Source organism: Kribbella sp. NPDC055071 (assembly GCF_053608045.1).
Window position 1 is genome coordinate 55,475 of the sequence record NZ_JBSGUS010000010.1, and the last position, 55,396, is coordinate 110,870.

59 protein-coding genes and 1 riboswitch (2 of these 60 cut by a window edge) are annotated in these 55,396 nt (G+C 68.1%); of the genes, 20 read left to right on the plus strand and 39 right to left on the minus strand.

Annotated elements, in window-relative coordinates; translation table 11 throughout:
- On the minus strand, positions 1–238 hold the 5' end (the start) of the coding sequence (locus ACWF4Z_RS18090) for an NAD(P)-dependent oxidoreductase (protein WP_452244206.1). The gene continues 401 nt to the left of window position 1, outside the view; 238 of the gene's 639 nt are visible here — the first part of the coding sequence; the start codon lies at positions 236–238; its stop codon lies beyond the left edge, outside the window.
- 64 nt (positions 239–302) lie between these two features.
- On the opposite strand from ACWF4Z_RS18090, the gene ACWF4Z_RS18095 reads away from it, so the two are divergent.
- Positions 303–797, plus strand: coding sequence for a MarR family transcriptional regulator (locus tag ACWF4Z_RS18095; RefSeq protein WP_452244207.1), 495 nt, complete (start codon positions 303–305; stop codon positions 795–797).
- Here the strand turns inward: ACWF4Z_RS18095 and ACWF4Z_RS18100 are convergent.
- A complete protein-coding gene (locus ACWF4Z_RS18100) occupies positions 788–1,753 on the minus strand; it encodes a helix-turn-helix transcriptional regulator (RefSeq protein WP_452244208.1) in 966 nt (321 codons plus the stop codon). The two genes, ACWF4Z_RS18095 and ACWF4Z_RS18100, sit on opposite strands and share 10 nt — an antisense overlap.
- Before the next feature lie 62 nt (positions 1,754–1,815).
- Here ACWF4Z_RS18100 and ACWF4Z_RS18105 point away from each other — a divergent pair, with 62 nt between their 5' ends.
- A complete protein-coding gene (locus tag ACWF4Z_RS18105; protein WP_452244209.1) occupies positions 1,816–2,778 on the plus strand; it encodes a hypothetical protein in 963 nt (320 codons plus the stop codon).
- A gap of 556 nt (positions 2,779–3,334) precedes the next feature.
- On the opposite strand, the gene ribH is transcribed toward ACWF4Z_RS18105, so the two are convergent.
- From ribH to ACWF4Z_RS18140, 7 genes are all read right to left on the minus strand, one after another.
- On the minus strand, positions 3,335–3,805 hold the full coding sequence (gene ribH / locus ACWF4Z_RS18110; protein ID WP_452244210.1) for a 6,7-dimethyl-8-ribityllumazine synthase: 471 nt from the start codon (positions 3,803–3,805) through the stop codon (positions 3,335–3,337).
- Positions 3,805–5,043 carry a bifunctional 3,4-dihydroxy-2-butanone-4-phosphate synthase/GTP cyclohydrolase II gene (locus tag ACWF4Z_RS18115; protein ID WP_452244211.1) on the minus strand — a complete coding sequence of 413 codons (1,239 nt, stop codon included), beginning with the start codon at positions 5,041–5,043 and terminating at the stop codon, positions 3,805–3,807. The genes ribH and ACWF4Z_RS18115 overlap by 1 nt, the downstream gene beginning before the upstream one ends.
- Before the next feature lie 10 nt (positions 5,044–5,053).
- Entirely contained in the window at positions 5,054–5,728 is a 675-nt protein-coding gene (gene pnuC / locus ACWF4Z_RS18120; RefSeq protein WP_452244212.1) for a nicotinamide riboside transporter PnuC, read from the minus strand.
- Positions 5,725–6,330 carry a riboflavin synthase gene (locus ACWF4Z_RS18125; RefSeq protein WP_452244213.1) on the minus strand — a complete coding sequence of 202 codons (606 nt, stop codon included), beginning with the start codon at positions 6,328–6,330 and terminating at the stop codon, positions 5,725–5,727. Before ACWF4Z_RS18125 ends, pnuC begins: the two co-directional genes overlap by 4 nt.
- A gap of 1 nt (position 6,331) precedes the next feature.
- Entirely contained in the window at positions 6,332–7,369 is a 1,038-nt protein-coding gene (gene ribD / locus ACWF4Z_RS18130; protein ID WP_452244214.1) for a bifunctional diaminohydroxyphosphoribosylaminopyrimidine deaminase/5-amino-6-(5-phosphoribosylamino)uracil reductase RibD, read from the minus strand.
- A 145-nt stretch (positions 7,370–7,514) separates the two neighbouring features.
- Positions 7,515–7,646, minus strand: a riboswitch (FMN riboswitch).
- 94 nt (positions 7,647–7,740) lie between these two features.
- Positions 7,741–8,064, minus strand: a complete 324-nt coding sequence (locus ACWF4Z_RS18135; RefSeq protein WP_452244215.1) for a type II toxin-antitoxin system PemK/MazF family toxin — start codon at positions 8,062–8,064, stop codon at positions 7,741–7,743.
- A 30-nt stretch (positions 8,065–8,094) separates the two neighbouring features.
- On the minus strand, positions 8,095–8,400 hold the full coding sequence (locus ACWF4Z_RS18140) for a hypothetical protein (protein ID WP_452244216.1): 306 nt from the start codon (positions 8,398–8,400) through the stop codon (positions 8,095–8,097).
- Positions 8,401–8,611: 211 nt separating this feature from the next.
- Between ACWF4Z_RS18140 and ACWF4Z_RS18145 the strand changes: the two genes are divergently transcribed.
- The 4 genes from ACWF4Z_RS18145 (at position 8,612) to ACWF4Z_RS18160 (ending at position 11,804) form a co-directional block, all read left to right on the plus strand.
- Positions 8,612–9,463, plus strand: coding sequence for a substrate-binding periplasmic protein (locus ACWF4Z_RS18145; protein WP_452244217.1), 852 nt, complete (start codon positions 8,612–8,614; stop codon positions 9,461–9,463).
- A gap of 2 nt (positions 9,464–9,465) precedes the next feature.
- On the plus strand, positions 9,466–10,221 hold the full coding sequence (locus ACWF4Z_RS18150) for an amino acid ABC transporter permease (protein ID WP_452244218.1): 756 nt from the start codon (positions 9,466–9,468) through the stop codon (positions 10,219–10,221).
- Positions 10,205–10,945 carry an amino acid ABC transporter ATP-binding protein gene (locus tag ACWF4Z_RS18155; RefSeq protein ID WP_452244219.1) on the plus strand — a complete coding sequence of 247 codons (741 nt, stop codon included), beginning with the start codon at positions 10,205–10,207 and terminating at the stop codon, positions 10,943–10,945. The genes ACWF4Z_RS18150 and ACWF4Z_RS18155 overlap by 17 nt, the downstream gene beginning before the upstream one ends.
- Positions 10,946–11,069: 124 nt before the next feature.
- Positions 11,070–11,804 (plus strand): polysaccharide deacetylase family protein, encoded by a 735-nt coding sequence (locus tag ACWF4Z_RS18160; RefSeq protein WP_452244220.1) that lies wholly within the window; start codon positions 11,070–11,072, stop codon positions 11,802–11,804.
- On the opposite strand, the gene ACWF4Z_RS18165 is transcribed toward ACWF4Z_RS18160, so the two are convergent.
- The 8 genes from ACWF4Z_RS18165 to ACWF4Z_RS18200 all read right to left on the minus strand — a co-directional run bounded on the left by ACWF4Z_RS18165 (position 11,801) and on the right by ACWF4Z_RS18200 (position 19,010).
- Positions 11,801–12,553, minus strand: coding sequence for an HAD-IIA family hydrolase (locus tag ACWF4Z_RS18165; protein ID WP_452244407.1), 753 nt, complete (start codon positions 12,551–12,553; stop codon positions 11,801–11,803). The two genes, ACWF4Z_RS18160 and ACWF4Z_RS18165, sit on opposite strands and share 4 nt — an antisense overlap.
- An 84-nt stretch (positions 12,554–12,637) precedes the next feature.
- Complete coding sequence (gene rpe / locus ACWF4Z_RS18170; protein WP_452244221.1) at positions 12,638–13,303, minus strand: ribulose-phosphate 3-epimerase; 666 nt, start codon at positions 13,301–13,303, stop codon at positions 12,638–12,640.
- Positions 13,304–13,312: 9 nt separating this feature from the next.
- Positions 13,313–14,074, minus strand: coding sequence for a cobalt-precorrin-6A reductase (locus tag ACWF4Z_RS18175; protein WP_452244222.1), 762 nt, complete (start codon positions 14,072–14,074; stop codon positions 13,313–13,315).
- On the minus strand, positions 14,071–14,811 hold the full coding sequence (gene cobM / locus ACWF4Z_RS18180) for a precorrin-4 C(11)-methyltransferase (protein ID WP_452244223.1): 741 nt from the start codon (positions 14,809–14,811) through the stop codon (positions 14,071–14,073). Before cobM ends, ACWF4Z_RS18175 begins: the two co-directional genes overlap by 4 nt.
- On the minus strand, positions 14,808–16,028 hold the full coding sequence (gene cbiE, locus ACWF4Z_RS18185; RefSeq protein WP_452244224.1) for a precorrin-6y C5,15-methyltransferase (decarboxylating) subunit CbiE: 1,221 nt from the start codon (positions 16,026–16,028) through the stop codon (positions 14,808–14,810). The genes cobM and cbiE overlap by 4 nt, the downstream gene beginning before the upstream one ends.
- A complete protein-coding gene (locus tag ACWF4Z_RS18190; RefSeq protein WP_452244225.1) occupies positions 16,018–16,395 on the minus strand; it encodes a pyridoxamine 5'-phosphate oxidase family protein in 378 nt (125 codons plus the stop codon). The genes cbiE and ACWF4Z_RS18190 overlap by 11 nt, the downstream gene beginning before the upstream one ends.
- 102 nt (positions 16,396–16,497) lie before the next feature.
- Entirely contained in the window at positions 16,498–18,096 is a 1,599-nt protein-coding gene (locus ACWF4Z_RS18195) for an ABC transporter permease (RefSeq protein WP_452244226.1), read from the minus strand.
- Positions 18,093–19,010: an ABC transporter ATP-binding protein gene (locus ACWF4Z_RS18200; RefSeq protein ID WP_452244227.1), complete on the minus strand. Its 918-nt coding sequence runs from the start codon at positions 19,008–19,010 to the stop codon at positions 18,093–18,095. Before ACWF4Z_RS18200 ends, ACWF4Z_RS18195 begins: the two co-directional genes overlap by 4 nt.
- A gap of 97 nt (positions 19,011–19,107) precedes the next feature.
- On the opposite strand from ACWF4Z_RS18200, the gene ACWF4Z_RS18205 reads away from it, so the two are divergent.
- Together ACWF4Z_RS18205 and ACWF4Z_RS18210 are read left to right on the plus strand one after the other, a co-directional pair.
- On the plus strand, positions 19,108–19,614 hold the full coding sequence (locus ACWF4Z_RS18205) for a GbsR/MarR family transcriptional regulator (protein ID WP_452244228.1): 507 nt from the start codon (positions 19,108–19,110) through the stop codon (positions 19,612–19,614).
- A gap of 144 nt (positions 19,615–19,758) precedes the next feature.
- On the plus strand, positions 19,759–20,679 hold the full coding sequence (locus ACWF4Z_RS18210) for a type IV toxin-antitoxin system AbiEi family antitoxin domain-containing protein (RefSeq protein WP_452244229.1): 921 nt from the start codon (positions 19,759–19,761) through the stop codon (positions 20,677–20,679).
- Positions 20,680–20,753: 74 nt separating this feature from the next.
- On the opposite strand, the gene ACWF4Z_RS18215 is transcribed toward ACWF4Z_RS18210, so the two are convergent.
- A complete protein-coding gene (locus ACWF4Z_RS18215; protein WP_452244230.1) occupies positions 20,754–21,413 on the minus strand; it encodes an NBR1-Ig-like domain-containing protein in 660 nt (219 codons plus the stop codon).
- A 130-nt stretch (positions 21,414–21,543) separates the two neighbouring features.
- Here ACWF4Z_RS18215 and ACWF4Z_RS18220 point away from each other — a divergent pair, with 130 nt between their 5' ends.
- Complete coding sequence (locus ACWF4Z_RS18220; protein ID WP_452244231.1) at positions 21,544–22,233, plus strand: CHAP domain-containing protein; 690 nt, start codon at positions 21,544–21,546, stop codon at positions 22,231–22,233.
- A 38-nt stretch (positions 22,234–22,271) separates the two neighbouring features.
- On the opposite strand, the gene ACWF4Z_RS18225 is transcribed toward ACWF4Z_RS18220, so the two are convergent.
- Genes ACWF4Z_RS18225 through ACWF4Z_RS18235 form a run of 3 tightly spaced genes read right to left on the minus strand, consistent with a single transcriptional unit; the run spans position 22,272 to position 24,686 of the window.
- Entirely contained in the window at positions 22,272–22,826 is a 555-nt protein-coding gene (locus ACWF4Z_RS18225) for a hypothetical protein (RefSeq protein ID WP_452244232.1), read from the minus strand.
- 56 nt (positions 22,827–22,882) lie between these two features.
- Positions 22,883–23,608: an alpha/beta fold hydrolase gene (locus ACWF4Z_RS18230; protein ID WP_452244233.1), complete on the minus strand. Its 726-nt coding sequence runs from the start codon at positions 23,606–23,608 to the stop codon at positions 22,883–22,885.
- Between the two features lie 28 nt (positions 23,609–23,636).
- Positions 23,637–24,686, minus strand: coding sequence for a LacI family DNA-binding transcriptional regulator (locus ACWF4Z_RS18235; protein ID WP_452244234.1), 1,050 nt, complete (start codon positions 24,684–24,686; stop codon positions 23,637–23,639).
- Between the two features lie 141 nt (positions 24,687–24,827).
- On the opposite strand from ACWF4Z_RS18235, the gene ACWF4Z_RS18240 reads away from it, so the two are divergent.
- From ACWF4Z_RS18240 to ACWF4Z_RS18250, 3 genes are read left to right on the plus strand one after another with little or no spacing between them, the layout of a single operon-like run.
- Positions 24,828–25,730: a carbohydrate ABC transporter permease gene (locus tag ACWF4Z_RS18240; protein ID WP_452244235.1), complete on the plus strand. Its 903-nt coding sequence runs from the start codon at positions 24,828–24,830 to the stop codon at positions 25,728–25,730.
- Positions 25,711–26,616, plus strand: coding sequence for a carbohydrate ABC transporter permease (locus ACWF4Z_RS18245; protein ID WP_452244236.1), 906 nt, complete (start codon positions 25,711–25,713; stop codon positions 26,614–26,616). The genes ACWF4Z_RS18240 and ACWF4Z_RS18245 overlap by 20 nt, the downstream gene beginning before the upstream one ends.
- 12 nt (positions 26,617–26,628) lie before the next feature.
- Entirely contained in the window at positions 26,629–27,927 is a 1,299-nt protein-coding gene (locus tag ACWF4Z_RS18250; RefSeq protein ID WP_452244237.1) for an ABC transporter substrate-binding protein, read from the plus strand.
- 162 nt (positions 27,928–28,089) lie between these two features.
- Here the strand turns inward: ACWF4Z_RS18250 and egtD are convergent, their stop codons facing one another.
- Genes egtD through ACWF4Z_RS18270 form a run of 4 tightly spaced genes read right to left on the minus strand, consistent with a single transcriptional unit; the run spans position 28,090 to position 32,385 of the window.
- The gene (gene egtD, locus ACWF4Z_RS18255) at positions 28,090–29,055 is read right to left on the minus strand and encodes an L-histidine N(alpha)-methyltransferase (protein WP_452244238.1); all 966 of its coding nucleotides are present in this window, start codon (positions 29,053–29,055) and stop codon (positions 28,090–28,092) included.
- Positions 29,052–29,825, minus strand: coding sequence for an ergothioneine biosynthesis protein EgtC (gene egtC, locus ACWF4Z_RS18260; RefSeq protein WP_452244239.1), 774 nt, complete (start codon positions 29,823–29,825; stop codon positions 29,052–29,054). The genes egtD and egtC overlap by 4 nt, the downstream gene beginning before the upstream one ends.
- Positions 29,825–31,162 carry an ergothioneine biosynthesis protein EgtB gene (gene egtB, locus ACWF4Z_RS18265; protein ID WP_452244240.1) on the minus strand — a complete coding sequence of 446 codons (1,338 nt, stop codon included), beginning with the start codon at positions 31,160–31,162 and terminating at the stop codon, positions 29,825–29,827. The genes egtC and egtB overlap by 1 nt, the downstream gene beginning before the upstream one ends.
- On the minus strand, positions 31,159–32,385 hold the full coding sequence (locus tag ACWF4Z_RS18270; protein WP_452244241.1) for a glutamate-cysteine ligase family protein: 1,227 nt from the start codon (positions 32,383–32,385) through the stop codon (positions 31,159–31,161). Before ACWF4Z_RS18270 ends, egtB begins: the two co-directional genes overlap by 4 nt.
- A 264-nt stretch (positions 32,386–32,649) precedes the next feature.
- On the opposite strand from ACWF4Z_RS18270, the gene ACWF4Z_RS18275 reads away from it, so the two are divergent.
- A complete protein-coding gene (locus ACWF4Z_RS18275; RefSeq protein WP_452244242.1) occupies positions 32,650–33,180 on the plus strand; it encodes a hypothetical protein in 531 nt (176 codons plus the stop codon).
- A 9-nt stretch (positions 33,181–33,189) separates the two neighbouring features.
- On the opposite strand, the gene ACWF4Z_RS18280 is transcribed toward ACWF4Z_RS18275, so the two are convergent.
- Positions 33,190–33,915: a hypothetical protein gene (locus ACWF4Z_RS18280; RefSeq protein ID WP_452244243.1), complete on the minus strand. Its 726-nt coding sequence runs from the start codon at positions 33,913–33,915 to the stop codon at positions 33,190–33,192.
- Positions 33,916–34,039: 124 nt separating this feature from the next.
- Between ACWF4Z_RS18280 and ACWF4Z_RS18285 the strand changes: the two genes are divergently transcribed.
- Positions 34,040–34,681, plus strand: coding sequence for a hypothetical protein (locus tag ACWF4Z_RS18285; protein WP_452244244.1), 642 nt, complete (start codon positions 34,040–34,042; stop codon positions 34,679–34,681).
- On the opposite strand, the gene ACWF4Z_RS18290 is transcribed toward ACWF4Z_RS18285, so the two are convergent.
- The 5 genes from ACWF4Z_RS18290 to folP form a co-directional block, all read right to left on the minus strand.
- Positions 34,678–35,577 (minus strand): alpha/beta hydrolase, encoded by a 900-nt coding sequence (locus tag ACWF4Z_RS18290; RefSeq protein ID WP_452244245.1) that lies wholly within the window; start codon positions 35,575–35,577, stop codon positions 34,678–34,680. The genes ACWF4Z_RS18285 and ACWF4Z_RS18290 overlap by 4 nt on opposite strands.
- 89 nt (positions 35,578–35,666) lie before the next feature.
- A complete protein-coding gene (locus tag ACWF4Z_RS18295; RefSeq protein ID WP_452244246.1) occupies positions 35,667–36,263 on the minus strand; it encodes a TetR/AcrR family transcriptional regulator in 597 nt (198 codons plus the stop codon).
- A complete protein-coding gene (locus ACWF4Z_RS18300) occupies positions 36,260–37,000 on the minus strand; it encodes a class III extradiol dioxygenase subunit B-like domain-containing protein (RefSeq protein ID WP_452244247.1) in 741 nt (246 codons plus the stop codon). Before ACWF4Z_RS18300 ends, ACWF4Z_RS18295 begins: the two co-directional genes overlap by 4 nt.
- The gene (locus tag ACWF4Z_RS18305; RefSeq protein WP_452244248.1) at positions 37,000–37,737 is read right to left on the minus strand and encodes a pyrimidine reductase family protein; all 738 of its coding nucleotides are present in this window, start codon (positions 37,735–37,737) and stop codon (positions 37,000–37,002) included. The genes ACWF4Z_RS18300 and ACWF4Z_RS18305 overlap by 1 nt, the downstream gene beginning before the upstream one ends.
- Complete coding sequence (gene folP, locus ACWF4Z_RS18310) at positions 37,734–38,615, minus strand: dihydropteroate synthase (RefSeq protein WP_452244249.1); 882 nt, start codon at positions 38,613–38,615, stop codon at positions 37,734–37,736. The genes ACWF4Z_RS18305 and folP overlap by 4 nt, the downstream gene beginning before the upstream one ends.
- A gap of 111 nt (positions 38,616–38,726) precedes the next feature.
- Between folP and ACWF4Z_RS18315 the strand changes: the two genes are divergently transcribed.
- The 3 genes from ACWF4Z_RS18315 to ACWF4Z_RS18325 are packed head-to-tail and all read left to right on the plus strand — an operon-like array spanning position 38,727 to position 41,754.
- The gene (locus ACWF4Z_RS18315; RefSeq protein ID WP_452244250.1) at positions 38,727–40,046 is read left to right on the plus strand and encodes an L-fuconate dehydratase; all 1,320 of its coding nucleotides are present in this window, start codon (positions 38,727–38,729) and stop codon (positions 40,044–40,046) included.
- Positions 40,043–40,795 (plus strand): SDR family NAD(P)-dependent oxidoreductase, encoded by a 753-nt coding sequence (locus ACWF4Z_RS18320; RefSeq protein WP_452244251.1) that lies wholly within the window; start codon positions 40,043–40,045, stop codon positions 40,793–40,795. Before ACWF4Z_RS18315 ends, ACWF4Z_RS18320 begins: the two co-directional genes overlap by 4 nt.
- Positions 40,792–41,754, plus strand: coding sequence for an aldo/keto reductase (locus tag ACWF4Z_RS18325; protein WP_452244252.1), 963 nt, complete (start codon positions 40,792–40,794; stop codon positions 41,752–41,754). The genes ACWF4Z_RS18320 and ACWF4Z_RS18325 overlap by 4 nt, the downstream gene beginning before the upstream one ends.
- A gap of 105 nt (positions 41,755–41,859) precedes the next feature.
- On the opposite strand, the gene ACWF4Z_RS18330 is transcribed toward ACWF4Z_RS18325, so the two are convergent.
- The 5 genes from ACWF4Z_RS18330 to ACWF4Z_RS18350 form a co-directional block, all read right to left on the minus strand.
- Positions 41,860–43,398: a PucR family transcriptional regulator gene (locus tag ACWF4Z_RS18330; protein ID WP_452244253.1), complete on the minus strand. Its 1,539-nt coding sequence runs from the start codon at positions 43,396–43,398 to the stop codon at positions 41,860–41,862.
- Positions 43,399–43,429: 31 nt separating this feature from the next.
- Positions 43,430–44,515, minus strand: coding sequence for a DUF917 domain-containing protein (locus tag ACWF4Z_RS18335; RefSeq protein ID WP_452244254.1), 1,086 nt, complete (start codon positions 44,513–44,515; stop codon positions 43,430–43,432).
- A complete protein-coding gene (locus ACWF4Z_RS18340) occupies positions 44,512–46,068 on the minus strand; it encodes a hydantoinase/oxoprolinase N-terminal domain-containing protein (RefSeq protein WP_452244255.1) in 1,557 nt (518 codons plus the stop codon). Before ACWF4Z_RS18340 ends, ACWF4Z_RS18335 begins: the two co-directional genes overlap by 4 nt.
- A 16-nt stretch (positions 46,069–46,084) precedes the next feature.
- The gene (locus ACWF4Z_RS18345) at positions 46,085–47,431 is read right to left on the minus strand and encodes a purine-cytosine permease family protein (RefSeq protein WP_452244256.1); all 1,347 of its coding nucleotides are present in this window, start codon (positions 47,429–47,431) and stop codon (positions 46,085–46,087) included.
- Between the two features lie 94 nt (positions 47,432–47,525).
- Positions 47,526–47,825 (minus strand): DUF2218 domain-containing protein, encoded by a 300-nt coding sequence (locus ACWF4Z_RS18350; protein WP_452244257.1) that lies wholly within the window; start codon positions 47,823–47,825, stop codon positions 47,526–47,528.
- 112 nt (positions 47,826–47,937) lie between these two features.
- Here ACWF4Z_RS18350 and ACWF4Z_RS18355 point away from each other — a divergent pair, with 112 nt between their 5' ends.
- Positions 47,938–48,435, plus strand: coding sequence for a TetR/AcrR family transcriptional regulator (locus ACWF4Z_RS18355; protein WP_452244258.1), 498 nt, complete (start codon positions 47,938–47,940; stop codon positions 48,433–48,435).
- On the opposite strand, the gene ACWF4Z_RS18360 is transcribed toward ACWF4Z_RS18355, so the two are convergent.
- From ACWF4Z_RS18360 to ACWF4Z_RS18370, 3 genes are all read right to left on the minus strand, one after another.
- Entirely contained in the window at positions 48,416–50,482 is a 2,067-nt protein-coding gene (locus ACWF4Z_RS18360; RefSeq protein WP_452244259.1) for a heavy metal translocating P-type ATPase, read from the minus strand. The genes ACWF4Z_RS18355 and ACWF4Z_RS18360 overlap by 20 nt on opposite strands.
- A gap of 46 nt (positions 50,483–50,528) precedes the next feature.
- Positions 50,529–52,109 (minus strand): ABC-F family ATP-binding cassette domain-containing protein, encoded by a 1,581-nt coding sequence (locus ACWF4Z_RS18365; RefSeq protein ID WP_452244260.1) that lies wholly within the window; start codon positions 52,107–52,109, stop codon positions 50,529–50,531.
- A 183-nt stretch (positions 52,110–52,292) separates the two neighbouring features.
- Positions 52,293–52,964, minus strand: a complete 672-nt coding sequence (locus tag ACWF4Z_RS18370; RefSeq protein WP_452244261.1) for a FadR/GntR family transcriptional regulator — start codon at positions 52,962–52,964, stop codon at positions 52,293–52,295.
- 42 nt (positions 52,965–53,006) lie between these two features.
- On the opposite strand from ACWF4Z_RS18370, the gene ACWF4Z_RS18375 reads away from it, so the two are divergent.
- Both ACWF4Z_RS18375 and ACWF4Z_RS18380 read left to right on the plus strand, forming a co-directional pair.
- Positions 53,007–53,417, plus strand: coding sequence for a DUF3052 domain-containing protein (locus tag ACWF4Z_RS18375; RefSeq protein WP_452244262.1), 411 nt, complete (start codon positions 53,007–53,009; stop codon positions 53,415–53,417).
- An 80-nt stretch (positions 53,418–53,497) separates the two neighbouring features.
- On the plus strand, positions 53,498–55,396 hold the 5' portion of the coding sequence (locus ACWF4Z_RS18380) for a COG1470 family protein (RefSeq protein ID WP_452244263.1). The gene runs 723 nt beyond the window's last position; 1,899 of the gene's 2,622 nt are visible here — the first part of the coding sequence; its start codon is at positions 53,498–53,500; the stop codon falls past the right edge of the window.

Below are 55,396 nucleotides of genomic sequence, written 5' to 3' on the forward strand. Positions count from 1 at the left end.
CGACCTTGCGCCCGCGCGCACCCACGCCCGAGATGACCGCGTCGCTTCCGTCCACCGCGTCCCGCAGTGGCTCACCCTCTTTCAGGCCCGGCACCCGGAACACCTCAAGCGACGGATGCTCCAGTTCGAACTCCGACGTCGTGCGAACCACCGCCGTCACCTTGTGCCCCGCCTCGAGGGCCTGCCGTACGACGTGACCACCGATCCCGCCCGTCGCCCCGAACACCGTGATTCTCATCCCGCACTCCTTGCGTTACCGTGAGACCTACTCTGTAACTCATATCGTACGGAACTCATAATATATGGAACAGACAGAAGAGAGTGACGCGCGCCACGCACAGCGCCTGCGTCGCCGGACCGGGAACGAGATCAAGGCCGCGCTGCGCGACCTGCGGATCCAGCTCGCCCTCCTGAACCATCAGGTCGGCGGCAAGCTCGCGCTGAAGGACGTGGACCTCGACTGCCTCGACGTCCTCGCGCGTAGCGGTCCGCTCACGCCGAGCGCCCTGGCCAGGCAGGCCGGGCTGCATCCCGCCACGCTGACCGGGATCCTCGACCGGTTGGAGCGTGCGGGATGGATCGTCCGCGACCGCGCCAACGCGGATCGCCGCAGCGTGACGATCCAGGTGCTGCCGGATCGGGGGATGGAGGTTTTTCGCCTGTACCAGCCGATGATCGGCGCGATGGACGACGTACTGGCGGAGTACAGCCCCTCAGAGCTGGAGCTGATCGCCGGCTTTCTGCGGCGCAGCACCGAGGCCGGGGTCCAGGCGAACGAGCAGCTGGGTCAGGAGTAGAGGTCGGACAGGGTGCGGCCGAGCGCAGCCAGCTCGTCCCGCAGCTCGGGCGGCTCCAGCACCTCCAGCGATCGGCCGAAGCGGCAGAGTGAGGCGGCCGCGTTGGCGACGGATTCGATCGGGATCCGCACCACGACGCTCCCGTCCGCGTCGGGCTCGGTCGCGGCCACTGCCTGCACAAGCGCTGGGTACGAGACGTCGTACATCTTGGTCGCCAGTCCGGGCGATACCCGGATCACGGCCTCGCCGGTGAAACGGATCTGGTCGAAGCCCTCCAGATGCTCCTGCCAGAACTGCTGCAGGTCGAACCTGGCCGCCCGCTCGAACTCCTCCTCGGTCGGGGTGAGCTCAAGGACGTTGGAGACCCGGTAGGTCCGCATCCCGCCCGGCGTCGCGGCGACGACGTACCAGGCGCCGTTCTTCAGCACGAGCGCGTACGGTTCGAGCACGCGCTCGACCTCGCGGGGGGCCTCCCACCGGCGATAGCGCACCTTGATCCGTCGGTCGTGCAGCACGGCATCGGCGACGGCGGAGAGATGCGGTGAGGCCTCGGCATCCTGGTACCAGGCTGGGAGATCGAGGTGGAAGCGGTTCTTCATCCGGCCGGCGCGGTCCCGCTGGTCCGGCGCGAGCGCTGCGAGCAGCTTCAGCTCCGCTGCGCTCGTCTCCGCAGTCAGTCCGAGCGCGGCGGCGGCACCAGGCATCCCGACCAGGAACAGCGCGGCCGCTTCCTGCTCGGTGAGTCCGGTCAACTTGGTCCGGTAGCCCTCCACCAGCCGATAACCACCGGCCCGGCCCTGATCGGCGTACACCGGAACGCCGGCCGCGGCGAGCGCCTCCACGTCGCGGTAGATCGTCCGCAGCGACACGTCGAGCTCGTCGGCAAGCTCGCGCGCGGTCAACTGCCGCCGCGTTTGCAGCAGCAGCAGGATCGACAGCAGGCGACTCGAACGCATGTCTTTCAGGTTAGCCGTGAACACTGCCATGGACTGTCAGGTATTGCCGCCACGCTGGCGGCATGACGACATGGACCAAGGTGACCGGCGACTTCGACTTCCTGAACGGGTACTTCGACGTACGGCACCGCACCCTGAAACAAGCCTTCGCCGGATCCGACGAGTGGCAGGAGTACGACGGAACCACGACCGCGCACACGTACTTCGACGGCGCGATCAGCATCGACGAGATGCGCTTCCCGACCAAGGGCTCGTACGGGCTGTCGGTCCGGCTCTTCGACCCGCGCTCGCAGGAGTGGAACATCTGGTGGGTCGACAGCCGAACGATGCGGTTGTACCCGCCGGTCCGCGGCGGCTGGTCAGCCGACGGCTCTCACTGCCGGCTGGTTGGTGAAGACGAGCACGAGGGTCGGCCGATTCTGTGCAGCTACGAGTGGTCCGACATCACCGACACGACCGCGCACTGGGAACAGGCCTACTCCGACGACGGAGGTCTGACCTGGGAGACCAACTGGACCATGGACTTCACCCGGCGCGCCACTCCCCCGCCGGCGCTGGACCTCCCGAAACTCACCGACGACTTCGACTTCCTCGTCGGCCGCTGGGACATGCACAACGAACGCCGCAAGCCGGTACTGGGCGAGCCCGCCGAGTGGCGCGAATTCCAGTCCGAAATGGAAGTCACGACGTACTTCGACGGCGCCATCAGCTTCGACGAGGGCTGGTTCCCGACCGAAGGCTTCCGCGGCGCGACCTTCCGCATCTACAACCCCGACACGAAAACCTGGTCCATCCACTGGATCAACAGCCTCCGCGGCGAGTTGGAAGACCCAGTCATCGGCTCCTTCACACCAGACGGCACCGGCACCTTCGAAGCCCCCGACACCCTCGACGGCCAACCCATAGACGTCCGCTTCCGCTGGACCCCCGGCACCGACAAAGCCTCCTGGCAACAATCCTTCTCCACCGACAAAGGCCAAACCTGGACCCCCAACTGGACAATGCACCACACCCGGATCGGCTGAAGAGTGCCTGGTGGGCTCGGTGCGTATATGCGGCCAGTCGGTGGTCGGCGTGTCAGGAGTGCAACGATCCACTGGATGCGAGGGGATCCGTGCTGACGAGGACCAGACACCGAGTGAGCGGATCTCCAGGCCATCACAATCCACGGTTCCGGTGGAGGTCAGGCGTGGGTCGCCTGCTGAATGACGATTGTGATGGCCTGGAGATCCGGGTGCAGCTGATTTGAACGCTCAGCTGACGAGCCCGGTTCGTCGACCAGCCAGCTGGTCCGCGACCCTCCACACGGTCGTCCGTTCAACCACCACTGGCTGCCACCCTGGTCCACCAGCAGGCAGGCGACATTCGCGCGGACACCCTCCGGGGTCTGCGGACAAGCCATAACCTGGCCGCAGACCCGACAAGGTGACCGCGCCACCCGCGACCCACCTGTTCTGACAGTCGGCAGCCCCGCCTTCGCCGGCGATAGCCGGAACCCGGGCGCGAGCCCGCCGCGCGCCGGCGGCAGCCGGCAGGTCTGCCGGCGATCAGCCGGAGGGTGGGCGCGTGGGGAGGATGTTCTTACAGTTGGCGGATTGCCGCCAGCGTGGACAACGCGGCTTGGGTGGCTTCGTAGCCTTTGTCTTCTCGGCTGTCGGGGAGGCCGGCTCGGTCGAGGGCCTGGGGGTCGTTGTCGCAGGTGAGTACGCCGAAGCCGACCGGGATACCGGTGGTGACGCCGACCTGCATGAGGCCTTCCGTGGTGGCTTGGCAGACGTATTCGAAGTGGGGTGTGTCGCCGCGGATCACTACGCCCAGCGCGACGACGGCGTCGTACCCGCCGCGAGCGGCGTGCAGGGACGCGACGGGGAGTTCGAAGGATCCGGGGACGCGGATCACGGTGTAGTCGGTGATGGCGGAGTCGTCGAGCGCGCGGATCGCGCCGGCGACCAGGGCGTCGGTGACTTTCGGGTGCCATTGGGCCGCGACGATCGCCACCCGAGCGCCGTCGACGCGCGGGACCTCGATGGTTGGTGCTCCACTCCCGGACATCAGCCGGCTCCGTTCTCTTCCGTGAGTACTCCGCCCGGTAGGTGGTGGCCCATCCGGTCGCGCTTGGTTCGCAGGTAGCGCAGGTTGTGCTCGGTCGGGTCGATCGAGATGCTGCGGCGTTCGACGACGTCGATGCCGTAGCCCTGGACCCCAGCCAGCTTGTCGGGGTTGTTGGTCAGCAACCGCACCTCCTTCACGCCCAGATCCGCCAGGATCTGCGCGCCGGTGCCGTAGTCACGCGCGTCCGCGGGCAGTCCGAGGTCCAGGTTCGCGTCGACCGTGTCCCGGCCCGCGTCCTGCAGCTCGTATGCCTGCAGCTTGTGCAGCAGCCCGATGCCACGACCCTCGTGACCGCGCAGGTACACGACGACTCCGCCCTCAGCCGCCACCTGCCGCATCGCCTCGTCGAGCTGCGGGCCGCAATCACACCGCAGCGACCCGAAGACATCCCCGGTCAAGCACTCGGAATGCAACCGCACCAAGACCGGCCCGTCGTCCAGCGAACCGCGCACCAACGCCAACTGCTCCGACCCGTCCACGGTGTTTCGGTAGCCGTAGGCAACGAAATCGCCGAACCGGGTCGGCAACGTGGTCGTCGCGACCCGCTTGATCTGAGATTCGGTACGACGCCGGTACCGGATCAGATCGTCGATCGACACCAGCACCAACCCGTGCTCGTCAGCGAACGCCCGCAACTGCGGCCCACGCTTCATCGTGCCGTCGTCGTTGACGAGCTCCGAGATCACCGCCGTGGGGTTGAGCCCCGCCAGCCGTGCCAAATCGATCGACGCCTCGGTGTGCCCGGGCCGAACCAGTACGCCGCCCTCACGCCCACGCAACGGGAACACGTGCCCCGGCTGCACCAGGTCGTACGGCTCCGAGGCGGAATCCGAGAGCACCCGGATCGTCCGGGTCCGGTCGGCCGCCGAGATCCCGGTGGTGATGTTGTCGCGGGCATCGACCGAGATCGTGTACGCCGTACGCATCCGCTCCCGGTTGTGCGGGGTCATCAGCGGGATCCCGAGCCGGTCGAGCTCGGCGCCTTCCATCGGTACGCAGACCACGCCCGAGCTGTACCGGATCAGGAACGCCAACAGCTCCGGCGTCGCCTTCGAGGCCGCGAAGACCAGGTCGCCCTCGTTCTCGCGGTCCTCGTCGTCGACGACGATCACCGGACGTCCGGCCCGGATCTCGTCGATCGCGTGCTCGATCGTGTCGAGCTTCAGAATCTCAGCCATCTCTGTCATCTCAGCCCACCACCACTGCCTCGGGCGGTGCGACCCGCTCACGGTTCTGGATCTTCCACCACGACGCGAAGCCGATCACGCAGAACAACCCGTAGATGACGTACATCGTCGCGGACGGGTAGAACTTCGCCTGCACGAGCAGCGGTACGCCGACCACGTCGACAGCCACCCAGATCAGCCAGAACTCGACGAAGCCGCGCGCCATCCCGTAAGTCGCCAGGATCGAGCCGGTCAGGATCCACGCGTCCCACTGCGGGCCCCACGAGCCGAGCTCGCGGAGAACGACGTACGCGATCGCGTAGAGGATCACACCGATGCCGAGCAGTTCGAGCCGCTCCCGCAGGGTCGCCCAGCGCGGTTGGACCGCGTTGCCGGCGCCGTGGTGACGGGTCTGGTACCAGCGGTACCACCCGTAGAGGCTGATCAGCGCGAAGAACACCTGGCGGCCGGCCTGGCCCCAGAGGTCCTTGTCCTGCGGGGTGTCGAAGATCCCGCCGATGAAGACGGTGAACAGCAATACGTTGCCGACGATGCCGACCGGCCAGGCCGCGACGAGCCGGCGCATGCCGAACAGCGCGCTGGCCAGACCGAAGACGTTGCCGACGATCTCACGGACGAGAACCGGCGAGCCGGCGATCGTCACCTGCGCATGCAACAGCCAGTCGACCGGGTTCATTGAGTGCCTCCAGCAAGCAGTCGGTCCACGTACTTGGCGATGACGTCGACCTCGAGGTTCACCGTGTCGCCGACCTTGTTCTGGCCGAGGAGGGTGAGCTCGAGGGTGGTAGGAATCAGGCTGACGCCGAAGGTCCCGGTCGCGTCGTCCACCGAGGTGACGGTCAGCGAGACGCCGTCGATCGCGATCGAGCCCTTCTCGGCGACGTACTTGAGGATCTCCGGCGCGGCGGCGACCCGGACGTCCTCCCAGTGGACGGACGGCGTACGGCTCGCGATCGTGCCGACCCCGTCGACGTGCCCCTGAACGATGTGCCCGCCGAGGCGCTCGTGCGCGGCGACGGCGCGTTCGAGGTTGACCCGCGATCCCTTGGTCGCCTGGCCGAGCGACGTGCGCTGCAGCGTCTCACGCATCACGTCGGCGGTGAACGTGCCGGCGCCGGTGTCGACCACGGTCAGGCAACAGCCGTTGACCGAGATCGAGTCGCCGTGGCCGGCGTCCTCGGTCACCTTCGGCCCGCGGATGGTGAGCCGGGCGGCGTCGCCTTCGAGGAGGTCGAAGGCCTCGACGGTGCCGAGCTCCTCGACGATTCCGGTGAACATTTCAGTGGGTCCTTTGCGGTTCGAGCGGCGTCAGGATCAGCCGGACGTCGTCGCCGAGGCGAGTGACGTCCGTGAGCTTGAACCTCCGCAGGTGGTCGATCGATTCCGCGCCCAGGTCACCGATCGCCGAGTACCCGGAGCCGAGGACGGCCGGGGCGACATAGGCGACGATCTGATCGACCAGGCCGGCGCGGAGGAATGCGGCGGCCAGCGTCGGCCCGCCTTCGAGCCAGAGGTGCCGGATCTGCCGGTCGTCCAACTGCCGGAGCACCTCGGCGGGATCGTGGGTCGGGAGCAACAACGTCTCGGCGCGGTCGTTGCGGACGCGCGCGGTCGGCGGGATCTCGCGGTCGCCGACGACGACGCGCAGCGGCTGCCGGGCGGCCGGTACGTCGTTCTCGTCGCGGACCGTGAGCTCTGGGTCGTCGACGAGGACGGTCTGGGTGCCGACGACGATCGCGTCACACTCGGCGCGATGCCGATGGACGTCCGCGCGGGCGATCGGACCGGTGATCCACTTGCTGGTCCGGTCCGGCGCCGCGCTGCGCCCGTCCAGAGTGGTGGCGAACTTCCACGTCACGAACGGTCGACCCATTCGGACGCTGTGCAACCAGACGTGGTTCACGGCCTCGGCTTCGTCGTACAGCACGCCCTGCTCGACCTGGATGCTCTTGTTCTTGAGCTTCTCGGCACCGCCGGCGGCCTGGTTGTTCGGGTCGGGTACGGCGTAGACCACGCGGGCGACCCCGGCCTCGATCAGCGCGTCGGCGCACGGTCCGGTCCGGCCGGTGTGATTACAGGGCTCCAGCGTGACGTACGCCGTACCGCCGCGGGCTCGTGGTCCCGCCATCCGGAGCGCCTCGACCTCGGCATGGGGGCCACCGGCCACAGCGTGGAATCCCTCGCCGACCGGCTGCCCGTCGGCGCTGGTGACGACACAGCCGACCACCGGATTCGGATGGGTGCTGCCCACCCCTCGGGCGGCCAACTCGATCGCACGTCGCATCCACGCGATGTCGATCGGTGAAGCGTTGCTCACCGCGCCAGTCGCTGCGCCGGACATTTGGCCCCTCGTCGTCGTCTCGGACGCACTCCGGGGCTCGTTCCAACCAGCGTTCACGCTCTGCCGCCCTCACGGGGTCGCCTCAGCAGCGACGTCCGGACACCAGAGCACACCCGCCGGCCGCGTGCGCCTCCCATCCGGACTTTCACCGTCGGTCCTGGAATTCCACCAGGTCAACCGACCGCCAAACCGCAGCGGCCGGGTCGCGGACTGTCACCGCCGGCTCGGAATTACACCGACCCCGGAGCACGCGAGTGGGTTCCACTCGTGTCTCAAGTATGCCCTCCCTTGCAACCCCCGCCGCGAGCTAGGTCACATCGTGGATCAGCGGAGTGCCGGCCGAGCGGTCAGTCCGCCAGACCGAGGGCCGCGGCGAGGCCGGAGTTGATTCCACGCATCGCGGCCGGAGACAGCCCGCCGATCACCGCGCCGATCTCGTCCTGATAGAGCTCGACGATGTCGTCACACACCGCGCGACCGACGAAATCCTCCGGATGAACCAGCTCGACGATGCTGGGGATTGTCGGTTTGCTCGTCGTTGTCAGCCGGACCGCGAGCACCTGCTGGAGGCTCTGGTTGCGCCGATTGTTGGAGACGACAACGAACAACTTCGGCTCGTCGAGGCCGATGTCGGCGCGCACGATCTGACCGCGCTGCACAGGCCAGGTCACTCGTAGGCACCCATCACTCGTCGGCACCCATCACTCGTCGGCCCAGGACGGACGACGGCGTCGCGCGACCGCCCGGCGATCCTCCGACGTGACCTCGGCGGCGATGCGGGCATACCCGTCAGCTTCCACCAGATCGGCGACCGCTTTGAGGCCGGCCTCAACCACCGCCTGCAGGACCATCGCCTCGCTGGTGGACTCGGTCACCCGGACCTGGGCAAGTCGGGACAGCGCCGCTCGATGCGCTCCGGACCCACGCAGCACGGCGAGGTCGCGCAGATCGCGATCTGACAGCGGCAAGGACTTCCTCGTTGCCCGCACTCGATCAACAGCATCCATGCGGTTCATTCTGCAGCATCTGGCGAGTCAGATCAAGCTGCAGCAGTTGCTGCACATAGTGCAGCAACTGCGTGGATATAGCACAGGTCAGGTGGACATTGACCGCGGTCTCAGGAGGTGGCTGTGGGGAATGAGGCGGCCGGTGGGGAGGTTGGCTTGCGGGGCAGGGCGAGTGCCCTGCGGGTCGAGTAGTGACGATGAGGAGAGTGTTGTGCGCGGGTTCAGCGCCTTGCGGCGAGTGGTTGGGGTTGCGGCGGCGGTCACGCTGGCGGTGTCGATGGTTGCCTGTGGCAGCGATCAGGATTCGGCGGCGGACGGTCCGGATCTTGGCCTGATCAAGGCCGGGACGTTGCGGATCGGGACGCTCACCGACGCGCCGCCGAACGTGTACGTGAAGGACGGCAAGTTCACCGGGTTCGACAACGACCTGATCACCGCGGTCGCGGCGAAGCTGAACCTCAAGCCGGAATTCGTCGGCACCGACTTCTCGGCGCTGTTGTCGCAGGTGAACGGCGGGCAGTACGACCTCGGCAGCTCCTCGATCACGGTCACCGAGGCGCGCAAGAAGACGGTTGCCTTCAGCAATGGGTACGACTTCGGCTACCTCGGGCTGAACACGACCAAGGACTCCGGCATCACGTCGTTCGACCAACTCGAGGGCAAGCGCGTCGTCGTGGTCCAGGGCACGGTCCAGGACGACTACGCCACCGGCAAGAACCTCAACCCGGTCCGCGTGCCGAACTACAACGCCGCCCTCGGCCAGCTCAAGGCCGGTACGGCGGACGCCTGGGTCTCCCCCGCTGAGATCGGCGAGAAGATGGCCAAGGAGCAGGGCGGCGGCACGGTGATCCTGGCTGCCAAGGAGCTGAGCGACGCACCGATGGCGTTCGCGGTGGCCAAGAGCAACGACAAGCTGCGGGACGCGGTGAACAAGGCGCTGGACGAGGTGATTGCCGACGGCACCTGGACCAAGCTGGTCGAGCAGTACTACCCGGGTCGCGCCGTACCGGCGAACTTCAAGCCTGGCAGCGGGTCTGTGAAGTTCACCGCCCCCAAGGCCTGAGCATGGACGTCTGGTCCACGCTGAACGACACCTTCCTCGACTGGGGGTCGATGAAGGACGTCCTGCCGGAGATGCTCAAGGTGGGACTGGTCAACACCCTGATTCTGGCGGCCGCCTCGGTCGTGCTGGGCACTGTGCTCGGCATGATCGTGGCGGTCCTCGCCCTGTCCTCAAAACGATGGCTGCGGTGGCCGGCGAAGGTCTACACCGACATCTTCCGCGGCCTCCCCGCCATCCTGACGATCCTGCTGATCGGCCAGGGCCTGTCCCCGATCACCCGGCACTGGTGGGGCCCGAATCCGTACCCGCTCGGCATCCTCGCGCTCTCGCTGATCGCGGCCGCCTACATCGGCGAGATCTTCCGTTCGGGCATCCAGAGTGTCGAGAAGGGGCAACTGGAAGCGGCCCGAGCGCTCGGGTTCAGCTATCCGGACGGCATGCGGCTGGTCGTCATCCCGCAGGGGGTACGACGGGTGCTGCCGGCGCTGGTGAATCAGTTCATCGCGCTGGTGAAGGAGTCGAGCCTGGTCTACTTCCTCGGCCTGCTCGCCAGTCAGCGTGAACTGTTCCGGATCGGGCAGGACGCGGCCGCGACCAACGGCAACCTGTCGCCGCTGCTGCTCGCGGGCGTCTTCTACCTGGTGATCACGGTCCCGCTGACCCACCTGGTGAACTACATCGACAAGCGTCTGCGTGAGGGCCGTCCGGCCCGCGAGGACGTCGTACTGGAGGAGCCGGTGTATGCCGACCATCGTTGACGCCGCCAGCCTCGAGATCAGCGGAGTGGAAGTCGCGTTCGGCGCGAACAAGGTCCTGCGCGGCGTGGATCTCGCCGTACCGGCCGGGCGGACGGCCTGCGTCATCGGGCCGTCGGGGTCCGGGAAGTCGACGTTGCTGCGGGCAATCAACCGTCTGATCGAGCCCGACGCCGGTGACGTCCGGTTGGCCGGTGAGTCGGTGCTGTCGGGGAATCCGGACGTGCTGCGGCGACGGATCGGGATGGTGTTCCAGCACTTCAATCTCTTCCCGCACAAGTCCGTCGTCGAGAACATCACGCTTCCGCTGCGCAAGCTGAAAAAGCTCGACGCCGACGAAGCGCGGACCCAGGCGCTGGCCCAGTTGGAGCTTGTCGGCCTCGGCCAGAAGGCGGACGCGCGGCCGGGCACCCTGTCCGGTGGACAGCAGCAGCGCGTCGCGATCGCGCGGGCGCTCGCGATGAAGCCCGAGGTGATGCTGTTCGACGAGGCGACGTCGGCGCTCGACCCCGAGCTCGTGAAGGGTGTGCTCGGGTTGATGGCGGAGCTCGCGCAGTCGGGCATGACGATGGTCGTGGTCACGCACGAGATGGGGTTCGCACGCGAGGTCGCGGATCAGGTCGCGTTCATGGATCAGGGCGTCGTGGTGGAGTCCGGCGTACCGGAGCAGGTCTTCACGGCGGCGGAATCGCCGCGACTGCGCCAGTTCCTGTCCCAGGTCCTCTGAGACGGGTGACGTCCGGTATCCGTAGTAGTTGACCCGGAAGCGGCGTGGGGGGCCGGCTTTTGCGGGCCAGGCGCTGAGGGTGGGGGCGTGAGGTAGTGAGGCCACCCACCGCCCTGGGGGACGTATGGATGTTCGCTTGACGCGCTCCGGCAACAGGATCATCGGACTGGCCATAATGATGGTGGTCAGCGCCGTGATCGGCACTGTCGTGGTCGCGGCCGCTCGCACGCCCGGCCAACCGACTCCGCCGAGCCCCGCGCCCACTGCGGCCGCGACGCCCACCCAGACTCCGCTTCCGGCCAAGTACGTCGTGCTGACGTTCGACGACGGCCCGGATCCGGCGTACACGCCGAAGGTCCTCGACATCCTCGCCAAGTACGGCGCCAAGGCCACGTTCTTCGAGATCGGCAAGAACGTCCAGAAGCATCCGGAGCTGAGCAAACGCATCCACGCGGCCGGTCACAGCGTGGAGAACCACACCTGGACGCATTCCGACCTCCGCAAGCTCTCCGCGGCCGTATTCCGGCAGGAGGTCTCGTCGACGGATCAGGCGATCCGGTCTGCGATCGGGAGTACGCCGACCTGCCTGCGTCCGCCGTACGGCGGGGTGAATGCGACCGTCCGTCAGCGGGCCAGGGCGCTGGGTAAGGACCTGGTGGTGTGGACGATCGACTCGCGTGACTGGACCAAACCGGGGACGGCGGCGATCGTGAAGCGCGTGATGACCGGAGTACATAGCGGGTCGGTCATTCTGATGCATGACGGCGGCGGGAACCGCAGTCAGACCGTCGCTGCGCTGCCGACGATCCTGAAAGCCTTGAAGGCACAGGGGTATGGCTTCCGCACCCTGAGCTGCTAGGACATCGAGGCGACGAGCGGTACGACGTCGGCGATCGACTCGACGATGCGGGTCGGGCGGTAGGGGAAGCGGTCGACCTCGTGCTCGCCGGTGGAGCCCGACAGGACGAGCACGCTGCGCAGGCCGGCTTCGAGCCCGCTGATGATGTCGGTGTCCATCCGGTCGCCGATCATCACGGTCGTCTCGGAGTGGGCCTCGATCCGGTTCAGCGCGCTGCGCATCATCAGCGGGTTCGGCTTGCCGACGAAGTACGGCGCGACGCCCGTCGCGCGGGTGATCAGCGCGGCCACCGAACCCGTCGCGGGCAGCGGCCCCTCCTGGGACGGGCCGGTCGGGTCCGGGTTCGTCGCGAGGAACCGCGCGCCGTCCGTGATCAGGCGGATCGCCTTCGTGATCGCCTCGAACGAGTACGTGCGGGTCTCACCGAGGACGACGTAGTCCGGCGCGCGCTCGGTCAGCACGTACCCGATCTCGTGCAGCGCGGTGGTCAGACCCGCCTCGCCGATCACGTACGCCGTACCACCCGGACGCTGGTCGTCGAGGAACTGCGCCGTGGCCAGCGCACTGGTCCAGATCGCGTCCTCGGGAATGTCGATGCCCGCGGCAAGCAGCCGCGCCCGCAGGTCCCGCGGCGTGAAGATCGAGTTGTTGGTGAGGACGAGGAACTTCTTCCCCGACGCCTGCAAGGACGCGATGAAGTCGCTGGCCCCGGGGATCGCGCGCTCTTCGTGCACCAGCACGCCGTCCATGTCGGTCAGCCAGCTCTCCACCGGCTTGTGCTCGCTCACCGTGCCATCGTAGGCGCCCGGCCGCCCGATCAGGTGAGGGCCGCGCTAGTGAGCGGTCGCCTGCTCGGCGAGATCGCGTAGCTGGTCGACCATCGCGTTCGGGTCGTCGGCGGCGTAGACGGCCGAGCCGGCCACGAAGACGTCGGCGCCCGCGTCGGCGCAGCGCTCGATGGTGTCGGCCGAGACGCCGCCGTCGATCTCGATCCAGAGCTCGAGGCCGTGCTTGTCCAGGAGCTCGCGAGTGCGGCGGATCTTCGGGACGCAGACGTCGAGGAACTTCTGTCCGCCGAACCCGGGCTCGACGGTCATGATCAGGATCATGTCGAGCTCGGACAGCATGTCCTCGTACGGCTCGATCGGTGTCGCGGGCTTGAGCGCCATCGCGGCCCGGGCGCCCTTCGCGCGGATCTCGCGGGCGGTCCGGATCGGTGCCTTGCAGGCCTCGACGTGGAACGTGACGCTGGACGCGCCGGCCTCGACGTACCCGGGCGCCCAACGGTCCGGATCCTCGATCATCAGGTGACAGTCGAGCGGGGTGTCGGTCGCCTTCGCCAGCGATTCGACCACGGGCATGCCGAGCGTGAGGTTCGGGACGAAGTGGTTGTCCATCACGTCGATGTGCAGCCAGTCGGCGTTCGACACGGCGGCCGCCTCCTCCGCCAGCCGCGAGAAGTCGGCGGACAGCATGCTCGGCGCGATCTGTATGCCCATACCGTCAATCTACCGATGCCGTCGCGCGTCACGATCAGGTGGTGAGCCTGCGGAAGTCAGCCAGGTGAATGCTTCGTCGGGGGACTCGGCGACGGATGGGCCGGCGGGGAGTGGCGGGCGGCGGATGAGAACGACCGGTCGGTACAGCTCGCGGGCGGCGGTGAGCTTGGCGGAGGTGGCCGGGCCGCCGCTGTCTTTGGTGACCAGGACGTCGATCGCGTGGTGACGCATCAGGTCCAGCTCGCCGGCGACGTCGTACGGGCCTCGCGCCAGGAGCAGCGTGCACCAGGTCGGGCGGGGTTCGGGTGGGTCGACACAGCGGGCGAGGGTCCAGACGCCGGTGCCGGCGAAGGTGTCCAGACCTTGTCGCCCGATGGTGAGGAGGGCTCGAGAGCCCAATGTAGGCAGGAGTTCGGCGGCAGCCTCCGCGGAGTCGACCCAGTGCCAGTCGTCGCCCGGTCCGGCGGCCCAGCCGGGGCGTCGGAGGATGAGCAGCGGTACGCCGACCTCCCGCGCAGCCGCGACCGCGTGATCGGTCATCGTGGCGGCGAACGGGTGCGTCGCGTCGATCACCGCATCAACCCGATGCAACCGAAGCCAATCAGACAATCCGTCAGCCCCGCCGAACCCTCCCACCCGAACCTCGCCGACCGGCAGCCGCGCGTCGGTGGTGCGTCCCGCCAGTGAGGACACCAGATCGTGGCCCGACGCGACCAGAAGCTCCGCAAGCTCGCGCGCTTCCCCGGTACCACCTAGGAGCAGAACCTTCATCGGGCCCGGGTGGTCGAGTAGAGGTGACTGTCACGGAAGGTCGTTGCCGAGAGCACCTTTCCGACGATGATGACGGCGGTACGACGGATGCCGGCGACGCGGACCTGGTCGGCGATGTCGGCCAGGGTTCCGCGGATGATCAGCTCGTCCTCGCGGGAGGCTCGGGCGACGACGGCGACCGGACAGTCGTCGCCGTACGCCGGAGTGAGCTCGGCGACCACGCGGTCGAGCTGCTGGACGGCGAGATGGAGTACGAGGGTCGCCCGGCTCGCACCGAGGGTCGCGAGGTCCTCACCCGCCGGCATCGCGCTGGCCCGGCCGCTGATGCGGGTGAGGATGACCGTCTGACCGACCTCGGGCACGGTCAGCTCTCGGTTCAGGCTGGCGGCGGCTGCTGCGTAGGCCGGTACACCGGGGGTTACGTCGTACGGGATGTCGAGAGCGTCGAGGCGGCGCATCTGCTCGGCCATGGCGCTGAAGACGGACGGGTCGCCGGAGTGCAGGCGGGCGACGTCGAGACCGTTGGTGTGGGCGGCGGAGAGTTCGGCGATGATCTGGTCGAGGTTGAGCTCGGCGGTGTCGACCTTGCGGGCGCCCGGCGGGCAGTGGTCGAGGAGTTCGAGCGGGACGAGCGCACCGGCGTACAGACACACGGGTGCGGCCGCGATGAGGTCCCGGCCCCGGACGGTGATCAGATCCGCGGCACCCGGGCCGGCCCCGATGAAGTGCACGGTCACTTGGTGACGCTCCAGATCGTCACGGGCATTGCGGGCCGCCAGCCGGTCATCGTCCCGATCGCCGACGCACGCTGGACGTCCAACCGGATCAGGTCTCCACCGTGGACGCCGTACCACTGAGCGATGAGCGCCTCGGTCTCCAGCGTGACGCCGTTGACCACCAGGCGGCCGCCGGGCCGGAGCGCGTTCCAGCAGGTCTCGAACATGCCGGCCGCAGTGGCTCCCCCGCCGATGAAGATCGCATCCGGCTCGACCAGTCCGTGCAGTGCGGAGGGTGCTCCGCCGAGTACGACGTCCACCGAGGCGCCGAGCTGGGCTGCGTTCCGTTCGAGGCGCTTGGCGCGATCTGGGTCCCGTTCGATCGCGATCGCTCGGCAGGTCGGGTGGTGGCGGGACCACTCGATCGCGATGCTGCCTGCGCCGCCGCCGATGTCCCACAGCAGCTGACCGGGCACTGGCGCGAGCCGGGACAGCGTGACCGCTCGTACCTCGCGCTTGGTCAGCTGTCCGTCGTTCTCGTACGCCTCATCCGGCAGACCGGGCGTGGTGGGCAACAGAACCGCGTCTGGGTCGGGCTGGCACGATACGGCGATCACGTTGAGCGCGTCGACGTCGTACGACCACTCCGAGGCCGGTGTGGTCCGAACACGCTCGGCAGGACCGCCGAGCTGTTCGAGGACCGTCAGAGCGCTCGAGCCGTACCCGCGCGCGGTGAGGAGCGCCGCGACCTCGGCAGGTGTGTGTGCGCCCCAGCTGAGGATGAGTAACTGCCTTCCGGGCTGGACGTGCGGGTGAACTCGTTCCACCGGGTGCCCGACCAGGCTCACCACCTGCACCTCGTCCTGCCGCCATCCCAGCCGCGCACAAGCCATCGACACGCTCGACGGATGCGGGATGACGCGTACGGCGTCCGCCCCCAACATCCGGGTCAGCGTGGTGCCGATCCCGTGGAACGTCGGGTCCCCGCTCGCCAGCACACAGATCCGCTGCCCCGAGTACTCCGCCAACAACCCGGGCAACGCTTCGGACAACGGCGAAGGCCAAGCAACCCGAACCACCTCGGACCCGGGGAGCGGACCACCTGGGAGGAGAGCTAGTTGCCGGGTGCTCCCCAAGACGACTTCCGCCGCCTCGACCGCACCACGAGCAGCAGGCGAGAGCCCATCCCACCCATCGGCCCCAACCCCAACGACCGTCACCCCGCGCTCAGCCGGCATTGCCGAGGGCCCTGGTGATGGTGATTTCGATGACGACGCGTTGTGGGTTAGGCCGTGGTTCGCGGTATCGCTTGGCGTAGCGCCTGACCGCCTCCTCGACTCGCGCCGGGTCGTCACTCACGACGGCACGCCCTTCGAGCGTGCTCCACCGCCGCCCGTCCACCTGAGTTACCGCGACCGCCGCCGTACCGAGCCGCCGGATCGTGCGCGCCTTGTACGACGTCCCCGAGCAGATCACCCGGACGATCCCCGCCTCGATGTCCAGCGTCGCGCCCACCGGTGTCGCGTGCACGGTCCCATCCGCCCGGACCGTGCTCAGCACACACAGATGCCGCTCATCCCAGAATCCCGCCAGCCGCTCACTCACCACCCAGTGATCGTAGACAAGACGGCCCGCCCGGCATGGTGCCGGGCGGGCCTGGACGCCGAACCCCTCAGATCAGCGCCCCTCTGTTAAGAGCTCTTGGGATCAGCCGATGTCACGCCGACGGAAGGTTGCGAATCCGGCCAGGGTCAGGGCGGCAGCTATCGCCGTCAGCCAGATGACTGGGCCGGCCGAGAAGTCGGCGCCTGGCAACCGCGGGGTGTGACCGTAGGGGCTGAGGTTGATGAGCCACTGCGGGAGGTTGAAGACCGCGCCGAACTGGCCGACGAGCAGGAACGCGCCGTACAAGGCCCATCCGCCGGTGACCAGCCTGGGAGCGAAGCCGAAGAGGACGACGACCAGTGCAGTGACCAGCCAGATCGCAGGGAGCTGTACGGCGGCAGCGGCCAGCATCCGGGGGATCTGGCGGCCCATGTTGCCCAGTGATGCACCACTGGAGACCCCAGAACCCAGTCCAGCAATAAGAACCAGCACACCGGTACCCAAGAGCGCCATCACCACGTGACTGGCCAACCACTGACTCCGGGTAACACCTGTGGCGAGCAGAGGCTCGGCCCGGAGCGCTGTCTCCTCCGAGCGCAGCCGGAGCGCCGCCTGGATCCCGAACGCCGTCGCGAGCAGGCCAATCACGCCCATCTCGGTCGCAAGGAACGCATCCGTGATCCCCTCGACCCCACCGAGCTTCTGAATCATTTCGCGAGCGCTGTCGCTGCTCAGGAACCCATCCACGTTGCTGGCGATGTTCCCAACCAGCAGCCCGAGCAGGAGGAAGGCGAAACCCCAGCCATACAAGGAGCCTCGGTGCAGTCGCCAGGCCAGCGCCAACGGTGACCGTAGTGACGCGGACGCCCTGGCCGGTCCCGGACGTGGCCGCACCAGACCCGCACCGACGTCACGTCGCCGGATCAACGCGAGCGCCGCGACAACCATCAGTGCCAAGAACACCAGCGGAACGAGGAGGACGACGAACCGGTTACCGGCGTACGCGCGGACCTGTTGCGACCAACCGATCGGTGACAACCATGAGACCCACTGAGAGCTGCCGTCCGACGACGAGTCGCCGACTGCCCGCAGTACGTACGCGACACCCAGAACGACCGCACTGATGCCGTTCGCCGTCCGTGCGCTCTCGGTGATCTGCGCTGCCACCGCACCGACACCCGCAAAGGCCAGACCGGCCCCAGCCCACATCAGTCCGAACGCGAACGACCCTCTGGCCGGCAGATCGCTCCCGATCAGAGCCAGTGCGGTCAACAGGCCGAGCAGTACGACGGTTGCACCCGACACGATCAGTGCAGCGGTCACAGCGGCGTACCGGCCGAGCACACCGGCGCTCAGCAACTCCAGACGACCGGTCTCCTCCTCAGTCCGGGTGTGCCGGACCACGAGGAACGCAGCTAGCAGTCCGACCAGCAGTGCGCCGAACGCGGTGAACTTGAACAGCGAGACCTCCCCGAGCGAGGTCTCGTCGAAGATGCGGCCGTACAGGGATACGAGGGCAGGCGAGGCATTCGACGTCCGCGCGGCCTCCGCCAGCGCCTTGGGATCGGAGTAGAGATCGATCGACGCCTTGGCCGAGCCCGCCGCCGCAATCACGAAGACGAGGATCCACACCGGAATCAGAAGCCGGTCCCGGCGCAGCGCGAGCCGCACCAGGGTCCCGGTACCGACGAAGTCGTTCATCGTCCGGCCGCCACAGGCTCATCGGTCGCTGCGTCATCTTCGTAGTGCCGCAAGAACAGCTCTTCCAGCGTCGGCGGTTGCGCCACCAGACTCTTGATCCCACTCGCGGACAGTTGCCGCATCACCGCATCGAGCTGGGCGGTGTCCACCTCGCACCTGATCCGGTTGCCCTCGATCTCGAGGGAGTGGATGCCGGGGAGCTGCGCAAGACCGTTCGGGGATGCGGTCAGCTCGGCGTGGATCGACGTACGGGTGAGATGGCGTAGGTCGGACAGCGTGCCGGTCTCGACCACCTTGCCGCGGCGGATGATGCTGATCCGGTCGCACAGCGCCTCGACCTCGGACAGGATGTGGCTCGACAGCAGCACGGTCCGGTCGCGTTGCCGATCCTCCTCGATGACCTGGCGGAACACCTCTTCCATCAGCGGATCCAGACCGGACGTCGGCTCGTCCAGGATCAGCAACTCCACGTCGGAAGCCAGCGCCGCGACCAGGGCAACCTTCTGCCGGTTGCCCTTCGAGTACGTCCGGCCCTTCTTGGTCGGATCGAGGTCGAAGCGCCGGAGCAGGTCGTCGCGCTTCTTCTCGTCCAGGCCGCCGCGGAGCCGGCCGAGCAGGTCGATCACCTCGCCGCCGGTCAGGTTCGGCCACAGGTTGACGTCGCCGGGGACGTAGGCGAGCCGTCGGTGTAGATTCGCCGCGTCGTGCCACGGGTCGCCGCCGAGCAGCGAGACGTCGCCCGCGTCACCGCGCAGCAGACCCAGCAGGACCCGGATGGTGGTGGACTTCCCAGCGCCGTTCGGCCCCAGGAATCCGTGCACCTCGCCGGTCGCGACCTCCAGGTCGAGACCGTCGAGAGCGTGCGTGCTTCCGTACGACTTGTGTAGTCCGGAGACCACGATGGCTGAAGTCATGTTTCATAACGTACACTGCGTTCAGAAGATTGTGAATCTTCCTAACACTTTGTTCATGGGTCAGGTTTTCGGATCACCGAGAGGGGATGATGGGGCGGTGAGTGCACAGCGAGATGACGACGCCGTGAAGCGGTACACCGAACAGTTCGGAAACCTGCTGGCCGACACAGGCTGGCCACGGATGGCCGGACGGGTGTTCGCCGCGATCCTGTCCAGCGAACACGGGCGGATGACGTCGGCCGAGCTGTCCGACCAGCTGCAGGCGAGTCCGGCGGCCGTCTCCGGCGCGGTCAACTACCTCCTGAATCTGCGCCTCGCCACCCGCGAGCGCGAGCCCGGCACCCGCCGCGACGTCTACGTCGTCCAGGACGACGCCTGGTACCAGACCATGATGACCGAGGACGCATCCCTGCTCCGCTGGTCCGAGTCACTCCACAAGGTCCTCGACGCGTCCGGCGACGGCACCCCCGCCCATCGCCGGGTCCGCATCACCCTGGCCTTCGTCGACTTCATCAGCGGCGAGGTCAAGGGCCTCAGCGAACGCTGGATCAAACGCAAAGCCGAGCTCGACGCCGAGCTGGAAGCCGGCGGCTACAGCTCGTAGACGCGAAGACTGACACAGGAAATGGAGGGCTGACACAGGTTATTTCCTGTGTCACCCATCCAGTTGGTGTGTCAGCCACCCACAGATATCCCCAGCCCCGGATTAGCGCCGGGCCGGAGTGCGACTCAGCGGCATGTTGAGTGTATGAACCCGAAGTTGAGCGTGCGGACCGGTGCCAGGGGTGGATGGTTCACCCGTGCGGATGCGATGGAGGCCGGCTACAGCCAGAGCGAGCTCCGGCGGCGGCTGTCTGCCGGCCAGTGGCGACGTCTGACCCGGGACGTGTACGTCGAGCCGGCAGCCTGGCCCGAAGACGAACCCCCGTGGACGCGAAGCGCCCGGCTTCACCGGCTGATGACTCGAGCAGTCATGGCACGCCTGGGTCCCGATGTCGTGGTCAGCCATCAGTCCGCGGCCGTGCTGTACGGGCTTCCGTCCTGGGGACTGGATCTCACCAAGGTCCACGTCACCCGCACCGGGGGCCGACCTCGATCGGACGACGTCGCGGTGGTGCACCGATCCCGGATCGAACTCGACGAGGTCACCGAGATCGACGGCCTGCGCGTCGTCGACGCTGCCCGTGCGATCGCGGAGTCGGCCTGCACCTCGTCGTACGAGCTGGGGGTGGTGCTCGGAGATGCCGCGTTGCATCTGCGACTGACTACTCCCGACGAACTCGTCGGCGCAGCAGATCGGCAGCTCTACCGGTCGGGTTCGTCCGCGGCGCGGGCCGCGGCCCGGTTCGCCGACCGGCTGAGCGAGTCTGTCGGTGAGTCGAGACTGCGCGTCCTGATGGCGAACCAACACCTGCCGCCGCCAACCCTGCAAGCCGAGATACGTGATGATGACGGCCGGCTCATCGGCCGGGTGGACTTCCTGCTGTGCGACCGGTTGATCGTCGAATTCGACGGTGTGCAGAAGTACGGCGAGGCCCAGTCCGCCGTACTGGCGGAGAAATGGCGCGAGGACCGCCTACGTGCACGCGGGTACGGAGTTGTCCGGACGGGTTGGGCCGATCTCGATCGGCCGGAGGCCACCGCCGCACGGATCCGGGCGGCGCTCTGACCGAGGTGAACACAGGATGTGGTGGGTTGGAACACGGAATAACCTGTTCCAACCCACCACATCCTGTGTCACCCCTAGAGCTCGTAGACGGTGAAGATGGTGCAGTAGATGGGTGGGGACTCCAGGCCTGGGTAGTAGAGCCGGCCTGCTTCGTCGGTGATTTTGAAGTAGGCGGTCGAGGCACCTACCTGGGGTGGGGACTGCAGGGTCATCGAGACGGTGACGATGTCGCCTGGTTCGGCGTCCGGTAGGTGTTCTCGGGTGGGAGATCGTAGCCAGCCGGGGGCGCCTGCGGATCCCTGACGCGTGAGCCAGCGGTCATGCCAGGGCCGTACGCCGCTGTTCCGGATCTCCCAGGTCTTCTCGAAGGACTGGTCCCGGCAGACTCGGGTGCCGTCCGGGACGGTCTCGCCGACCAGCTCGGCGCGGTCCTCGGGGTGGTGGTCGATCGGCACGGATCCACCGAGCAGGACGGGCTGCACGTGTCGCCGGAGATCCCGCTGGGACATGTCCCGACCAGCCCGTACGGCGGCGTCCAGCTCCATCATCTGGTTGACCAAGGCCTCTCCGGCGCCGAACGAGGCGTCGTACCACTCGATCAGCTCGCGGCTCGGCTTGGTGTGCCCGCGCTCGACCCGGGACAGATGGCCCTTGTCCCAGCCGGACTCGGCGGCCGCGCGACTGAGCGGCACGCCGGCCGCCTCCCGGAGCTCGCGCATGCGGGAGCCGATCACAAAGCGAGCCTGCGCTGGCCTCACGGTGCACTCCCGGCTGGTCGTTGCCCACTGCGACAACACCGTAACCCTCTGATTCTCTGTAAGTCAGTGCCACTTCGCCACTGGTTGAGCGAAAAGGACAAACACCATGCGTACCGCCCTCTTACGCATCACCGCCCGCGTTTCCGCCATTGCACTGCTCACCGGCGCCGCAGCCCTCGCCACATTGCCCGCCAACGCCGCCACCGGAACGGTCGTCACCGACAGCGGGACCGGGGTCATCATCCGGTCCGGCAATGCGACCAGCTTCGGCTCGGTCGGCACCCAGCCGAACGGTCCGGTCGAGATCGACTGCCAGATCTACGGGCAACCGGTCACCGGCAAGTTCGGCCGCAGCCTGGTCTGGGACCACGTCCCGGGTAAGGGCTTCATCTCCGACGCCTACGTCAACACCGGCAGCTCCGGGCTGGTCGCGCCGCTCTGCGCCAGCAACCCCCGCGCCGACAACGCCATCGCGTGGTACGCCGCGCGCAACGGGTCGACGGCGTACCAAGGTCTCTGCGAGAAGGCGGCCGAGAACTCGTACGGCGCCGACCTCGTCTGGGGGTCCGCGAAGATCGATTGGAACGATGCGGTCGCCCGAGGTGTCGCCCACCGCGGCGACCTGAACCCGCCGAAGGGTGCCCTGGTGTTCTGGGACCTCGCGGCGCCGAACGGACACGTCGGCGTGGCCCGGGGCGACGGCTACTTCTGGGCGACCAGCGTCAACGGCAAGATCGGCCTGGCCAAGCTCCCGTACTTCAACAGCTACCTCGGCTGGGCCTACCCGAATTTCTGAGCCAACCCACCCTGAGCACCCGGACGCGCGTCCGCCCCTCACGCGTCCGGGTGCTCAACCTCTGTCGGGACCAGACGCAGCAGAAATGCACCGGACACGATCCCCTCCACGAACCCCAGTCCCGCGCCGATGCCAAGACACGTCCAGATCGGCAGACCCGGATGCGCGTGCGCGATCAAGGGAACCGCGGCGGCGAACACCACTCCCCCGATGATCCCGGCCAGCAGCGGCGGGCTGGACGCCGGCGGCGCCGACGTGACGAGATCCAGCGATCCGGTGACGAGGCGGAGCAGGACGTAGGGCCCGAACACCATCACCGTCGCCTGGAGCTCGGACGCACGCGTCGAGGCCATCGCTAGCTGGCTGGCGAAGATCGCCACCGCCAGCACGGCGACCGTCAGCCAGCCAGTCGCGCTCGGTGAAGCACGGGGGATCCAGTTCAACGCCGAGGAGATCGCATAAGCACCGAGCCCGGCGACGAGCACCGCGATCGGAACCAATTGCCAGTTCGCCTTGATCAGCGGATCTGACAGCACGACGGCCGTCATCCCGAGCAGCAGGCCGACCCACGGGACGGTGGAGGTTTGCCTCATGGCCCAAAGTTATACGCGGCGTAGGGTTCTACCGACCTCTGCGTGACTGGAAGGTGTTATCCGATCCGGTCCAGCCAGTCGGATACCAGCGCGCGATAGAGCGCGAGCCGACGGACCGGCAGGCCGTGCTCTTCCTGATCGAGTACGGCGTACGTCGCGCGCGGGTAGTCGTCGAGGATCGACCACGCGTCCGCGTATCCGGTGATGGTGTCCTGGCGACCGGTCACGATCAGCGTGGGCACCTCCAGCCGTACGGCGGGGTCCGCGCGCAATGCGTACGTCCGCGGATCGGCCTGGATCCCATCCAGGAAAGGGATGTCCGCGATCTCGTCGACGGCGTCGTAGTACCTGCGGCTCTTCGCCGCAACCGCATCCGTGAACTCGGGTGTCTGATCCAGATACTCGTCGCTCGGTAGCGTCCGCCGTTGCCGATCGGCAATGACTCCAGGGACACGAAGGAGCAACCCGAGGATCCGCGAGGGGTCGCGCTTGACCGCTCCACGAGCGTGCAACGCGCCGGCCGACGTACCGGCCAGCGCGAACGGCGCACCCGCCGCCAGCTCGTCGATCAACTCGAGGATGGCAGCGAGCATGCCGTCCTGGTCGACGATCGACGGATCCGCAGGGGTCTCGCCCGTACCCGGCGGATCGACGTAGATCCGCCGCCAGCCGGCGCGATCCGCGAACACCGGCTCGTGCGTGTCCCGGCCTTCGCCGTTGTCGCCACCCCATCCGGGCAGGAAGAAGATCGGGCGCCCGGTCCCGAAGGATTCGTAATGCACGGCGCCAATCTACGTCCGGCGAGGAGCCTCAGCGGCGCTTTTTCTGCACAGCAGAACCGGGTGGACGTTCCCCCGAACCGCGCTCGATCAGCGCACACGGCAGGATGATCCGCTGCGGCGGACTCGTGTCCGCACCCGAAGCCCGATCGAGCAGCAGCCGCGCCGCGCTGCGGCCGAGCTCGGCGATGTCGGAGGCAACGACCGTGACCGGCGTCGGCAGCATGTCGGCCAGCCGGAAGTCGTCGAACCCCACGACCGCGGGCTCCCGGCCGAGCTCACCCAGTGCCCGCAGCACACCTTCGGTGAGGAAGTTCGTCGAGGCGAAGATCGCGGTCGGCGGATCGGGTCGCAGCATCACCTCGCGCGTCGCCTTCTCCGCGGCCTCGGCGTTGCCCTCGGGCAGCTGGATGACGAGCGACTCGTCGACCTCGACCCCGGCCGTCCGGTAGGCCCGACGGTACCCACGCAGTCGCCGCCCGGTCGTGTAGTACGACGGTGCGAGCAGGATCGCGATCCGCTCATGGCCCTGTGCCAGCAGGTGTTCGGTGGCGAGCCGGCCACCGCCCTCGTTGTCGACCATCACGATGTCGGCGTCGATCCCGGTCGCCGGCCGGTCCAGGAACACCACCGGTACGCCGGCACCCGCGAGGAACGAGTGGTCCCCCTGGTCGGGCACGATCATCAACCCCGCGACCTGGCGGCTGACCAGCTCCTGGATGGCACGCTTCTCGCCCTCCGGGTCCTCGTCGACGCTGCCCAGCACCACGGCGAACCCGGACTGCCCGGCCACCTCGAGCGATGCCTTCGCGATGGTCGCGTAGAACGGGTTGGTCAGGTCGCCGATCACGAGCGCCAGACTCGACGACTTCTTCCCCGGCCGCAGCGCCCGCGCGACCTCGTTGCGCTGGAAGCCGAGCTCGTCGATCGCAGTCCGGACCCGCAGGGCGGTCTCGTCTCGGACACCGTGCCCGCCGTTGACCACCCGCGACACCGTGCCCAGCCCGACCCCCGCCCGGCGGGCGACGTCGATCATCGTCGGACGGGCGGTCTCAACTCTGGGTGGAAACGTTTCGGACACGTGCTTGACTTCCTTTTCCCGACACGGCATCGTCACCCAACAGTAAAGCCTTGGAAACGTTACCGTCCAGGAGGCAGAGTGAATCGTTCTCCTAGCGGAACCAGCACCACCGCACGCCCGCGCAGGAGTGGGCGTGCCGGGATGAGCCGCAACGCCGGCTCCGACGTCAAGGCGGCGTACCTGTTCATCGCTCCGGCGATCATCGGGTTCACCGTCTTCATCGTGTATCCGCTGATCCGCTCGTTCTATCTCGCGCTGACCAAGTACAACGGTCTGACCGACCCCATATTCATTGGCCTGGGCAACTTTCGCCGGTTGTTCACGGTCGACCCGGCGTTCTGGCCGTCGCTGCGGGCGACGGCGTACCTGGTGGTTCTGTACGTGCCGTTGTCGCTGATCCTCGGGCTGGCGCTGGCGATGTTCTGCAACCAGCGGTTCGCCGGGGTCCGGATCGTCCGGACGCTCGCGTACCTGCCCGTCGTGCTGCCGGCGATCGCCACGATCACGTTGTGGAAGTTCATCCTCGATCCACAGGTCGGCCTGCTGAACACGATCCTCGATCGGCTCGGGCTGCCGACCAGCCTGTGGTTGCAGAGCCCGAACCTGTCGATGCCGTCCGTGGTCCTGGTGATGCTGTGGGGCGTCGGCGGCACGATGATCATCTTCCTGGCCGCGTTGCAGGCCGTGCCGACCGAGCTGTACGAGGCGGCCCGGGTCGACGGCGCCGGCCCGTGGGCGGTCTTCTTCCGGATCACGATGCCGATGATCAGCCCGATCATGCTGCTCCAGGTGATCCTGCAGACCACGGCCGCCCTGCAGACGTTCAACCAGCCGAAGATCCTCACCAACGGCGGACCGGGCTTTAGCACCAACGTGCTGATGCTCTCGATCTACAAGAACGGCTTCCCGAACCTGGGCCAGATCCCGCAGCTCGGCTACGCGTCGGCGCAGGTGTGGGTGCTGTTCGTGATCATCATCGCCGTGATCGCCCTGACCGCGAAGTTCACCTCGCTCTGGACATACAGTGACAGCACTTCAGACTGAAACCTCCGCCCTGGCGGCCGAGCCAACACCTCCCCCGAAGAAGAAGCCGCGCCTGGTCGGTACGACGTCCTGGTACGTCGTCGCCCTGTTCATCAGCGCGGTCATGGTCGTCCCGCTGCTGTGGATGATCACGATCGGCCTGAAGAGCCGCACGGCCGTCTTCGACATCCCACCGAAGCTGCTGCCGCACGAGTTCACCTGGAGCAACTTCATCCACGGGCCGCAGGCGATCCACTTCCCCCGCCTGCTGCTGAACTCGACGATCATCACCGCGCTCAGCGTGCTCGGCGGGGTGATGACCGCGATGATGGCCGGCTACGCACTGGCCCGGTTGCGGTTCCCCGGGCGGAAGGTGTGGTTCTACCTGTTCGTCGGGAGCATGTTGCTGCCGGGTGTGGTCGGGTTGATCCCGCTGTTCCAGCTCTACAAGAGCATCGGCTGGTACGACACCTGGCTGCCGCTGATCGTGCCGGCGTTCCTGGGCGGGAATCCGCTGTTCATCTTCCTGGCCAGGCAGTACTTCCTCGCCATCCCGTACTCGATCGACGAGGCCGCCAAGATCGACGGCGCCGGGCACTTCCGGATCTTCACCCAGGTGATGCTGCCGCTGACCCGGCCGGCCTGGATCACGATGGCGATCCTGGCCTTCCAGGCGTCCTGGAACGACTTCCTCAACCCGTTGGTCTACCTGTACTCGTCGAACAAGTGGCCGCTGTCGGTCGGGATGGCGTCGTTCGTCTCGCCGTTCGCCGGGAAGACACCGGACTGGAGCTACTACATGGCCACCAACCTGCTCTACATGCTGCCGCCACTGATCGTCTTCTTCGCCGCGCAGCGCTACTTCATCCAGGGCCTCGGCTCGCTCGGCAGCACGACCCAGAAATAGAGGAGATCTCCTGTGAAACGCGCACTCTTCGTTACTTCGTTGGCCTGCGCCTCGTTGCTGGCGGCAACGGGCTGCAGCGGATCGGATTCCGGTGGGTCGAGCGACGGCCCCACCACCGTGACCGTGATGACGTGGGAGTCGGCCGAGACCAACGCCGCGATCAAGAAGGCACTGGCCGACTTCAAGGAACCGAACATCACCGTCCAGCTGCTCGACACCCCGGCCGGCAACTTCGGTGACAAGCTCGCTTCGCTGACCCAGGCGAAGAAACTGCCGGACCTGTTCTGGTGCGGCAACGACACCGAGCAGCAATACACCTCCCAGGGTCTGCTGGTCGACTGGGCGAGCAAGATCAAGGACGGCGACGGCGACTTCAAGGCCGACCAGTTCGTCCCGTCCGCGATCGAGAACTGGAAGACCTCGGACGGCCTGATGGGCGGCCTGCCGTCGCTGATGAACACGTACGGCGTCTGGTACAACGCCGACGCGTTCACCGCCGCCGGCATCGCGATCCCGAAGTCCGGCTGGACCTGGGACGAGATGTACGCCGCGGCCGCCAAGCTCGCGAACAAGAACGGCGCCAAGTACGGCCTGGTCGCCGACCAACTCACCTCCGGCGACGGCCCGTTCACGATGAGCATGTACTCGGTGTCGGCGGGTGGAGCGCCGTTCACCGACAACGTGAACCACCCGACCAAGGCCGAGGCCGACGCCAAGTACACCGAGGGTGTGCAGAAGCTGGTCGACGCGATCAAGAACGGCTCGGTCGCCCCGCCTGGGTACGACGCGTCGAACGTGCAGTCGTTGTTCTCGGCGGGCAAGGTGCCGATGATGTTCGGCGGTCAGTGGCTCGCTGCCGGGTTCCAGACGGACAAGCCGAAGGTGAAGTACGGGTTCGCGCCGTTCCCGCAGGTGGACACGCCGGCGACGCTGTACGACTCGGTGGGGATCTGCACGCCGCAGTACACGAAGAACCAGGATGCGACGTTCAAGGTGCTCGAGTACATCAACACCAAGGTGTGGGACGCCGTACTGCCCGCATCTCCGGTTGCGCCGCCGGCGTACACCCCGGCGCAGGCGAGCTACTTCGACGCGTTGACGAAGGCGCAGCAGACGACGGTCGTCGACACGGTGAAGGCGGACCTGACTGCTGAGAAGACCGTCGGCGTGCGGTTCACGACGCAGTGGGCCCAGCAGGTCGGAGACCTGACCACGGCGAACTACCAGCCCATCTTGAGCGGGAAGAAGCCGATCTCCGACCTACCGGCCTACATCGACAAGATCAACAACCTCATCAAAACAGCCAGCTAATCCCCATTTGCCTGGCAGACCCAGCAATTTGCCTGGCAGACCCATGAGTTCGGGGGTTCCACACCCACAACACGGGTGTGGAACCCCCGATTTGCTGGGTTGACCAGCCACATTGGGTGGGTTGCCAGGGAAATGGGGTGAGTGGGAATGGGGCAGCTGCGGTCAGACTGCTTGCCAGAGGGAGAGGGCGAAGCGGGCTTCGGAGTCGGTCCACCAGGCGGCCGGTGCGAAGCCCGCTTTGTCCAACTCTGCCTCGACGCGGGGACGGGTGAACTTGGCGGAGATCTCCGTGTGCAGTTCCTCGCCCTCGGCGAAGTCGATCTCGAGATGAACCTCGGGGACCAGCACCCGCATCGCCCGGTCCGCCCGCAGGCGCATCTCGATCCACGCGTTCTCGTCGTCCCAGATCGCGTGGTGACTGAAGGCCTCGACGTCGAAGTCCGCACCGAGCTGACGGTTGATCACGCGCAGGACGTTGCGGTTGAACTCGGCGGTGACGCCGGCGGAGTCGTCGTACGCCGCCACCAGGGTCGCGGGATCCTTGACCAGATCGGTCCCGAGCAGCAGCCACTCGCCGGCCTCGAGCACGTCGTGGATCGAGGTGTAGAAGGCGTCGCGCTCGTCCGGGAGCAGGTTGCCGATCGTGCCGCCGAGGAAGGCGACGATCCGCGGCGGATCGCCCGGCAACTTGTCGAGATGCGCGGTGAAGTCGCCGACCACGCCATGGACCTCGAGCGACGGGTAGTCGGCGTTGATCGCGTCCGACGCTTCCCTGAGCGCGGACTCCGACACGTCCAGCGGCACGAACGTCGTGAGCGTGCCGCCGTCCCGCAATCCGTCCAGCAGCAACCGCGTCTTCTCCGACGACCCGGAACCGAGCTCGACCAACGTGTGCGCCTTGGTGATGGCCGCGATCTCACCGGCCCGGGCCTGCAGGATCTCGCGCTCGGCCCGCGTCGGGTAGTACTCGGGCAGCCGCGTGATCTCCTCGAACAACTCGCTCCCCCGAGCGTCGTAGAACCACTTCGGCGGCAACCACTTCGGGTTCGCGGTCAACCCCGCCCGAACGTCGTCCCGCAACGCCCGCGCGGCGTAGTCCGGCGTCAGATGTACGTCGATCAGGGTCACTGTCGTCCTTCCATCGGAGTGATGTGCAGCGTGGTGGCGGTAGCCACGAGAAGCGATCGATCCGGTACGTCGACCCACTCGCCTGATCCGAAGGGCTCGGAGGCGACGGTGGTGGAGTCGGCCGTACGGCGCACCCGGAGCGAGTGTGTCCAGGTGGTGGCGACGAGCTGCTCGCCGTCGGTGAGGAGAACGTTCAGTCGTGAGCCGGGGGCGACCGCCTCCACCTCCGGTACGACGGAAGCCACGGCATCGGCCGGCGGGACCCCGTCGTACAGGCGGTTGGCGATCAGTGCCCACAGGAGTGCCGAGTCGGTCGGTGCGTCGAGTCGGACCAGGTCGGCGACCGGAAGCCTCTCGGCCAGCTTCAGCGTCGAATCCGGCCAGTCGCGGATGACGCCGTTGTGGCTGAACAACCAGTTGCCATGCCGACTTCCGGCCATGAAGGGCGCGACCGTCGCCTGCCCGTGCGGCATGCCGACTGTCCCGTTCCGGACGGCCGCAAGGACTGCGCCGGAGCGGATCGAGCCGGCCAGGCCGGGGAGGTTCTCGTCGGTCCAGATCGGCACATCCCGCCGGTACCGGACCGGACCGCCGGAGATCGCCGCATCGCCGTCGGGCCACCAGCCGAGGCCGAAGCCGTCGGCGTTGACCGAGCCGCCGCCGCGCATATCGCTCGGCGACCAGCTTTGTTCGTACAGCGAGTGCGACGGCTCCAGCACCAGGGAGCTCAGTGTCACCGGCGGGCCCAGGTAGGCCAGATGGCGGCACATCAGGCGTGCAGCTCCTCAGGGCGGGGATCGCGGGCGCACCGGAAGCCGGCGAAGATCTGCCGGCGGATCGGGTAGTCCCAGTTCCGGAAGGTGCTTCGGGCAACGACCTCGTCGGTGCCGAACGAACCACCGCGGAGGATCTTGTAGTCCGGACCGAAGAAGACCAGCGAGTACTCGTCGTACGGCCAGGCACGGAACCCGGGATACGGCCGGAAGTCGCTCGACGTCCACTCCCAGATGTCGCCGATCAGCTGCTCGACTCCGAGCGGTGAAGCGCCGGCCGGATAGGCGCCGACCGGGGCCGGGCGGAGGTGCCGCTGGCCGAGGTTCGCGTGCTGCGGGCTCGGCGACTCGTCACCCCACGGGAACCGCCGCGTCCGCCCGCTCTCCGGGTCGAACCGCGCGGCGAACTCCCACTCTTCCTCGGTCGGCAGCCGCTTCCCGGCCCACTTCGCGTACGCCTCGGCCTCGTAGAAGCAGACGTGCATCACCGGCTCGGCCAAGGGCAGGCGCTCGCGATGCCCGAACCGCAGCCGCCACCACTCACCGTCGGCGAGCTCCCAGAACCGCGGCCCGACCAGATTCGCCTTCTGGACATGGGCCCAGCCGGTCTCGGACCACCACTGGGCGTCGTCGTACCCACCGGCAAGAACGAAGGCGAGGTAGTCGCCGTTCCTCACCGGCACGGTGTCGATCACGTACGGCGCGACCCGGACGGCATGCGCGGGACGCTCGTTGTCCAGCGCCCAGGGCTCGATCGACGTACCCAGCTCGAAGACACCACCCGGTACGAAGATCTCCTTCCGCGCGATCGTCCGGCCGGCCGGAGGTGGTGGGGCGTCGAGCACCGGCGCACCGGCGCGGAGCTGGTGCGTCGCGAGCATCGTCTCGTCGTGCTGCTGCTCGTGCTGCGTGATCATCCCGAACGCGAACGCGTTGTCCACCAACTCGCGCCCACCGTCGAACTTCACGTGGTCCAGGACATCCATCACCTTGTCGCGGACCGCGGTGACGTAGGCCTGCGTCTCGGCCGGGCTGAGCAGGGGGAGCGCCGGCCGATCCGCGCGCGGATGCATGAAGGCGTCGTACAGCTCGTCGATGTCCTGGCGCACGGGGTCACGACCGCCGACGTCGCGGACCAGCCAGAGCTCCTCCTGGTTGCCGACGTGGGCGTAGTCCCAGACCAGCGGCGACATCAGCTTGGAGTGCTGCTTGACCAGGTCGTCGGTGTCGACCGCGTCGGTGAGTTGCACCGTCCGCGCCCGCGACCGCTCGAGCTGCTCGGCAACGAACGCGCGCAACCCTTCGGCAGACAGTTCCGAGAGTTGGTGATTCATGAGGCTTGCCTTCCTTGGAGGTCTTCGACGATGCGGTGCAGCCGGGTCTCGACCGCTCCGATCAGCTCGGGGTCCACGCCGGTCCGGTCCAGTACTTCGGTGCCCAGCTCCACTACGTCGCGGGCGGCCTGAAGGACCAACTTGTCCTCGAGTCCCGCTCGCGCCGCCGGGAACCACCGGCCGGCGGCGGGCTCGGCCGCGGCCAGCACGCGGTCGATCAGGGCGGGATCGGACAGGAGCGCGGTGAGCAGCAGGGTCGGGGCGATCCACCCGTCGCCCCGCTGCGCGTCGAGGTAACGCACTTCGAGATACCCGCGCGGCCGGACCGGCGGGAACAACGTGGACAGGTGATACTCGAGATCGTCGTACGTCGGTCTGTCGCCGGGCAGCTGTCCGTCCGCCCAGGCGCCGAAGGTCAGTCCGTCCGGAGCGTCCCAACTCTCGCCGCGGCGAAGGCACACCACCGGCGCCTCCATCGCCGTCCGCGCCCACGCGGCCGCCGGGTCGCCGTCGAGTGGAGGTGGTTCGGTGAAGGGTGCGCACGTGCCGAAGGTCGCCTCGGTCCGGGCCGAGGCCCAGCCGGTGTCCGCGCCGGCTCTGCGGCGAGAGTTCGCGAACAGGGCGATCAGCGCGGGCCCGAGATCGTGCAGCGCTCGCCAGCGCTGAGCGGTCTGGGCTTCTTCGCCGGCGTCGAGGCAGACCTGCAGGCCGGCGCTGCTGCACATCATCCGTGGCCCGTGCGGGCCGAGGCGCTGGAACGCGGCCTCCATCGCGGCATAGCGCGGAACAGTGAGGATGCGGCGCGGAGTGCGGTACGCGTCCAGGCCGTAGGCGCCCGGAACCAGGTCCGCTTCGAGGAGGAGAGCCGTCAATTCGGCCGCGTCGGCGGTGGTGTCATCGATCAGCTGCGGGATCGACTCCATCGCCGGGCCGGAAATCTCTACCTGGCCACCAGGCTCCACGGTAACCAGAGCGCCCCGGCCGAGCGGCAGTTGCGGACTGCCTCTGACCAGGGTCGGGGGCGCATGCACGCCCAGGGCTTTGCTCAGTCGGCCGGCGTCGAGGGGCCGGTACGGATCATCCGCATGATGCACGGTCCATTCGATCTCGACGCCGTGCAGACGCGGAGGACCGTGCTTGAAACAGACCATCGCGACGTACCCCTCCGCCTCGGCCCGGGAGCCGATCGGAGTCGTCGCCGGAGAACCACCGGGCGAGGTCACGTCAGCGAACCTAACTCGCGACCCGGGGCCGGACAACCGACGTTTGATTACCCGTCGATGACAGGTGAGGCAGTTGATCAGTCATGCCGACCATGGTTTCCGCTGCCACCGACAGTTTTTGCCGCGGGATCCGTCGTACGGAGGTGCCGGTTCCGCTCTCAGCGAAATCGTGAGCAGGTAGGACAACCGACCTCTTGCCCAAGCCGCCGGCCTACGGGTCTGGGCTCATGGGCAAGTCGCCCCTCGATACGTCACCCTGTGGCTATGCGCACGTTCCCGTTCGAGGCACCGGCCTGGCGAGTAGCCGTGGTGGTCGGGCTGCCGGCCGGTCTGGTGATGGTTCTTCTCGACCGGTTCGTCCTGGAGACCTCGTGGGTCGAGGCTTTGGTGACGGGTGTGGTGTTCGGGGTTCTGATCGGTGGCCTGCTGCTGCTCGCGGGGCGTCGGCAGCGCAGTTTGATCGCCACCGCGGCGGGCGGCGTCCCACCCGCCACCCTGGCTGCGGCTACCCGCGCCGCTGTCCGCGGCCCAGTGCCAGCGGATCCGCAGGTGCGGACCGCGGCACTGGCGATCGCCACCAAACAACTCAAAGTTCTCCAGCGACCGTATGTCCGCATTCTGTGGATCACCACGGTCAGCCTCGGCGCGGTGTGCACTGTCCTCACCGCCATCGACGGCTACGGGTGGCACGCCCTCATTCCCGCCGTCGGGACGCTGGCGGTCGCCTCTCAACTGGACAACGTTCGCCGGCTACGTGCCCGCATCCGCCTCCTGTCCGCCGACGTCCCCGCTTGAGCCACTCGGTCAGGTCACGGTGAAGTCTGTCGTGGTGGTGGCTTTGGAGCCGCTGTCGGTGATCACGGCGACGGTCAGGTGGTATTTGCCTGCCGTCTTGAGGGCGTCGCGGAAGCTGAACATGGTGAAGCCGCCGCCCTGACAAGCCGTGCCTCGGGTGGTCTGGAGGACGGTTGCTCCTCGCTTCAGCGTCCAGGTTGGGTAGCAGCCGCGGAACAGGGCGCGTCCGGTGTCGTCGAACACGTCGGCGTTGGCTCCGGGATCGGATCCGGCGCGCCACTCGTTCGGTCCGATCTTTCCGTTGGACCCGATCCGGATCGTGATCGCGAGGGCGCCCGGGACCGCCGGTGGGACGGTGGTCTCGCCGGTCGTCGGGGTTGTTGGCGACGGTGCTGTTGGTGACGGTGTTTCGGTGACGGTCACGGTGCTGGTGGCGGTGGTTGTTGCGGTGACCGTGCTGGTGGCCAGGACTGTGGTCGGCGGTGGTGCCGGGTTGATGGCGTTGGGTAGTACGTCGGCCTGCCCGAGGCCGACCGTGAGCGCGCCGCCGATAAGCGTGAAGACGGCGGGGATCGCCGCGATCAGCGCCGGGTGTCGATGCCAGGCGTACTGCCGCTTCGCATCCGGATTCTCGCCGGCCTTCTGCTGGCCGGGCTTCTGCTGGGACGGCGTCTGTGCGCCTGGATTTTGGGCGCCTGGATTTTGGGCAGGCGCGGGTGTCTTGCTCTGGACCACTGTGGTTCCCCCCACGTGACAGGTTCGTACTCGGCGGCCCCCCAGCCACCGGTTGTGATGCTCAACCATGGACCAAAACGGTGAGCGCGTCCACAGCGGAGAGTGACGAGTTAGGGTGCGGGCTATGGCGGCTCTGGCGCGGTGGCATGTCGGTCCGTGGACCACGCGGGCGACGTTGCCTGGCGAGCCGTTCGAGCCGGGGGTTCGGCGTACGCCGGATGAGCTCAACTTCGACGTAGTCGGGTTGTCGCGAATCCTCGGGCGGCGGCAGGCGCTGGGCGAGGAGATGCTGGTACGACGGTGCCAGGGCGAGCTCCGGCCGACCGATCCCCGGCCGTGTGGGGTGCAGACGCTGACCGAGCCGCTGGCTGGTGAGCTCGCGGAGTTGGCCGATGAGGCGTTCGAGTGGATCGCTCGGGCGGCGCCGGCGGGCTACGAGTTCGTCCGGTCCGATGCGGTTGAGCTTCGGCCGCTTCTCGACCTCGACGCCGAGGTGATCGCACTCGAGGCCGTCGTCCATCACTCAGGAATGGAGCTGCCTGCGGCGCGGCTCGCGGCGGCTCACGTCAGGCGGTCTGCCGGCGGAGGCTGGTACGCCGGTGATGCGGTCTGCAACTGGTCCGGTCCCCACACCACATCCGAGGCTGCGGTTGCCGCCGTACAGGCTGCTCGCTCGGTGCTGGTCGATCAGCTGCGAGCGGCGGGCCGCGCGGACCTCGCCGCCACCGCAGCTCGCTGGGCGGCGATCCCGATCGAGCCCGCTTAGGCGGACTGGGTGAGGGGCGGGGCCGGGTGGTTGAGCAGGTGGCGTTCGAGGAAGTCGAGCTCGGTCTTGACCACGGTTTCGTGGGATTCCAGGAACGGGGAGTAGTGGTTGCCGGGGACCCGCAGCACCTCGGCGTTCGGGGTCTGGGCGGCAGCCTTGAGGGTCGGGGCCGCCAGAGCTGACTTGTCGTCGTCGCACACGACGTACAGGAGTGGGCAGCGGACCTGCGGCGCGTACTTCGCGGGCCGGTAGAACACCGCGGGCAGCACCGACCGTGCGGCGATCGCCTGCTGCCAGTCGGGATACTTGTTGCCGGGGTTGAGAACCTCGTTGCCCAGTAGGGCATCCGGGGTGTTGAGCAACGCAACCGAGCCGCGTGGTGCGGCCAGCGGGACGAGCTTCGGCGTACGACCGAACCAGCCGCCGACTGTGTCAGCGACGCTTCGGCCGATCATGCGTACGGCGACCGCCGGCGTCTGGTAGCGGGACGCATTGCGAGTGACCACCGGGCCGTCGACGTTCGCGGACTGGGCGATCGCCGCGCTGACGCCGGGGTGCTCCGCGGCGAGCTGAACCATGTATCCCCCGCACAACGAGAACGACCAGATCGCGACGCGGTCGACCCCTGGCAACGTCGCCGCGAAGTCGATCGCGGCCCGCCAGTCGTCCAACTGATCCTTGATCCGCGCCACCTGCCGCGGCTCACCACCGCTCTCCCCCAAGTGCCGGTGATCAAACGCCAACACACTGAACCCCGCCGCGTGAAACCGCTCCGCGAACCGATCTGTCCCAGGCTCCTTGGTCACCCCGAACCCGCCGCCCATCACCACACACCCACCGTTGCTACCGGCGTAGTACCAAGCAGCACAACTCCCGAACCACCTTTTCTCACGCATACTCCAAAGTGAACCACTCGGTTCGCAAACTGTCTACGGCTACACCGGGGCGAGAAGGCGAGTGCCGCGGAGCGGTGTCGTTTGGGGGGTTAGGTGGATTGTTCGTGGTTGAGGGCTCTGAGGAGGGCGGTGAAGCCTTCGGTGGGGGGGTTGTGGCTGGTTCGCCATTCGATCAGGAAGCCTCGGAGGGTGGCGAGGATCAGGTGGGCTACCTCGCGTTTGCGTTGGTCGGGCCAGGCGGGTGGGCAGATCGCGAGGAGGGCGGGGAGGTACTGGGCCGAGGCTGAGCGGGCCAGGTCGGCGTAGCGGGCGGCGTCGTACATCGCCAGGCCGATTGCCTGGTCCAGGACCCAGGACTCCTCGGCGATCAGGCCGGGCCACATCGACTCGACTCGGTCGGACAACGAGCGGTCGGGTGGGCCGGCGGTGGCAGCGGCGACGGCTCGGGTGATGCGGCGTTCGCGGAGTTGGAGGACGGCCTGGGTGAGCAGGTCTTCGGGTCCTTCGAAGTGATACAGGAGCACCTTGTGCGTCGTACCGGCAGCGCGGGCGGCGCGGCGCAGCGAGAAGTCGACGAGGCCGTTGACCCCGAGGTCGTCGGCGACCCGGTCGAGCAGCTCCCGCCGGCGCGCTTCACCCCGCGGTGACTTCGCCGACCGCCGATACCCCGCGCGTTCCTCCGTCATCCGGACAGTATCCAGTCACCTTCGCCGGCGCCGGCGCCGGCGCCGACAACCTCGGTGAAGCCCGCCACGAAGTAACCGACACCGTACGGCGCGGCGTCGTACAACAACTCGCCCGTCAGCCCCGTCGACTCCAGCGCCCCGGCGAGGACCTGCCAGGGCGCACGACCGGCGGCTTGGAGAGTGGTCGCCAGATCCGGATCAAGCGCGGCCAGTACCTCCAGATCCACGTCCTGTAAGGCTTTCGCGACCGTCGCATCGAAGATCTCGGCCCGCGGATGCAGGTGAACCGGTGCATGATCACTACGCCGCGCCGATCCGTCGCCCATCACCAGCAGCCCGACCCGTTCGTTGCCCTCGGCAATCTCCCGCCCCAGCTCCAGACACCGCGCCGGTGACGCATCGGCGGCCACGGCGATCGACGTACGCCGAAGCTCGGCAACCTTGCTCTGCGACACCAGCCACGCCCCGACCAGCAGCGATAACGGCAGCACCGGCTCGCCTTCGCCGACGCGCACCTCGGGAGCGCCGTACGGACCGAAGCTCCCGCCGGCCGACGCGTCGTACGACCCATCGACCGGTCCCGAGCCGACAATCACCAGCCGGTCGGCCGCAGTGAGCAGGTCAAGCGCACGCAGGCAGGCAGCCCGGAGAGGATCGAGCTCAGCCGCCGCACCGAACGCCAACGAAGGAACGATGATCGGCGGATGCGGACAGACCGCGGCAGCGACAACAGGCACTAGCCGCGCCCGTGCCGCAGGAAGAGGAACCCTTCGTCGGTGGAGAGCACATGGATCAGCGCCAACGGACGCGCCTCGGTCGAAGCCAGACCGTCCGTGATCCGGCGCGCCCCCGGCCCGGCAAGCAGCGGAGACACCGTCAGGCACAGCTCATCCACGAGGTCCGCCGAGGTCAGCGACCCGAGCAGATGCGGCCCACCCTCACACAGAATCTGCTTCAGCCCACGCTCGACCAGGGCCTCGACGGCCGCGGTCAGATCAACCTCGTCCTCGCCACACACCAATACGTCGGCGACCTCCGCGAGCGCCTTCCGTTGATGATCCGGCGCCGCCGCACACGTGATCACCATCGCCCGAGCCGGCGCCTCGGTGAACACCGGACTGTCCGCGGCCAGTTCGAGTCGCGCCGAGACCACGGCCAGGGTCGGGTTCTCGGCGAGCCCTTGCTCGGCTCGCCAGGTACGTCGTTTGGCCCCGAGCCGGAGTCCGCCGTACCCCTCCGCGCGGAGCGTGCCGGCGCCGACGAGCACGACGTCGGACAGCATCCGCAGCCGGCCGAGCATGTTCTGGTCGTCCTTGCTGGACAGGCCGCCGGACAGACCCTCCAGCGTCACCGCGCCGTCGAGGCTGGTGACGAAGTTGGCCCGCAGCCGCGGCACCGAGCGGTCCGCCACCGTGTAGGCGGCGATCAGCTCGTCCTCGGTCAGCTCGGTCCAGCTGGCAGCATTCCGGATCACACCAGGCTCCTTCGGGTATACGCAGGCGTCGCCGACTTCCGCAGTACGGCGATCAGGTCCAGAGCTTGCCGTACTCCGGCCACGTCGTGGACCCGGAACACGCGGGCACCGAGCCACGCCGCGACACTCACCGCGGCGAGGGTGGCCGGGCCACGGCGGGCCGACGGCAGGTCGAGCGTCTCGCCGAGGAAGTCCTTGTTGGACATCGCGATCAGGACCGGCCAGCCGGTGGCCGCGAGTTCGTCGATCCGGCGGGTCAGCTCGAGCGAGTGCAGCGTGTTCTTGCCGAAGTCGTGGGTCGGGTCGATCACGATGCCGTCCGGGCGGACGCCGGCCGCGATGGCCCGCTCGGCGAGCGCGGTGGTCGTGCGGATCACGTCGGCCACGACGTCGTCGTACGCCATCCGGTGCGGGTCGGTCCTGGGCTTGAGGCCGCCGACGTGGCTGCAGACCAACCCGGCGCCGGTCGCGGCCGCCGCTGCCGCGAGATCGGGATCGTGACCGGACCAGGTGTCGTTGATCAGGTTTGCGCCGGCCTCACCAACCCGGCGGGCGACGCCACTGCGGAACGTATCGACGCTGATCAGGAGCTCCGGGTGCCGCGCCCGGACGGACGCGACGAAGTCGACGGTACGACGAAGCTCCTCGGTCTCGTCGACGGGTTCGCCGTACCCGGCCTTGACGCCACCGATGTCGACCAGATCCGCACCGTCGGCGACGGCCTGGTCGATCGCGGCCAGCGCCGCCTCGGTCGCGTACGTCGTCCCGCCGTCGAAGAACGAGTCCGGGGTCCGGTTCACGATCGCCATCACCGCGAACTCGCCCGGCCCGAACGACCGCTCGCCGAGCGTCAGCGTCCCCGTGGGCTCCTGAGTCACGCCCCGACTGTACGACGCCGATCCCCGGGAATCGCATTCCTAGTGACGGCGGTCCCCATATCCTATAGGATCCGAACCGAACGTCCGCCCACCGCAGCAGATCGGGTCCTGATGCCACGATTCACCGAGTTAGAGACGTACGACGTCCGCTTCCCCACGTCGCTGGACCTGGACGGCTCCGACGCGATGAACACCGACCCGGACTACTCCGCCGCGTACCTGATCCTGCGCACCGACGCGGGTGACGGGCTCGAGGGCCACGGGTTCGCGTTCACGATCGGCCGGGGCAACGAGGTCGAGACCGCGGCGATCGAGGCACTGCGCCACCACGTCATCGGACTCGACCTGGACGCGACTCTCAACGACCTCGGTGGGTTCTGGAAGACGCTCGTCCACGACTCGCAGCTGCGCTGGCTCGGCCCGGAGAAGGGCGTCATGCACATGGCGATCGGCGCGGTCGTCAACGCCGTATGGGACCTCGCCGCCAAGCGCGCCGGCGTACCGCTGTGGAAGCTGCTGTCCGACCTCACTCCCGAGCAGATCGTCGACCTCGTCGACTTCCGGTACCTGACCGACGCCCTCACTCGGGACGAGGCCCTCGAGATCCTCCGCGCCGCCAAGCCCGGACGGGCCGAGCGGGAGGAGGCGCTGCGCGGGCGTGGTTACCCGGCGTACACGACGACGCCCGGCTGGCTCGGGTACGACGACGCCAAGCTCGTGCGCCTGTGTCACGAGGCGGTGGCGGAGGGGTTCACCCAGATCAAGCTCAAGGTCGGCGCCAATCTCGACGACGACATCCGCCGGATGCGGCTGGCCCGCGCGGCGGTCGGCCCGGACATCCGGATCGCGATCGACGCCAACCAGCGCTGGGACGTGGCCGACGCGATCACCTGGATCGAGGCCCTGAAGCCGTACGACGTCTGGTGGGTCGAGGAACCGACGAGCCCGGACGACATCCTCGGGCACGCGGCCATCGCCCGCGCGATCGCACCGATCCAGGTGGCGACCGGTGAGCACGTGCAGAACCGGGTGATCTTCAAGCAGATGCTGCAAGCCGGTTCGCTGGCGGTCCTGCAGCTCGACTCGGCCCGGGTCGCCGGGGTGAACGAGAACATCGCGATCCTGTTGCTGGCCGCGAAGTTCGGCGTACCGGTGTGCCCGCACGCGGGCGGAGTCGGGCTGTGCGAGCTGGTGCAGCACCTGTCGATGTTCGACTATGTCGCGGTGAGTGGTTCGATCGAGAACCGGGTCATCGAGTACGTCGACCACCTGCACGAGCACTTCCTCGACCCGGTCGTGATCCGGGACGGGCAGTACGTCGCGCCGGTGCGACCCGGGTTCGGCGCCGAGATGGACGCCGAGACGCTGACCGACTTCCGGTACCCGACTGGCAAGATGTGGACAGACCTCATGAAGGAGAGTGGCAAGTGACCGATTTCGCCGGTCTGCGCGCGGTTGTCACCGGCGGCGCGCAGGGCATCGGGCTCGCCACCGCCGCACTGCTCGCCGCCCGCGGCGCGCAGGTGGTGGTGTTCGACCTCAAGCCCGACGTCCCTGCACCGCTGGCCGGGATCGCCGCGGATGTCACGGACGACAGCTCGGTCCGCGACGCCGTGTCGGCGGCCGCGCTGCAGCTGGGCGGGATCGACATCGTGGTGAACAACGCCGGCATCGGCGCGCAGGGCACGGTCGCGGCGAACGACGACGAAGAGTGGCACCGCGTCCTCGATGTCAACGTGGTCGGGATCGCGCGCGTGACCCGGGCCGCGCTGCCGTACCTGCGGAAGTCGTCGGCTGCGGCGATCGTCAACACCTGCTCGATCGCGGCCACTGCCGGGCTCCCGAACCGAGCGTTGTACTCGGCAAGCAAAGGCGCCGTACTCGCGTTGACGATGGCAATGGCGGCCGATCACGTCCGTGAGGGGATCCGCGTCAACTGCGTCAACCCCGGTACGGCGGACACCCCCTGGGTCGGCCGGTTGCTCGACGTCGCGGACGACCCGGCCGCGGAACGCGCCGCCCTGGAAGCACGCCAGCCCATGGGCCGCCTGGTGTCGGCCGATGAGGTCGCCCACGCGATCGCGTACCTGGCGAGTCCGTTGTCCGCCTCAACGACCGGTACGGCGATTGCCGTCGACGGTGGAATGCAGAACCTGCGCCTGCCGGCTCCGCGCTCATGAAGCTCTTCCCGGACGACCAGCGGATCGGGCTCGGTGGTGCGCCGCTGGGGAGTTTGCTCGGCGAGGTGACCGATGCCGAGGCCGTGGCGACCGTGAATGCGGCCTGGGACGTGGGGTGGCGGTACTTCGACACCGCGCCGCATTACGGGCTCGGGTTGGCCGAGGAGCGGCTCGGAGCCGGGTTGCAGGGTAAGCCGCGGGACGAGTTCGTGCTGTCGAGCAAGGTCGGGCGCATCATCTACACCGCTGATACCGCGGCTGTTGACGACGAGGGGTTTGCCGTGAACACGCGGCGGCGTCGGCGGTGGGACTTCTCGCGGGACGGCGTACTGCGGAGCATCGAGGACTCGCTGCGGCGGATCGGTACCGACCGGCTCGACGTCGTCTTCGTGCACGACCCGGACGATCATTTCGAGGAGGCGGTCGCGACGGCGTTCCCGACTCTGGTCGAGCTGCGGGACCAGGGTGTGATCGGCGCGATCGGCTCCGGCATGAACCAGACCGCGATGCTGACCCGCTTCGTCCGCGAGGTCGACCTGGACGTCATCATGCTGGCCGGCCGCTACTCGCTGATCGACCCGGACGGCCTCGACGACGTTCTCCCGGCCTGCCTCGAGAACGACGTCCAGGTAGTTGCCGTCGGCATCTTCAACTCCGGCCTCCTCTCCCAACCGCGACCCGCCCCCGGCACCACCTTCAACTACGAGCCGGCCGCAGCAGCCCTACTGGACAAGGCAAACCAGCTCGCCGACGTCTGCGAGTCCCACCACACCACCCTCCCCGCGGCGGCCCTGGCCTTCCCACTCGCCCACCCCGCAGTAGCCGGCCTAGCCGTAGGCTGCCGCACCCCCGCCGAAGTCCACACCAACGCCACCCTCGCCCACACCAAGATCCCCCAAGCCCTCTGGTCCGACCTAAAATCCACCGGCCTACTCCGCCAAGACGCACCTACTCCGTAGGCGAGGGAAGAGGCGCGCCGCCTCACACCCCACAGCAGGTTGGCGCAGCGCCTCCACCGTCCACCGAGATGCTGCGCCCCCTCCCATCCCGCGCCGAAGGCGCGGTTAGTTCTTGGTTGTTCTTGAGGCGAGGTGTAGGGCGAGGCGTTCGTCGGGGTTGGTGAGGTCTACGGCTAGTAGGTGTTGGATTTTGGTGATGCGGGCGGCGGCGGTGTTGCGGTGGATGCCTAGGACTGCCGCGGTTTCGGCGAGGGACGACTCGGTGTCGAGGTAGACGGCCAGCGTGGTGACGAGGTCGCCGGGCTGGCCTTCGATGGGTGCGAGCAGGGCACGGGCGGCTGGCTGGAAGGTGTCGGTGCGGGTCCACGCGAGCAGGAGCTGCGCGAGCCCCAACCGATCGACGTGCAGGAACCGCCCGGTTTCGGCGCGCCCCCGAGCCAGACCGGCCGCATCACCAGCCTCCGCCAGCGACGACGCGATCCCGCTCGGACCAACGGCGACCCGGCCGACCCCGACGTACGCATCGACTGTCTGCGCGAGCCGGCGCTGGACCCGCCGGATTGCTGCCGCCTGCTGCTGGACCTGCGGTGCCGTCGGTTCGCTCGCCGCGGTGATCCACGCCGACCACCCATCCCCGTGCTCGACGACGACCGCCTGCAAACCCTCGGCATCGAAGGCCTCGACCACATCCTCTTGCCGACCAGCTACATCGACCTGCCCGTCCGCGCCGATCCGGATCCCCGTGTGCCAGCCGTCCAACTGCCATCCGAGATCCACCGCCCGCCGCCGGGTCGCCTCCGACGGTTCGCCATGCAGCAGCTCGCCGAGTAGCGACGTACGCTGCCGCGCGTCCCGCTCGAGCTCCAGCCGCCGCAACGCCAACCGCTCCCCCACCGCAGGCGCCACGACTGTCAGCACAGCCGGTACGGCGTCCACCTCGGCCGGGACCACGCCAGCCAACCGGGCCACCAACCAACGCACCGGCCCGACCCCAAGCACAGCAACGGCCAGCAGCACTCCACCGCTGGGCAGATCCACCCGGTACGGCGCCGCCCAGCCGATCGGCACCGCAGGCAGCGCACCGACCAGCGCGGCGCGTTCGTCGGCCCCCAACGGCTCACCCGCCAACGTCCCACCATCAGACCCCGCCAACGTCACCGGCCGACCCAGTACGGCGCCCGCCGTACGCAGCACCGAACTCAGATCCGAGTCCGTACGCCGCAACGCAGTCACCGCCCGCAACACCAGCTCAGCCCGTACGACGTCAGCCTGGGCCACCACGTGGTTCAGATACTCGTGCGCAGCCAACGGATCCGGACTCCCCAGCACCGGCAAACCCAAGCGCTCAGCCAGCAACTGCGCCCCACGCCCCAACGGCTCCACACCAGTGAGCAGCAAGGCGGACGCACCGGCCGCCGAGGCCCTGCTGATCAACGCATCGATCCGCCAGTCGGTGTGATCCTCGGCGAGCAGGACGACGAGCAGCCTGCCCTCCATCGCCGGCGGATGCGCACTGACCTCCATCAACACCCGCGAGCCTCTCAACACCGGCCCGGGCTCCAGCCCGCCACCCAGGACGACAACCTCGCGCCACCCCGGCGAGCTCAACAGCGCCCCTAGAGTCGGCGCACCACCGGTCGTCATGAGCCGATGATGTCACCGCCCACCCCCTCGGTCAGAGCGGTGACAGGGCGCGGATGGGGTCGAGGTCGTAACCGAAGTAGCGGGGGCCGACCAAAAGGATGCCTTCCGGGGTGTGCCAGCGTTCGTCGGCAGGGGCCGTGAGGACGCTGACGCGGTGGCCGTAGCGGAGGGCCTCGGTGGTGATGGGCTCGCCGGACTCGGTGTCGAGGACGATGATCAGGTCGGGCGTGGTCGCGACCGCGGTCCCGTCCACCTCCGCGACCAGATGCTCGTTCTGGAACCGCAGCACCAGCACCCGGCCGAGCGATGCATCCAGCCCGTCGATGGTCGCGTCGCCGCGGGCGAAGCCGGTCGTCGTACGGCGCTGTACGTCGACAACCTTGCCGACATGCAGCAACCGCCCACCGAGCGCGTCGACCACGGCCGTCACCGGATCGGCATGCTCCTGCCGCGCAGCCTCGATCGCCCGACCGACCGCCAGACACTTGCTCAGAGTCCCTCGCACCAGCGACTCACGAGCCTCGGCGCCCGTCATCGCGTACAGCGAGATGATCGCCGAGCACCCCATGTCGACGGTCGCGGACCGGGCCAGCCGCTCGGCCCACGGGTTGTCGATCGTGTCGAAGACCCCGCGATTACCCTTCTCGTCGACGATCGACATCGGAGTCGCCTGGATACCGGCCAACGTCGGCAGCACCATCTGCAACTCCGGAAAGGCTCGACCCATCCCGTCGCCGTCCACCAGCGGCAACCCGAGCTGGGCGGCAGCGATGAGCGGGACCATCGAGTTCACGCCACCCGCCTCGATGCAGGCGACGTGGGTCGGCGTCTTCCCGACGTACCGGGCCAGGGTTTGCGCCGCGACCGCGATCTGATCTGACGACGGGAGCTTCTCCACCATCACCGTCGGCGCGCCCATCATCGCCACCGGCAGCACACACGCGTCGTCCGGAAGGTCGTCGACGGCAACCAGCTCGACCGGCCCGTACTCCCGGACGGCCTGCTGCGCGAGCAGCCGCCCGATGTGCGGATCCCCGCCGCCACCGGTCCCGAGTACGGCGGCACCGCGCGCCATCGCCGGCAACTCCGCGGCCGTGAGCGTCACCCCGGCCGTCATGACTGCCCCAGCCGCAGGTCGCCGACAGCCTTGCAGCGAATCCTGGTCGCATTGCCCGGCAGATAAGGAATAGGCACTTCGTCGAAGTCGACGATCCGCACCTGCCCCGGATCGGCGCCCGCCGCGACCGCCCGATCGACCGCTTCCTGCCTGGCCTCGTCGATCACCGCGTCGCGCCGACCGGGATCGATCGCGTAGACGCGGTCCACCTCGCCGCCGACCTGGGCGATTGCGGCACCGATCGCGTTCGCGACCGCGAAATGATCGGGCCGATGCACCGCGAGGCTGCCCGGCAAGTCGTCCGGCAACAGGATCGATCCGCCGCCGACCGCCACCACCGGGAGCGGGTCGGGTGACGTTCGCATCCGCTCGACCGCGTCCGCGACATCGGCGGCGACCCGCGCCAGCGCGGCCTTCACCAGGACGGGGTCCAGGTCGGCGACCGCGTCGGCCGCGCCGATCGACGCCCAGCCGGCGGCAACCGCGATATCGGTCGCGGTCACCGTCGTACCGCCGAAGACCAAGGCCTCCTCGGTCAGCCGGTAGCCGACCGACCGCGGCCCGACCGTCACCACGTCGTTGCCCTCAGCCACCAAACTGCCGCCGCCGATGCCGATGCTGAGGACGTCGGGCATCCGGAAGTTGGTCCGGACACCGGCGACGTCGATCTCCGTGGTCGCTTCCCGCGGGAAGCCGTTGGTGAGGACGCCGACGTCGGTCGTCGTACCGCCGACATCGACGACCGCGCAGGTATCGAGACCGGACAACAAGGCTGCACCTCGCATCGAGTTGGTCGGGCCGGACGCGAACGTCGCGACCGGGTAGCGGCGGGCGAAGTCGACGTCCATCAGGGTGCCGTCGTTCTGGCTCAGGTAGAGCGGGGCGGTGATCCCGTGGCCCGCGACCGCGCCGGCCAGACCGTCGACGATGCTCGCGGCCAGCTCGCGCAGGGCTGCGTTGATGATGGTCGCGTTCTCCCGTTCGAGCAGGCCGATCCGGCCGATCTCGTGCGACAGCGAGATCGCCACCTCGTCGCCGAACTCGGACCGCAGGATCTCGGCCGCCCGCAGCTCGAACTCGTTGCTCACCGGCGAGAAGACCGACGAGATCGCGACCGACCGGATGCCGTGCCCGATCATGTCGGCGGCGTGCCGGCGCAGCTCGTCCTCGTCCAGCTCGGCGATGTGCCGCCCGTCGAACTCGTGCCCGCCGTGGGCCAGGTAGCTGCGCCCGCTGATCGCCTCGACGAGCCGCTCCGGCCAGTCGACCAGCGGCGGCAGCGACGCGGTGGCCGGCAGTCCGAGCCGGAGCGCCGCCGTCGGGGCCAGGCGGCTGGCTTCGACCAGGGCGTTGATGAAGTGCGTCGTACCGATCATCACCGCCTGGACCTGCGCCGGGTCGAAGGATCGCTCGGCCTGCAGCCGGGCCAGGGTGTCGACGATGCCCGCGGTGACATCCGCGCTGGTGGCCGACTTGTTCGCCGCCAGCACGGTCGTCCCGTCGAGCAGCACGGCGTCGGTGTTCGTACCACCGACATCGATGCCGATACGCATACAGTTCTCCCTCGAGTCAGCTGGTGGCCGGTACGGCGGCGATGCCGCTGGGTGCACTGTCCATGGTGCGGCTTGTCCCGATGCCGCGGATCAGGCCGAGCTTGCCGGCCACGACGTACGCCGCGAATCCGACCACGAGCGAGTTGATACTCGGCAGGCCGATCGTGACGTACTTGCCGATCAGCGCGGCGCCGACCCAGATCACCAGCGTGGCCGGGACCCAGGTCGGCGCGGTCGGTGGCAAGGTGCCTTCGGCCCGGGTGCGGTCCAGGTCGGGGCGCCAGCGCTTGATCACGAAGTACTCGGCGACCATGATCCCCGCGATCGGCGGGAACGCGACGCCGAGCACGATCAGGAAGTCGGTGAACCGGTCCAGGATGCCGCCGGCCGCGAGCACGCTGCCGAGCAGGCCGACCACGAGCGTGACGACGGCCCGGTTGACGCGCCTGCCGAAGACGGTGCCGATGAAGTTCACCACGCCGAGGCCGGAGCTGTAGAGGTTCCAGTCGTTGATCTTGATCGTGCCCAGGATGATCACCAGCGTGCCGACCCAGCCGACCGAGGAGGTGACGATCGTGATCACGTTGGCCGATCCGACCGCGTGCGCCAGCAGTACGCCGACCAGGCCGATCACGTACTCGCCCAGGGTGATGCCGAGCACGGTCTGCTTGACCACGTCCCCGACTGTCCGGTTGAAGCGGGTCATGTCCGGGGTGATCACGGCACCGACGATGAATCCGCCGGCGACGAGCGTCGTACCCTGCAACAGACTCAGCTGGGGACCTGGCGGCGCGGAGTCGATCAACCCGCCGAGGCTGTGGTCGGAGAGCTCACTGATGATCGACCAGCCGACCAGGACCAGGAACGCCGGCACCGTCACGTACGCGACCCAGGCCATCGAGTGGAAGCCGCGAAGCACGACCAACGTCACCGCGAGACCGAAGACAAGCGACCAGCCCCACGTCGGGAGTACGCCGATCAACTGGCTCAGACCGGCCGCGGACACCGCCGACTGGATCCCGAACCAGCCGATCAGGCTGATCCCGATCGCCAGCCCGATCAGCGACGATCCCGCCTGACCGAACCCGGTCCACCGCGCGATCACCGATGTCTGCAAACCTTCCCGCGCGCCGATGACGCCGATCAGGATCGCGACCAGCTCGAGGATCACCGCGCCGAGCGTGAGCGCCCAGAACGCCGTCCAGAAACTCATCCCGAACCCGAGCGTCGCGCCGAGCAGGAACTGGCTCAGCGCCGACATCTGACCGAAGCGCTGGGTCGCGACCGACCACCACGAGTACCGCGCGCTCTCCGGGACCCGGGCGAGCGCATAATCGTCCGTACCAACTGCTGAACCGGCCATGAGGGCCTCCAGTTCTGGGTTTCAGCGAACGTACGACGGTCGCAAGCTCGATTCACCGTCTACGTTGCACACCGAACCCATCCGAACTGTGCACTCAGCCCAGGTCCACCCAGTTGACGCGGAGGCCGTCGCGGTGCCCGAGCTGTTCGATCCGGTCGCCGACTCTCCTGCTCATGGCACTGAGGTGGGTGGGGTCGTCGGCCTGGACGCGCAGCACCAGGGAGTCCTGGGTTGCGCGCAGGGTCCAGGTCGCCCCGCCCAGATCGATCAGGAGCTCGTCCGGGGTGCTGGACAGAACGGTCATTCCGCCGGGTTGGTGGGTGAAGTGACGCGCTAGCTGAGAGACGTAACGGGCCGCTCGGGTGGTTCGGACGTGCGCTTCGACGGTCGGCATCACACAGCTCCTTTTTTCAAGACAGAGTGTCTCGCAAACAGACAGACTGTCAAGGTAAAGTGCTGCTGTGCCGAAGTTGTGGGAAGGAAGCATTGCGTCGCACCGTGCGGCGGTGCAGACGGCTGTGCTTGACGCCGCGGCTGCGCTGGTAGCTGAGCGAGGTCTGACGGGCGTGAGCATGTCGGAGGTCGCGAAGCGGACGGGGCTCGGACGGGCGACGCTCTACAAGTACTTCCCAGACGTCGATTCGATCCTGGTCGCATGGCACCAGCGGCAGGTGGGCGAGCATCTGCGGCAGTTGGCCGACACCTGGGAGCGGACCGCCAGCCTGGAAACCGTGCTGGGGGCCTACGCCCTCATCTGCTACGAGCACCCGAGCTCAGACGCAGCCGCCTCGCTGCACCGCGGTCAGCACGTCGCCCACGCACAAGCGCATCTGATCGACTTCATCGCACAGCTCCTGGTCGACGTGCGCGACGACGTCCCGCCGAAGGAGCTTGCGGCGTACTGCATTCATGCTCTGACCGCGGCGAGCGCCGCACCGTCGAAGGCGGCGGTGCGGCGCCTGGTCGCCATGACCATGGCTGGGATTACTGCTCGGCCGGATTGAGGTTCAGGCGGCGGAGGAGTTGGGCGTTGAGGGCCACGACGATGGTGGAGATGGACATCAGGATCGCACCGACGGCCGGAGAGACGAGGATGCCGGCGAAGGCCAGGACTCCTGCGGCCAGCGGGACTGTGATGACGTTGTAGCCGGTGGCCCAGGCCAGGTTCTGCCACATCTTGCGGTAGCTGGCGCGGGACAGGGTGATCACCGAGACGACAGCGCGGGGATCGTTGGCGGCCAGGACTACGCCGGCGGACTCGATGGCGACGTCGGTGCCGGCGCCGATCGCGATGCCCACCTCGGCTCTGGCCAGGGCCGGCGCGTCGTTCACGCCGTCGCCGACCATGGCGACCTTGAGGCCACGGGCCTGCAGTTCGGCGACCTTCGCATCCTTGTCCTGCGGAAGCACCTCGGCGAAAACCTCGTCGATGCCGAGCTGCGCAGCGACCGCATCGGCGACCTGATGCGCGTCACCGGTGATCATCGCGACCTTTACGCCGCGCCGATGCAACGCATCCACAGCCTGCTTGGACTCCGCGCGCACCTCATCCTCCAACGCGATCGCCCCGACCACCTGACGGTCCCGAACCACATGCAGTACGGCGGCCCCGCGCGACTTCCAGGACTCGACCTCCGACTCCAGCTCGGCAGGCTCGGGTACGTCGTACTCCCGCAACAGCGCCGGCCCGCCGACAGCAACCGGCGAACCATCCACCACGGCCTGTACGCCGCGACCGGTCAGCGACCGGAATTCCGTCGCGACCGGACCACGCGCGTGACCGGCAGGCACTCGCTCTTGATGCGCCCTGACGATCGCTCGGGCCAGGGGGTGTTCACTATCGGACTCGACCGCCGCGGCCAGGTCGAGCAACTCCTCTGTGCTCACAGAGCCGACCGTGGCGACTCCGGTGACAGCCGGCTCGCCCTTCGTCAGAGTGCCGGTCTTGTCGAACAGGACCACGTCGATCGTGCGCATCCGCTCGAGCGCGAGCCGGTCCTTCACCAGGACGCCGGCCTTGGCGGCACGCTCCGTGGAGATCGCGATCACCAGCGGAATGGCCAGGCCGAGCGCATGCGGGCAGGCGATCACCAGCACGGTCACCGTCCGCGTCACCGCGTCATCGAGGTGTCCGAGCAGCGTCCAGACCACGAATGTGATCAGCCCGGCGATCGACGCGAAGTAGAAGAGGAAGGCCGCCGCCCGGTCGGCCAGCGCCTGGGCGCGGGACGACGACGCCTGCGCTTCGGCAACGAGCCGCTGGATCCCGGCCAACGCGGTGTCGTCGCCGACGGCGGTGACCTGCACTCGCAGAGCGTTGTCGGTGGCAACGGTCCCCGCGACCACCGAGGCACCGACGGACCGCGAGACCGGCCGCGACTCACCGGTGATCATCGACTCGTCGACCTCGGCCTCGCCCTCGACCACGGTCCCGTCCGCAGGCACCCGCCCACCCGAACGAACCAGTACGACGTCGCCCGCGCGCAACTCGTGCAGCGGCACCTCGACCACACCGTCGTCGGTCACCTTCTCGGCCGAGTCAGGCAGCAGCGCGGCCAACGCGTCGAGCGCACCGGACGCGGCGCCGAGCGCGCGCATCTCCAGCCAGTGTCCGAGCAGCATGATCACGATCAGCAGCGCGAGCTCCCACCAGAAGTCCAGGTCGAAGCCGCCGATCCCGAGCGTGGTCACCCAGGACGCGACGAAGGCGACCGTGATCGCCATCGAGATCAGCAGCATCATCCCGGGACGACGGGACTTCAGCTCAGCCCAACCACCGGTCAGGAACGGTTGCCCGCCGTACCCGAAGATGACCGTGCCGAGGACCGGCGCGATCAGCCCCGCGCCCGGGAAGTCCGGCCGCGTGTACCCGAGCAGGTCGGCGAACATCGCACTGAAGAACACGACCGGCACCGCCAGCACCAGACTGATCCAGAACCGGTCCTTGAACTGCGCCGCGTGATCCCCGTGCCCACCATGACCCTCGTGCCCGCCATGACCCTCATGACCGGCGTGCATGTCCTGCATCTCGTGGTCGTGCTGCTCGTCCATACCCCTGAGAGTACCCCCCAGGGGTATGGACGCCTAGGACCCGCCCCTAGAGCGGCTCGATCTCCGTCAGCGTCTCGGGGGTCAGTTCGACCCACCGCGTGATGCCGATCTCCCGCAGGAACGGGACGTCGTGGCTGGCGATGAGCAGCGAACCGTTGTACGAGGCAAGCGCATCCCGCAGCTGACCCACACTCGACAGGTCGAGATTGTTGGTCGGCTCGTCGAGCATCAGCAACTGCGGTGGCGGCTCGGCCAACAACAAGGCTGCCAACGTGGCCCGGAACCGCTCCCCGCCCGACAGCGTGCTGACCAACTGATCCGCCGTACGCCCCCGGAACAGGAACCGGGCCAACCGCGACCGCCGCTCCTGGTTCTCCGTGCTCGGAGCCAGCAACGCCAGGTTGTCGACGATCGACAGGTCGTCCCGCAGCAAGTCCAGCCGCTGCGGCAGATAGCGGAACGGCACCAAGGGCAGCTCGCCGTCCGTGATCGCCTGCAGCAGCGTCGTCTTGCCCGCGCCGTTCGGCCCGGTCAACGCGATCCGCTCCACCCCGCGAACCTCCAGGTCGACATGCGCGCCGGTCCGCAGCACGTAGTCCTCCAGCCGCAGAACGACGCGACTCGCGGGTACGGCGGTCTTCGGCAGGTCCACCCGGATCGTCTCGTCCTCGTGGACCTTCGCCTCCGCGTCGGACAGCGCATCCTGCGCGGACTCCAGCCGGTCGGAGTGCATGCCGATGTGCTTCGCCGCTGACACCTGGGAAGAGCGCTTGAGGTTGCCGGCCACGATCTTCGGGATGCCACCCTTCTCGAAGGCACGCTGGCCGCGGGCCTGCCGCTGGTCGGTCTTCATCCGGGCCTCGATCAGGTCCTTCTTCTGCTTGCGGAGGTCCGATTCGGCCGCTCGCACCATCCGCTCGGCCGCCTCCTGCTCGACCCGGACGGCCTCCTCGTAGGCGGTCAGGTTCCCGCCGTACCAGGTGACTTCGCCCTTGCGCAGGTCGCCGATCTGATCGACCCGGTCCAACAGCTCACGGTCATGGCTGACGATCACCAGGGCACCACGGAACTGGTCGACAGCGTCGTACAGCTGCCGCCGTGCCCGCAGGTCGAGGTTGTTGGTCGGCTCATCGAGCAGCAGTACGTCGGGACGCCGCAACAGCTCCGCGGCGAGCCCCAGCAGAATCGTCTCGCCGCCGGACAGCTCACCGACGTTGCGATCGAGCCCGATCGCGCCGAGACCGAGCTTGCCGAGCAGGGCCTCGGCCCGTTCGTCGACATCCCAGTCGTCGCCGACGATGGCGAAGTTCTGCTCCGAGGCGTCACCGGACTCGATCGCGGTGATGGCACGGCGGACCGCCTCGATGCCGAGGGCCTGATCGACCCGCAGGCGGGTGTCGAGCGTCAGGTCCTGCGGCAGGTACCCGAGCTCGCCGTTGACGCGGATCGTCCCGCGCTGCGGGTTGAGCCGGCCGGCGATGAGCCGGAGCAGCGTCGACTTGCCGGCACCGTTGCGGCCGACGAGCCCGGACCGCACGGGGCCGGCGACAAAGGTGAGCCCGTCGAACAGGACGTCGCCGTCCGGCCAGGCGAAAAAGAGGTCGGTACAGGACAGGGAAATACTCATATGCGTCACTCCAGACGAGGTCTCGGACGAGACCGCACACCAGACCGGTGGCGATCAACGGCAGAAAGAAGACCTCGGAGCTACAACGCAGACCCCTGACCTCGGGAATGGGACGCCGACAAGCTTACGACTCCGAGCACGCAGCGCTCAACCACATTTTCTGAAGCTTGCGTCCGGCAACGATCAGGAGGCCTTCCGGAGCCAGGTCTCGACCCCGGCGATGTGGGCGGTCATCCAGGCCCGGGCCGCCTCGGCGTCGCCGGCCTCGATCGCGTCCAGGATCGCGCCGTGCTCGGCCAGCGTCCGCTCGACCGCGCCGGCCTGGGTGACACCGCGCCAGATCCGGGCCCGCTGGGTGGCGCCGGAGATCCCGTCGAGCAACGAGCAGACGACCTGGTTCCCGGTCGCCTCGGCGATCGACCGGTGGAACCGCAGATCGTTCGCGACCAGGTCCTCGACCTCCGCGTCCGGCGTCAGGTCGCTGGTCAGCAGTCGCAGCTCGGTCAACTGCTCCTTGCTGATCCGGACCGCGGCCAGCGCCGCGACCCCGGGCTCGAGCAGCCGACGGACCTCGAAAAACTGCAGCACCGAATCGTCGCGATGCAGATCGACCATGAAGTTCAGCGCATCGAGCAGATGCGCCGAGTCGAGACTGGTGACGTAGGTGCCGTCGCCGTGCTTCACATCCAGCACGTTCACCAGCGTCAGCGCCTTGACCGCCTCGCGCAGCGAGTTCCGCGACAGGCCGAGCCGCGCCGCGAGATCCGACTCCTTCGGCAGCCGATCCCCCGGCCCCAGTTCCCCCGAGGTGATCATTCCCTTGATCTTGACGATCGCCTCGTCCGTCAACGCCATCCAGCCAGTATGCAGCCGTCAGCGCGGCGCTAGCATCCGGGCATGAGTACGACGCCGGGGTATTCGGGCAAACCGTTGGCCGCGAAGCTCGGAATCAAGGCGGAGCACGTCGTGCTGTTGGACAACGCGCCGGCCGGGTTCGAGATCGAGGGCCTGCCGGAGGGTACGACGGTGGTCCGGCGGGCCGGGCGTTCGTCGTACGACGTGATCCTGGCGTTCTGCCCGGATCGGGCCCGGCTGATCAAGCGCCTGCCGCTTCTGCTGCCGAAGACGACGACCGCCGGGATGATCTGGATCGCGTGGCCGAAGCGCTCGTCCGGCGTGGCGAGCGACCTGAACGACAACGGGATCCGCGAGGTCGCCCTTCCGCTTGGCGTCGTCGACACGAAGGTCTGCGCGATCGACTCCACCTGGTCCGGCCTCAAGCTGGTTCGCTTCCTGAGCAACCGCTGAAATTTCCCGGTCTGAAGGGTTTCTCAAGACTTTCGCCGAGACTCGCGGGTGCAGTACTTCACGACTCGAGGGGGACAGTCATGAGGAAGTCACGCTGGACGATCGGTCTTGCCGTCGTCGCAGCCCTGATCGGATCCGCCGTCGCCACACCACCCGCGACCGCCCAATCCACCGGCAGCACCGCCGCAGCCGCCTACCCGAACCCGTTGCCCGACTTCAGCCATCCCGACCACCCGCACGCGCCGCTGTTCAAGAAGCATCAGGTGCCGCCGCTGCTGGTCGTCTACGGCACCTTCAACGACCTGACCAATCTGAGTGAGGCCGACACCGCGGCGAAGTTCTTCCCGATCTTCACCTTCGGCAACGTCGCCGACTACTACCTGCAGACCGGCCTCGGCGTCGTGGCACCGGTCACCGAGACGTACGGCGACCATGACAACGGAATCGTCATGGTCGATCTCGGCCCGTCGTCCAGCCTGAACGGCCAGGACGTGACGGTCCGGCGCCGCAAGATGATGGAGCTGGCCGATCCCTTCGTCGACTTCGCTCGGTACGACGCGAACAACGACGGCACGATCGACAGCTCCGAACTCGCCGTCATCACGTTGGTGACCTCGCCGACCGCCGACTACTCGTGCGGGCAGACCGCGAGTGTCGCGGCCGGCGGCAAGCTCGACGGCAAGACGATCGGGTTCCGCACCGCGGACGGCGGATCGCTGACCAACAACCTCACCTTCGCGCACGAGCTGACCCACCAGCAGTTCGACATGGAGGACCACTACGGCTTCGGCGTCGGCGCCTGGGACATCGCAGGGCCGACCTGCACCGGGAGCACGCAGGTCTGGCAGGAGCCGAACGCCTGGCACAAGCTGCACATCGGCGGCTCGTCGCCGACGATCGTCACCAAGGACCGCTACATCACCCTGCTGCCGGACACGGTCGCGCCGTACCAGTCCTATCTGCTCTACGACCCGGCGCGCGGGACCGACGACTACTTCATGCTCGAGGCCCGCAAGCCCAAGACCGGCACGTACGAGCAGAACATCCCCGACGAGGGCCTGGTGGTCTGGCGGATCGACGAACGGCACGTCCGAAACAGCCCGGAGAACCTGCGCGGCGTCGAAGTGATCCGGCCCGACGGCACCCGGACCGTCGGCTGTCTCGACGACGACGTGGACGGGAAGATCGACGAGGATCCGGCCGACGGCATCGACAACGACGGTGACGGCAAGATCGACGAGGACACCAAGCACGACTGGTGTGGCGGCGGCAGCGACACCGACGCGTGGGACCCGACCGACTGGCGGACCCCGCAACGTGAGATGACCGCTCCGTGGGCCGACGGCACCCCGGCAGGCGTCGCCGTACGGGCGATCGGCCACAACTTCGCCGACCCGCAGCAGATCCAGGCGTACGTCGACGTACCCGGCCCCGGGATTCTGGTCGACGCCGCCGGAACGACCGGCGACACGCCGCACCCGCGCCTGGTCGCGGGCGGAACCGTCGACCTCTCGTTCGCGGTGATGAACACCGGCGAAGCGACCGACACGTTCGACTTCACCGAGGTGGTGCCGTCCGGCTGGACCGCGACGACGCAGCGGATGACGCTGGCCGCCGGTGAGCGGTCCACCGCCAAGATCACCGTGACGGTCGGCAAGGACGAGGCGGCCGGCGCTCAGCACACGTTGTTCGCTCGTGGCCGCAGTACGACGGACTCCTCGGTGCAGACCGACTACGGGTTCCAGGCCGACGTCAGCCGGCCGACCGCGGTTGCCTACACCGGTGACACGACGGTCGACCAGTCCGACACCGCGCACCTGTCAGCACGGGTCACGGACGCATTGACCGGCGAACCGCTGGCTGGTCAACGCGTGTCGTTCAGCCACGACGGCCACGGGACGGGCACGACCACCGGCGCCGATGGCGTCGCGGCCGTGACATGGCCGCCCGAACTCCCACCGGGTTCGTACGACTTCACT

Coding starts and splice junctions, on each gene's coding strand:
- ACWF4Z_RS18160 (WP_452244220.1), top strand. CDS start 11,070: ATGGATGTTCGCTTGACGCGCTCCGGCAACAGGATCATCGGACTGGCC.
- ACWF4Z_RS18105 (WP_452244209.1), top strand. CDS start 1,816: ATGACGACATGGACCAAGGTGACCGGCGACTTCGACTTCCTGAACGGG.
- ACWF4Z_RS18095 (WP_452244207.1), top strand. CDS start 303: ATGGAACAGACAGAAGAGAGTGACGCGCGCCACGCACAGCGCCTGCGT.
- ACWF4Z_RS18335 (WP_452244254.1), bottom strand. CDS start 44,515: ATGACGGCCGGGGTGACGCTCACGGCCGCGGAGTTGCCGGCGATGGCG.
- ACWF4Z_RS18220 (WP_452244231.1), top strand. CDS start 21,544: ATGCGTACCGCCCTCTTACGCATCACCGCCCGCGTTTCCGCCATTGCA.
- ACWF4Z_RS18365 (WP_452244260.1), bottom strand. CDS start 52,109: ATGAGTATTTCCCTGTCCTGTACCGACCTCTTTTTCGCCTGGCCGGAC.
- cbiE (WP_452244224.1), bottom strand. CDS start 16,028: ATGCCGGCTGAGCGCGGGGTGACGGTCGTTGGGGTTGGGGCCGATGGG.
- ACWF4Z_RS18285 (WP_452244244.1), top strand. CDS start 34,040: ATGGCGGCTCTGGCGCGGTGGCATGTCGGTCCGTGGACCACGCGGGCG.
- ACWF4Z_RS18340 (WP_452244255.1), bottom strand. CDS start 46,068: ATGCGTATCGGCATCGATGTCGGTGGTACGAACACCGACGCCGTGCTG.
- ACWF4Z_RS18325 (WP_452244252.1), top strand. CDS start 40,792: ATGAAGCTCTTCCCGGACGACCAGCGGATCGGGCTCGGTGGTGCGCCG.
- ribH (WP_452244210.1), bottom strand. CDS start 3,805: ATGTCCGGGAGTGGAGCACCAACCATCGAGGTCCCGCGCGTCGACGGC.
- ACWF4Z_RS18210 (WP_452244229.1), top strand. CDS start 19,759: ATGAACCCGAAGTTGAGCGTGCGGACCGGTGCCAGGGGTGGATGGTTC.
- ACWF4Z_RS18350 (WP_452244257.1), bottom strand. CDS start 47,825: ATGCCGACCGTCGAAGCGCACGTCCGAACCACCCGAGCGGCCCGTTAC.
- ACWF4Z_RS18150 (WP_452244218.1), top strand. CDS start 9,466: ATGGACGTCTGGTCCACGCTGAACGACACCTTCCTCGACTGGGGGTCG.
- ACWF4Z_RS18165 (WP_452244407.1), bottom strand. CDS start 12,553: ATGGACGGCGTGCTGGTGCACGAAGAGCGCGCGATCCCCGGGGCCAGC.
- ACWF4Z_RS18370 (WP_452244261.1), bottom strand. CDS start 52,964: ATGGCGTTGACGGACGAGGCGATCGTCAAGATCAAGGGAATGATCACC.
- ACWF4Z_RS18360 (WP_452244259.1), bottom strand. CDS start 50,482: ATGGACGAGCAGCACGACCACGAGATGCAGGACATGCACGCCGGTCAT.
- ACWF4Z_RS18195 (WP_452244226.1), bottom strand. CDS start 18,096: ATGAACGACTTCGTCGGTACCGGGACCCTGGTGCGGCTCGCGCTGCGC.
- ACWF4Z_RS18175 (WP_452244222.1), bottom strand. CDS start 14,074: ATGAAGGTTCTGCTCCTAGGTGGTACCGGGGAAGCGCGCGAGCTTGCG.
- ACWF4Z_RS18155 (WP_452244219.1), top strand. CDS start 10,205: ATGCCGACCATCGTTGACGCCGCCAGCCTCGAGATCAGCGGAGTGGAA.
- ACWF4Z_RS18275 (WP_452244242.1), top strand. CDS start 32,650: ATGCGCACGTTCCCGTTCGAGGCACCGGCCTGGCGAGTAGCCGTGGTG.
- ACWF4Z_RS18140 (WP_452244216.1), bottom strand. CDS start 8,400: ATGGATGCTGTTGATCGAGTGCGGGCAACGAGGAAGTCCTTGCCGCTG.
- ACWF4Z_RS18345 (WP_452244256.1), bottom strand. CDS start 47,431: ATGGCCGGTTCAGCAGTTGGTACGGACGATTATGCGCTCGCCCGGGTC.
- pnuC (WP_452244212.1), bottom strand. CDS start 5,728: ATGAACCCGGTCGACTGGCTGTTGCATGCGCAGGTGACGATCGCCGGC.
- ACWF4Z_RS18125 (WP_452244213.1), bottom strand. CDS start 6,330: ATGTTCACCGGAATCGTCGAGGAGCTCGGCACCGTCGAGGCCTTCGAC.
- ACWF4Z_RS18330 (WP_452244253.1), bottom strand. CDS start 43,398: ATGACGACCGGTGGTGCGCCGACTCTAGGGGCGCTGTTGAGCTCGCCG.
- egtC (WP_452244239.1), bottom strand. CDS start 29,825: ATGTGCCGCCATCTGGCCTACCTGGGCCCGCCGGTGACACTGAGCTCC.
- ACWF4Z_RS18295 (WP_452244246.1), bottom strand. CDS start 36,263: ATGACGGAGGAACGCGCGGGGTATCGGCGGTCGGCGAAGTCACCGCGG.
- rpe (WP_452244221.1), bottom strand. CDS start 13,303: ATGGGCATACAGATCGCGCCGAGCATGCTGTCCGCCGACTTCTCGCGG.
- ACWF4Z_RS18200 (WP_452244227.1), bottom strand. CDS start 19,010: ATGACTTCAGCCATCGTGGTCTCCGGACTACACAAGTCGTACGGAAGC.
- ACWF4Z_RS18240 (WP_452244235.1), top strand. CDS start 24,828: ATGAGCCGCAACGCCGGCTCCGACGTCAAGGCGGCGTACCTGTTCATC.
- ACWF4Z_RS18225 (WP_452244232.1), bottom strand. CDS start 22,826: ATGAGGCAAACCTCCACCGTCCCGTGGGTCGGCCTGCTGCTCGGGATG.
- ACWF4Z_RS18290 (WP_452244245.1), bottom strand. CDS start 35,577: ATGCGTGAGAAAAGGTGGTTCGGGAGTTGTGCTGCTTGGTACTACGCC.
- ACWF4Z_RS18115 (WP_452244211.1), bottom strand. CDS start 5,043: ATGGCTGAGATTCTGAAGCTCGACACGATCGAGCACGCGATCGACGAG.
- ACWF4Z_RS18100 (WP_452244208.1), bottom strand. CDS start 1,753: ATGCGTTCGAGTCGCCTGCTGTCGATCCTGCTGCTGCTGCAAACGCGG.
- ACWF4Z_RS18315 (WP_452244250.1), top strand. CDS start 38,727: ATGCCACGATTCACCGAGTTAGAGACGTACGACGTCCGCTTCCCCACG.
- egtB (WP_452244240.1), bottom strand. CDS start 31,162: ATGAATCACCAACTCTCGGAACTGTCTGCCGAAGGGTTGCGCGCGTTC.
- ACWF4Z_RS18375 (WP_452244262.1), top strand. CDS start 53,007: ATGAGTACGACGCCGGGGTATTCGGGCAAACCGTTGGCCGCGAAGCTC.